Below are 57,671 nucleotides of genomic sequence, written 5' to 3' on the forward strand. Positions count from 1 at the left end.
GTGAACGACGATCCGAACGCCTTGGCGAATGTCTGGCGCGACGTCGTTGCAGAACTGACCTCCGATGCCGGGGACGGCGCAGCACTCACCAAGGCACAGAAGGCGTGGCTCGCACTCGTCAAGCCGCTCACGTACGCACAGGGTTTCGCGTTGCTGTCGGTGCCGTCGCCGCTGGCGCAGGAGGCGATCGAACGCGATCTGCGGGAGCCGATCCTGCGGGCCCTCAACCTCCATCTGGGGCAGAAGGTCGAGGGGCTGGGTGTGCGCATCGCCGCACCGTCCGAGGACGCCGACACCCTCGGCGAGCCCCTGAGCAGCAACGACATCGACTCCGCGCCCCGCGCGAACGAGCGTGTCGGGTCCACCGATTTCGCCGACGCCGGGTCGGGCGCGCACCGCCGACGCCATCTCGCGATGGGCGCCGCCGACCCCGTCCCGACGGACCTCGCCGAGCACGAGGAGGTCGACGACGACCGCGAGGCGCTGGCCAGCGTCCACGAGTCCTGGCCGTCGTACTTCACCAAGCCGCCGACGAGCACTGCGACGGCGTCGTCGGGTGGCAACAGCCTCAACGCGAAGTACACGTTCGACACGTTCGTCATCGGCGCCTCCAACCGGTTCGCGCACGCCGCGGCCGTCGCGATCGCCGAGGCACCGGCCCGCGCCTACAACCCCCTGTTCATCTGGGGCGCGTCCGGCCTGGGCAAGACGCACCTGCTGCACGCCGCCGGCCACTATGCGCAGCGTCTGTTCCCCGGCATGCGGGTCAAGTACGTCTCCACCGAGGAGTTCACGAACGACTTCATCAACAGTCTTCGTGACGACCGCAAGGTCGCCTTCAAGCGGCGGTACCGCGAGACCGACATCCTGCTCGTCGACGACATCCAGTTCATCGAGGGCAAGGAAGGTATCCAGGAAGAGTTCTTCCACACCTTCAACACCCTGCACAACGCGAACAAGCAGATCGTGGTGTCCTCGGACCGCCCGCCCAAGCAGCTCGCGACGCTCGAGGAGCGGCTGCGGACCCGCTTCGAGTGGGGTCTGATCACCGACGTCCAGCCGCCCGAACTCGAGACGCGGATCGCGATCCTGTCGAAGAAGGCGCGGATGGACCGTCTGGATGTTCCGCACGACGTCCTCGAGTTGATCGCCAGCCGGATCGAACGCAACATCCGCGAACTCGAGGGGGCGCTCATCCGTGTGACGGCGTTCGCGTCGCTCAACCGGCAGGCGCTGGACCTCAAGCTCGCCGAGGTGGTGCTCCGGGACCTGATGCCCGATTCGGCGGCACTCGAGATCAACGCGGCGACGATCATGGCGGTGACCGCCGAGTACTTCAACACGTCGATCGATGACCTGTGCGGCCCCGGCAAGGCCCGACCGCTCGCGCAGGCCCGCCAGATCGCCATGTACCTGTGCCGCGAGCTCACCGACCTGTCGCTGCCCAAGATCGGCCAGACGTTCGGCAGGGACCACACCACGGTCATGTACGCGGACAAGAAGATCCGCAAGGAGATGACCGAGCGGCGCAAGGTCTACGACCAGGTGCAGGAGCTCACCGCTCGCATCAAGCAGCGCTCCAAGAGCTGACAAGAGCTGACAAGAACCGACACAGCCGGACCGTCTCGAGAACGGCACCGCCGCACGATCCACCGACATCCGCACGGATTCTCCCGTGCGGATGTCGTGCTTCCGGGGTGACTCGAGACACGAATCCGAAAGAATTCACACCTGTGGATAGGTGTGTGTATAAGGTGTAATCGTTGTGGACAACTGTGGGACAACTTCGAACTGTCTCGAGGTATCCACAACCGCGCCCGATTCATCCTCGAGTACGTCCTCGAGAAGTCCCCATGCCTCGAGTGCCGGGGACCAGCGACTTCGAGTGTCCATCCACAGATTCCACAGTGCCTATTACTGAGATTGAAGTCTTCTCGAGAGAAGTTCTTTGAAAACAGGCCCTGTGAACATCCGGGCGAACCCGACTGTTCACAGCCCGCCTCGAGGTGTCTCGAGGCGCCGGCGCCCGCTTTTCAACACGACCTCCGAACGCATACGGTGTCCTCTGGCCGCTGTGTCAGACTGCTAGCGCAGCCTCTGCAGCCTTCGTGCGCAGCTGCTGCAGATACGTCCGTGCCTACCGAGAGGAACACCCGAGCGATGGAGCTTGGAAGTATGAAGTTTCGCGTTGCTCGGGAGGACTTCGCCGACTCCGTCGCATGGGTCGCGCGCAGTCTGCCTTCGCGGCCGCCGGTGCCCGTCCTCGGTGGCGTGCTGCTCGGTGCGGACGAGCAGGGACTGACTGTCTCCGGTTTCGACTACGAGGTCTCGGCGCAGGTGCGCGTCTCGGCCGAGGTCACCACCACCGGTCAGGTCCTCGTGTCCGGCAAGCTCCTCGCCGACATCACCCGGGCCCTGCCCAACAAGCCCGTCGACGTCACCGTCGACGGCACCCGCGTGCTGATCACGTGCGGCAGCGCCAAGTTCTCGCTGCCCACCATGCCCGTCGAGGACTACCCGCAGCTGCCGACGCTGCCGCAGCAGACCGGTTCGGTGCCGGTGGATCTGTTCTCCGAGGCCATCAGCCAGGTCGCCGTCGCGGCCGGCAAGGACGACACCCTCCCGATGCTCACCGGCATCCGCGTCGAGATCGAGGGCACCAACGTCGTGCTCGCGGCCACCGACCGTTTCCGGTTGGCCGTCCGTCAGCTCGAGTGGATGCCCACCGCGGGCGAGACCTCCGCCGCGGTCCTGGTGCCCGCCAAGACGCTGTCCGAGTCCGCGAAGACGCTGGGCGGCAACACCCTCGCGCCCGTCGAGCTCGCGCTCGGTTCCGGGGCATCGGTCGGTTCGGAGGGCATGCTCGGCATCGTCGCCGACGGCCGCCGCACCACCACCCGCCTGCTCGACGCCGAGTTCCCCAAGTTCCGCCAGCTGCTGCCGGCCGAGCACACCGCGATGGCCACGGTCGAGGTGGCACCGCTGGTCGAGGCGATCAAGCGTGTCGCCCTGGTCGCCGAGCGCGGCGCGCAGGTGCGGCTCGAGTTCAACGCCGACGGTCTGCTGCTGTCCGCCGGTGGCGACGATGCCGGCCGCGCCGAGGAGTCGCTCGAGGCCGACTTCCAGGGTGAGCCGCTGATCATCGCGTTCAACCCCGGCTACCTCATCGACGGCCTCTCGTCGCTGCACTCGGAGCGCGTGCTGTTCGGCTTCACCACGCCCAGCCGCCCCGCAGTGCTGCGCCCGGCCGGCGAGGAAGCGCCCGAGCGCGGCGAGTCCGGTGCGTTCCCGGCGCCGGAGAGCGACTACACGTACCTGTTGATGCCGGTTCGACTGCCGGGCTGATCCCCGCGTCGCAGCCGACGCCCCGCGGGCCCCGCTCGAATCACCACTAGTGGAGGGACATCTCACGATGCAGCTCGGACTGGTCGGACTCGGCAAGATGGGCTTCAACATGCGCGCGCGTCTGCGTGACCGCGGGCACGACGTGGTCGGCTACGACCCGCGGCCCGAGGTCAGCGACGTCTCCTCGCTCGCCGAGTTGGCGTCGCGCCTGTCCGGCCCCCGCGTGGTGTGGGTGATGGTGCCTGCCGGCGAGATCACCCGCCGCACCGTGGCGGACCTGGCGACGGTACTCGAGTCCGGTGATCTGGTGATCGACGGCGGGAACTCCCGCCACACCGACGATCGGATGCACGCGGACTTGCTCGAGTCCCACGGCATCGGATACCTGGATTGTGGTGTCTCCGGCGGTATCTGGGGTCTCGACGAGGGCTACGGCCTCATGGTGGGCGGCTCGGACGCCGACGTGGCCCGGGCGATGCCGATCTTCGACGCGCTGCGTCCAGACGGCGACCGGGCCGGCGGATTCGTCCATGCGGGACCGGTCGGTGCCGGTCACTACGCCAAGATGGTCCACAACGGCGTCGAGTACGGGCTGATGCAGGCGTACGCCGAGGGCTACGAACTGCTCGAGGCCGAGGACCTGATCACCGACGTGCCCGGCGTGCTGCAGGCCTGGACGCACGGCACTGTCGTCCGGTCGTGGCTGCTCGACCTGCTGGTGAAGGCGCTCGCCGAGGACCCCGGTTTCGCCGAGATCTCCGGGTACACAGAGGATTCCGGCGAGGGGCGCTGGACGGTCCAGGAGGCACTGGACCACGCGGTCCCCGCGCCGGTGATCTCCGCCGCGCTGTTCGCACGGTTCGCGTCGCGTCAGACCGATTCCCCGGCCATGAAGGCCGTGTCGGCGCTGCGGAACCAGTTCGGCGGGCATGCCGTGCGGGCTGCGGATTCGGGAACGGCGACCCAAGGCTAGTGTTCGTCCGCAAGTTCTCCCTCCGCGATTTCCGGTCGTGGGACGCCGTGACCGTCGATCTCGAGCCCGGTGCCACCGTGTTCGTCGGCCGCAACGGGCACGGCAAGACCAACCTGCTCGAGGCGCTGGGGTATCTGTCGACGCTGTCGTCGCACCGGGTGTCGGCCGATGCCCCGCTGATCCGGGCGGGCGCCGCCCAGGCGTACGCGGGGGCGATCGTGGTCAACCACGGCCGTGAGCTGGGCATCGACATCGAGATCAACGACGGTAAGGCCAACCGGGCCCGGATCAACCAGTCTCCGGTCCGCCGACCGCGGGAGATCGTCGGGATCCTGCAGACGGTGTTGTTCGCGCCCGAGGACCTGTCCCTCGTCCGTGGCGATCCGGGTGACCGCCGGCGGTTCCTCGACGAACTGTTGACCTCGCGGATCCCGCGGATGGCCGCGGTGCGTGCCGACTACGACAAGGTACTGCGCCAACGGTCGGCCCTGCTCAAGACCGCGGGTGGTGCGTTGCGCCGCGGGTCCAGATCGACCGACGGTGCGAGCGCTCTTGCCACACTTGATGTCTGGGACGGGCATCTCGCGGTGCACGGCGCCCAACTGCTCGAGGCGCGGCTGCGTCTGGTGCACGACCTCGCCCCGCACCTGGTGACGGCGTACCGCTCGCTGGCCCCCGAGTCGCGGCCGGCGTCGGTGCGCTATCGCAGCAGTCTCGGTACCTCGCTTCCTCCCGAATTGTTGGATCCGACAAGGGAACCCGAACGTGAGGACGTGGAACTGCTCGAGGCGAGCTTTCTGCACGAGCTGTCGGTGATGCGGCAGCGGGAGATCGAACGCGGGGTGTGCCTGGTAGGCCCGCACCGCGACGGCCTCGAGCTGTATCTCGGCGACCAGCCCGCGAAAGGCTTTGCCAGCCATGGTGAATCGTGGTCGTTCGCGCTGTCGATGCGACTGGGCGCGTTCTTCCTGCTGCGCGACGACGGCAGCGACCCGGTCCTGATGCTCGACGACGTGTTCGCCGAGCTGGACCGCAAGCGCCGGACCGCGCTCGCGGGCGTGGCGGCCGAGGCAGAGCAGGTGCTCATCACCGCCGCGGTGGCCGAGGACGTGCCGGACGAGCTGTCCGCGACCCGCTTCGGGGTGCAGGCGCACGACACCGAGCGGGGCCGGATCTCGCAGATCACCGCGCTCGGCCGGATCACCACGACGGGAGGCGAACTATGACCGACGAGCAGCCCGAGACCCAGTCCGGTCCGCAGCCGGAGCTCAAGGGCATCGACCTGGCCCGGCGGGCGCTCGAGGAGGCGCGCGCCGCGGCCAAGGCCAACGGCAAGGCCGTCGGACAGGGGCGGTCGTCGCCGCGCGGCGGCGGCATCCGGGCGTTGCGGTCTCGCCGTCGGAAGAGCTGGTCGGGGGCCGGACCGGACGACCGCGATCCGCAGCCGTTCGGTGCGCTCGCCGGCGCCATCGCCAAGCAGCGCGGCTGGTCGCCGCGGGTATCCGAGGGCACCGTGATGGGCCGCTGGGTCGACGTCGTGGGCGCGGACATCGCGGCGCACGCCGAGCCGACCGGTCTGCGGGAGGGCGTTCTCAGCGTGTCGGCGGAGTCGACGGCGTGGGCGACGCAGCTGCGGATGATGCAGTCGCAGATCCTCGCGAAGATCGCGGCGGCCGTCGGGCACGGTGTCGTGAAGTCGCTGCGGATCACCGGTCCCACCGCTCCTAGCTGGAGAAAGGGCGATCGGCACATTTCCGGTCGGGGCCCGCGGGACACCTACGGCTGAGCCCTAGGTTTACCTATAACGCCGTGTTACAGTTACGCCACTTCGTCGAGTGAGTGAACTGGGTCACGATGCTGCCGTGGTGCGGCGGACGGGATCCGCGTCAGTACCTGGGAGTGGTCATGTCCGTAATGCACACCGCGCATACGCCGGCCACCGCGGAGCCGGAGCACATCCTTCTGCAGGCCCGCAACGTCGAGTTCGACTGGTCCGACCTGCCGATGCACTGGATTCCCGGTGATCCGTTCAGCACCCACGTGCTCAACGTCCTGCACCTGCTGCTGCCGGCGGGCGAGGAGTGGTTCGTCGAGACGTACAAGGAGGCCCTGCCCCTCATCGAGGACGACAGGCTCCGCGAGGACGTCGTCGGATTCATCGGCCAGGAGGCGATGCACGCGGGCGCTCACACCGGCGTGCTCGAGCACCTGCGGGCGAACGGCCTCGATCCGACGCCCTACACCGAACAGATGCACTGGGCGTTCCGGAAGCTGCTCGGCCCCAGGCCGCTCACCGGTCGCCGCGCCGAGAACCACCTCATCGAACGTCTCGCGATCATCGCGGCCGTCGAACACATCACCGCGTTCCTGGGGGACTGGGTGCTCAACGCCGACGGGCTCGACCGCGCCGGCATCCACCCGACGATGCTGGATCTGCTGCGCTGGCACGGCGCCGAGGAGGTGGAGCACCGCTCGGTCGCCTACGACGTGATGCGTTACTTCGACAAGCGCGAGTCGCGCCGGATCCGCACCCAGCTGATCGCGACACCGATGATCGTGTGGCTGTGGGTGCGCGGCACCCGCTTCCTGATGCGCAACGATCCCGAACTCGCGAACTGGGCACCGAGCCGTCGCCGTCCGCGGATGTCCGACTTCGTCGCCGCCGGCCGGCGTGGAACCCTGCCCACCGCAACGGAACTCGGCAAACGGATGTCGACCTACTTCCGTCGTGACTACCACCCGGGCAAGGAGGGCTCCACGGCCCAGGCCGTGGCCTACCTGGCGTCCTCCCCGGCGGCGCGGGCGGCCTCGCGGTGAAACTGCCCCGCGTGCGCGACCTGCTCACCGCTCACGAGGCCCTCACCCGACCGGCGCCGCCGGCCGACCTGCAGGGCCGTGACCGTCCCGACCGTGCCATGACGATCGTCGAGGCCGTCGCGGACAAGTACCTGCGCGTGCTCACTGCGTACGACTACGACCCGGCCGTGGCGGGTCACAACCCGGACACCGCGATGACGCTCGTCGTCACCGAGCGCACGATCGTCGCCGAGGACGAGAACGTCGCGGCCCTGACGTTCGCGGCCGTGGACGGCGGTGACGTGCCGACGTGGCAACCGGGCTGTCACCTCGACTTCCATCTGCCGTCGGGCCGGCGACGCCAGTACTCGCTGTGCGGAGACCCGGCCGATCGCCGGCACTATCGCATCGCGGTCCGCTCGATTCCCGACGGTGGGGGCGGGTCGACCGAGATGCACGGGCTGACCCCGGGCACCACCGTCACGGTGCGCGGTCCGCGTAACGGCTTCCCGTTCGTCCCCGAGGGCGCGGCCCTTTTCGTCGCCGGCGGTATCGGCATCACGCCGATCATCGCGATGGTGCGTGCCGCACGGGAGGCCGGAATGGACTGGCAGTTCGTCTATTCCGGGCGTTCACGCGAGTCCATGCCGTTCCTCGAGGAGATCGCGTCGTGGGAGGCGGATCGGGTGTTCGTCCGCCCCGACGACGAGTTCGGCCTGCCCACCACGACCGACCTGCTGGGCCGCGCACCGGCGGGGGGAGCGGTGTACTGCTGCGGTCCCACCCCGATGCTCGACGCCGTCCGCGGCGGCTTCGCCACCTCGGGTGCCAAGGCGCTGCACTTCGAACGGTTCGGCGCGCCACCGGTTCTCGACGGCCAGCCGTTCGAGGTGCAGTTGGTGAGCACCGGGGAGGTGCTGAACGTGCCGGCCGACGAATCGGCGCTCGAGGTGATCCGGGAACGACTGCCCGGTGTCGGCTACTCGTGCCGGCAGGGCTTCTGCGGCACGTGCCGGGTGCGGGTGCTGTCGGGGACACCGGACCACCGCGAATCGCGTCTGACACCCGAGGAACAGCAGGACCAGATGCTGATCTGTGTCTCCCGCGCCGACGGCGGACGCCTCATCCTCGATCTCTGATCCGTGAGCCGAAAGGCTTGACCGAGAGGAACTTCCATGAGCACGCCGCACTCCGTCGACCCGGGCTCGGTGCCACCCCCGCTCGTCACCAACGGCGCCGTCCGGCTCGCGGTCTTCGAGCAGGGCAACCCGGACGGCGAGACCCTCGTGCTGGTGCACGGCTGGCCCGACACCCACGAGCTGTGGCAGCACGTGATCCCGCATCTGGCGGACCGGTTCCGGATCGTCAGCTACGACACCCGCGGCGCCGGGGCCAGCTCCGCGCCGACCGCGGTGTCGGCGTACGCGCTGCAGGAGCTGGCGAAGGACCTGTTCGCGGTGATCGACGCTGTCAGCCCCGACGCGCCGGTGCACGTACTCGCGCACGACTGGGGCGCGGTGGAGTCGTGGGAGGCGGTGTGCGAGCCGGGGGCGGAGCGGCGGATCGCGTCGTACACGTCCATCTCGGGACCGAACCTCGACCACCTGGGTGCGTGGATGCGGCGCTCGCTGGCGCAGGGCCGGGTGGCCGGACCGCTCGCACAGGCCGCGGCGTCGGCGTACACGGTGCTGTTCCAGATCCCGGGGGTCGGCACGCTGCCGTTCCGGCTGGGGCTGTGGCGGATCTGGCCCACGTTCCTGCGGTTCTTCGATCGGATGGACCCGTCGCTGGTCCGGCCGTCGCCGACGCTGCGCTCGGACATGGTGACCGGGCTCAAGCGGTATCGAGCCAACATCCGGCCGCGGCTGCGTCACCCGCGGGAGCGGCGCACCGACGTCCCGGTGCAGCTGATCCTGAACCGGCGGGACCTGGCCGTGCGTCCGGTGGGTTACGAGGACACCGGGCGGTGGGTCTCGGACCTGCGGCGACGTGAGTTGCCGGCCGGGCACTGGTCGCCCGTTTCCCACGGGCGCGATGTGGCCCGACTGACCGCCGAGTTCGTCGATGATCTTCGCGGGGACACCGCAACCGACAGCCTCGGGGCCGGTTCCGCCTAGGGTTTCACCCGCCGGGGGCCGAGAAAAGTCGTCTGCGGGGCAGCTGGGGGTGTGTTAGGCGCCCTGTATGTCTGCACGTACACGTAAGATGGTCGGGTAACTAGCGGCGAATCTCGACACACCGCTCGCGGTGCTTCGTTGTGCGTGGCCGACAGAGACCTCAGGGAACTTACGGCCACCGTGTCTCGAAGCGCAGTGTAGAGCCGTGTCGGCACACTACGGAGAAGGAGAGCTACCCACCCGTGGCTGCCCAGAAGTCAGACAAGAGCAACACCTACGGCGCTTCCTCCATCACCGTCCTCGAAGGACTGGAAGCCGTCCGCAAGCGTCCCGGCATGTACATCGGTTCCACCGGTGAACGCGGCCTGCACCACCTGATCTGGGAGGTCGTCGACAACTCGGTCGACGAGGCGATGGCCGGCTACGCGAGCAAGGTCGAGGTGACCCTGCTCGAGGACGGCGGCATCCAGGTCGTCGACGACGGCCGCGGTATCCCCGTCGCGATGCACGCCTCCGGTGCTCCCACCGTCGAGGTCGTCATGACCCAGCTGCACGCGGGCGGCAAGTTCGACTCCGACGCCTACGCGGTGTCCGGTGGCCTGCACGGCGTCGGCATCTCGGTCGTGAACGCGCTCTCGACCAAGGTCGAGGTCGACATCAACGTCGACGGTTACCACTGGTCGCAGACGTACGACCACGCCAAGCCCGGTCCGCTGGTGCAGGGCGAGCCGACGAACGAGACCGGCACCACCGTCCGGTTCTGGGCGGATCCCGAGATCTTCGAGACCACCACCTACAACTTCGAGACGGTCGCGCGCCGCCTGCAGGAGATGGCCTTCCTCAACAAGGGCCTCACCATCACCCTCACCGACGAGCGCGTCGCCGAGGAGGAGATCACCGACGACGTCGTCAGCGTCACCGCCGAGGCCCCCAAGACCGCCTCCGAGACCGAGGAGGCGGCGGCCGCGCCGACGCCCAAGGTCAAGTCCCGCGTCTACCACTACCCGGGCGGCCTCGAGGACTACGTGCGGTTCATCAACCGCACCAAGCAGCCGATCCACAACTCGGTCGTCGGATTCACGGCGAAGGGCACCGGACACGAGCTCGAGATCGCGATGCAGTGGAACTCCGGCTACTCGGAGTCGGTGCACACGTTCGCGAACACCATCAACACCCACGAGGGCGGCACCCACGAGGAGGGCTTCCGTGCGGCGCTCACCTCGGTCGTGAAGAAGTACGCGAAGGACAAGAAGCTCGTCAAGGACAAGGATCCGGAGCTCACCGGTGACGACATCCGCGAGGGTCTCGCCGCGATCATCTCGGTGAAGGTCGCCGAGCCGCAGTTCGAGGGCCAGACCAAGACCAAGCTCGGCAACACCGAGGTCAAGTCGTTCGTGCAGAAGGCCTGCAACGAGAACATCGCGCACTGGTTCGAGTCCAATCCCGCGGACGCCAAGACCATCGTCACCAAGGCGGTGTCGTCGGCGCAGGCCCGGACCGCGGCCCGCAAGGCGCGTGAGCTGGTCCGCCGCAAGAGCGCCACCGACATCGGCGGCCTGCCCGGCAAGCTCGCCGACTGCCGCTCCAACGATCCGAGCAAGTGCGAGATCTACATCGTGGAGGGCGACTCCGCAGGCGGCTCGGCCAAGTCCGGCCGTGACTCGATGTACCAGGCGATCCTGCCGCTGCGCGGCAAGATCATCAACGTCGAGAAGGCCCGCATCGACCGCGTCCTCAAGAACGCCGAGGTCCAGTCGATCATCACCGCGTTCGGCACCGGCATCCACGACGAGTTCGACATCGCCAAGCTGCGGTATCACAAGATCGTGCTGATGGCCGACGCCGACGTCGACGGCCAGCACATCGCGACGCTGCTGCTGACGCTGCTGTTCCGGTTCATGCGTCCGCTCGTCGAGCAGGGCCACGTGTACCTGGCGCAGCCGCCGCTGTACAAGCTCAAGTGGCAGAAGGGTTCCGCGCCGGAGTTCGCGTACTCCGACCGCGAGCGCGACGGCCTGCTCGAGGCCGGTCTGGCGTCGGGCAAGAAGATCAACAAGGACGACGGCATCCAGCGCTACAAGGGCCTGGGCGAGATGAACGCCAAGGAGCTGTGGGAGACCACGATGGATCCGAGCGTCCGGGTGCTGCGTCAGGTCACCCTCGACGACGCTGCGGCCGCCGACGAGCTGTTCAGCGTGCTGATGGGCGAGGACGTGGAGGCGCGTCGTAGCTTCATCACCCGCAACGCCAAGGATGTCCGTTTCCTCGACGTCTGAGTGACCACCCTACCGAGCCGGGCGTTTTGTGATGTCTATCACTTTAGCGCCCGGCTCGGCGCTATCCGGTGAAGGTAGTAGGGCACGCCGGTATCACTGTGCCTGTTCGGTCGGGGTCGACCGAACAGCGCGGGGGTCGGTCGTCCACATGAATCACGACACGATATCGACTCGGGAACGATAAGGCTCTGCCTGGCGTCCCGGAGCATTTAGACTCCGGAACCGCCCAGGGCTGTCCTCGACTCCCTCCGGCGAAACTTGTTCTGTGGTCCGGGGGAGGGCACGAGCGCGGCATCTTGTGCTGGACCTGGGTGGAAAGTGAGCTTGGACGATGAAGACCCAATCGCCGCCTGTCAGCAGGCTGGGGAGGCTGTGGAACCTCGAGGGCTGGGGTCTGCGCTGGAAGGTCACCGCGGTGGTGGCACTCCCGATCACCGTGGCAATGGTGCTGGGCGGTCTGCAGGTGAAGGACGAGTTCAGTCGTGCAGTGAGATACAGCAACACTGCGGACCGGGTCGCGGGTGTTCCCGACATCGTCACGCTCAGCAACGAATTCGGCCTGCTCTCCGCCGGCTACGCGGCCGGTACGTTCAAGAAATCGGACCTCGGGGACTTCAACGAATCGGTCGTCGCGGCTCACGCCGCCGCTGACAATCCCGCGATGCCCGCCGACCTGGCCGATCTGGTGCGGTCCTCACTGGTCGTGGTCGAGAGCCTCGTGGCCGACATCGAGTCCGGCACCGTGGCCCGCCCGAACCTGCCGGCCGAGACCGCGAAGGTCCGCGAAGACCTGATGCGCGTCGTCGACGAGATCGTCGGACCCATCGACGACCCCACCGTCATCGTTGCCTTCCGTCACCTGCACGACCTGGCTGGTGCGCAGCAGGCCCTCACGGACCAGGTCGCCGGCATGATGACCCACCTGATGGACACCTCCAAGCCGCCGAGCGCGATGGTCGCCGCGGGCGGTGCGGAGCTCGCGCTGATCGACGCCATGATGCGCGCGTACCCGGACTCGGTGCCGGTGCTCGAGAAGGCGCGGGATTCAGGGAGGGCTCGTCTCGACCTGATCATCAACTCTCCGGCCAGCCAGATCCAGTTCCAGATGCGTGATCTGTTGTACGCGAGCGTCGACAACTACACCGGCCTCGTCGCGAAGACATCCAACACCATCGCTGACACGGTGGCCGCACGCGCCGACGAGACTTCCGCCGCAGCGTTGCGCGCCGCGGTCGTGGTGCTTCTGACGCTCCTCGCGACGATCGTGCTGGGTGTGCTGGTCGCCCGGTCGCTGATCCGCCCGATCCGCCGACTCCGGCGCGGAACGCTCGAGGTGGCCAACGTGGACCTGCCCGAGGCGATCGAACGGATCAAGGTCGGCGACGGCTCCGCGGTCACCGACTTCGAACCGATCCCGGTGCACACCACCGAGGAGATCGGCCAGCTCGCGCGCGCCGTCGACGACATGCACGGTCAGGCACTCCGGCTCGCCGGCGAGCAGGCGCACCTCCGGCTGCAGATCGGCGACATGTTCGAGACCCTGGCCCGGCGCAGCAAGTCGCTGGTCGACCAGCAGTTGGGCCTGATCGAGAACCTCGAATTCGAGGAGAAGGACCCCAAGCGGCTCGAGAGTCTGTTCCGGCTCGACCATCTCGCGGCCCGCATGCGCCGCAACGGCGACAACCTGCTGATCCTGTCCGGTAACCGGGTCCGACGCGCCCAGTCCGCCCCCGTGCAGATCGGCGACACGGTGCGCGCCGCGATGTCCGAGGTCGAGAACTATCAGCGGGTGCAGCTCGGGTCCACTCCGAACGGCGCATTGAGCGGTGCGGTCGCGGCCGACGTCGCGCATCTGCTCGCCGAACTGCTCGACAATGCGCTGCGCGCCTCCCCGCCGGACAGCAAGGTGTGGATCACGTTCGCGCGTGCCGTCGACGGCGGGGTGCTCCTCGAGATCGAGGACAGTGGAATCGGTATTCCCGCAGAACAACTGGACGAGATCAACGAGCGTCTCGCATCGGGTGGCGCGGTCGGTCCGGAGACGGCCCGGCACATGGGCCTGTTCGTGGTCAGCCGCCTCGCGGCCCGCCACCGGCTCACGGTCCGCCTGCGGCGGACATACGAGTCCGCGTCCGATCAGGGCGTCACCGTGAGCGTGCACATTCCCGACACCCTGCTGGTCTCGCAGCTCGAGATGCCACAGACCGGTCCGGTCCCGCGCGTGGGCACCGCCGGGCTGCCGCAGGTGACCATCGTCCACTCCGGCGAGATGCCGCAACTGGTCGCCGAACCCGCCCGGCAGGAGCCGGTGCCCGCGGCGAACCCGGCGAGCGCCCTGCCGCGGCGCACTCCCGGTGCGACGGAGCTGCCGCGGCGCACTCCCGGCGCGACGGAACTGCCGCGGCGCACTCCCGGCGCCGCCGTTCCCGCGCCACTGCCGGTGGATCCCGCTCCCGTGCACCACGCGCCCGAGGAACAGTATTCGCCTCCGCCGACGCCTCCGCCCGCACAGGCGCCCGCGCCGCTGCCGCCCGTGTCCGAGCCCGCCGCACCGGCTTTCGGCAGTACCGACTCCACCGAGTCCCCGGGCGCCCAGTCGGTCGACATCACGCCGCCCGCAAGGCGTCACCGTTACCTGAGCAACGCTGCCAAGACCGCGTCGTTCTTCCAGCCGCGTCCGAATGTGGCTCCGTCCCAGGACGTTACGACCACCGGAACGCCGATCTTCTCCGGCATGGTCACGGACTGGCTCACGGATCCGACCGAGTCGGAGAATCTCGGCAAGTTCGAATGGACGTCGGCCGCCGACCAGGGTTGGACCGCCGCACACCGGGCCAGTGAGGCCCCGGTCGAGGCCAGGACCGAATCGGGTCTGCCGCAGCGTAAGCCGGGACATCGGCTGGTGCCGGGTGGGGTCGACGCCGGCGACCGGGGCGCGAACCGGTCGCGGCTGCGTGACCCGGAAGCCGTCCGTGAGAACCTGAGCCGCCACCAAAAGGGAACTCGCGAGGGCCGCGCAGTGAGCTCGGCCGACCGCGCCAGTATCGGAGGAGACAGATGAGTATCGATCAGGGAATGGTGTCGAACGGGGATCAGGGCTCCGGCGGCGCCCGCCCGCTCGACTGGTTGGTCTCGAATTTCGCCAGGGAGATCCCGGGCGTCTCGCACGCCGTGCTGGTGTCCGCGGACGGCCTGCTCATGGCGGGCAGTGAGCATCTGCCGCTCGATCGTGCGGAGCAGCTCGCGGCGGTCACCTCCGGGCTCGCCAGCCTGTCCGCGGGGGTGTCGAACCTCTTCGACGGTGGCGGAGTCCTGCAGTCGGTCGTCGAGATGCAGCGCGGCTACCTGTTGCTGATGAGCGTCGGCGACGGATCGCACCTGGCCGCGCTGACCTCCTCGTCGTGCGACATCGGGCAGGTCGGCTACGAGATGGCACTGCTGGTCGAGCGGGTCGGCAGCTCCGTGCAGGCCACGCCGCGATCGATGTTCGGATCCTGACCGGACCGTGGCCATGAACGACGAGTACGACGAGGTGAGCGAGCGCGGGCCGAGCCTGGTGCGCCCGTACTCGCTCACTTCCGGCCGGACGAAACCGGCGGTGGAACTGGCGCTGGAGGCTCTGATCCAGGCGCTTCCGCCCCGGGATTATCAGACCCCGGACCTGGGAGACATCGAGGCGACGATCATTGCGCTGTGCGCGCAGTCGCCGTCGGTGGCCGAGATCGCCGCCCGAGTGGGTGTGCCGATCGGTGTGGCACGGGTGCTCGTCGCCGATCTCGTCGAGTCCGGTCACCTGCGGATCCTGGCAACTCTCCAAGACGACGCGAGCGACACCGAACGTCGCGAACTTATCGAAAGGGTCCTCGGTGGACTACGGAACATCTAGCTCTGAGCGCAACCGGGTGACCTCGACCAAGATCGTCATTGCGGGCGGCTTCGGTGTCGGCAAGACCACTCTCGTCGGCGCGGTGTCGGAGATCGTCCCGCTGCGGACGGAGGCGCTGGTCACCAACGCCTCCGACGGTGTGGACAATCTCACGGCCACCCCACAGAAGTCGACCACCACCGTGGCGATGGACTTCGGGCGCATCAGCCTCGCACCGGACCTGATCCTGTATCTGTTCGGAACGCCGGGACAGCAGCGGTTCTGGTTCATGTGGGACGACCTGATCCGCGGTGCGATCGGTGCGATCGTGTTGATCGACACCCGCAGACTGGACGAGTCGTTCGCCGCGGTCGACTATTTCGAGGCCCGCAACCTGCCGTTCGTGGTCGCGGTCAACGAGTTCGACGACGCGCCGCGGTACCCACTCGAGGAGATTCGTCAGGCACTCGCGGTGTCGGCGCAGGTGCCGATCCTGTCCATCGACGCCCGCAACCGGGAGTCGGCGAAGGCCGCATTGGTCGCGATCACCGAGTACGCGCTCACCCGGCTCGGTCAGACGGTCGGGTAGAACCCCGCCGGCACCAGCTTCGCCGGCGCATCCGACTCGACGCGTAGGCCGGGCAATCAGCGAGTGCTGCCAGGTCTGGCTGACCTGCACCTATAGACTTGACGGGTTGCGCGTGCCTGGCATCGGAGCCATCGAGCTTCAACGCTTCGCACGCCCAGGGTCCACAGGCTCTACCAGGACCGTTTTGCTGAGAAGAAGAGGAGCCGATGACTGACACCACGTTGCCGCCGGAGGAATCGGGGCACGACCGCATCGAGCCGGTGGACATCCAGCAGGAGATGCAGTCCAGCTACATCGACTACGCGATGAGCGTGATCGTGGGCCGCGCGCTGCCCGACGTGCGCGACGGCCTCAAGCCCGTGCACCGCCGCGTCCTGTACGCGATGTACGACAACGGCTACCGCCCGGACCGCGGCTACGTGAAGTCCGCGCGCCCGGTCGCCGACACGATGGGTAACTACCATCCGCACGGCGACAGCTCCATCTACGACACCCTCGTGCGCATGGCGCAGCCGTGGTCGCTGCGCTACCCGCTGGTCGACGGCCAGGGCAACTTCGGTTCCCGCGGCAACGACGGCGCGGCCGCGATGCGTTACACCGAGTGCCGTCTCACGCCGCTCGCCATGGAGATGGTGCGCGAGATCGACCACGACACAGTCGATTTCGTCCCGAACTACGACGGCAAGACGCAGGAGCCGACGGTTCTGCCGAGCCGTATCCCGAACCTGCTGATCAACGGTTCCGGCGGTATCGCCGTCGGTATGGCCACCAACATCCCGCCGCACAACCTGCGCGAGGTCGCCGAGGCCATCTACTGGGCGCTCGACAACCACGAGGCCGACGAGGAAGCCACCCTCGAGGCCGTCATGGAGCGGGTCAAGGGCCCCGACTTCCCGACCTCGGGCCTGATCGTCGGCGGCCAGGGCATCCAGGACGCCTACCGCACCGGCCGCGGCTCGATCCGCATGCGCGGTGTCGTCGAGATCGAGGAATCGGATCGCGGTGCCACCCAGATCGTCATCACCGAGCTGCCCTACCAGGTCAACCCGGACAACCTGATCACCTCGGTCGCCGAGCAGGTGCGCGACGGCAAGATCGCCGGCATCTCCAAGATCGAGGACCAGTCCTCGGACCGTGTCGGCATGCGCATCGTCGTCGTCATCAAGCGTGACGCCGTCGCCAAGGTGGTGCTGAACAACCTCTACAAGCACTCGCAGCTGCAGACCAGTTTCGGCTGCAACATGCTGTCCATCGTCGACGGGGTGCCGCGCACCCTGCGCCTGGACCAGATGATCCGGCTGTACACCACGCACCAGCTCGAGGTCATCGTCCGGCGCACGCGCTACCTGCTGCGCAAGGCCGAGGAGCGGGCCCACATCCTGCGCGGTCTGGTCAAGGCACTGGACGCGCTCGACGAGGTCATCGCGCTCATCCGCGCGTCGCAGACCGTCGACATCGCCCGCGCCGGCCTGATCAACCTGCTCGACGTCGACGACATCCAGGCCGACGCGATCCTCGCGATGCAGCTGCGTCGCCTGGCCGCTCTCGAGCGTCAGAAGATCATCGACGAGTTGGCCGAGATCGAGCTCGAAATCGCCGACTACAAGGACATTCTCGCGAAGCCGGAGCGGCAGCGCGCGATCGTGCGGGACGAGCTTGCGGAGATCGTGGACAAGTACGGCGACGACCGTCGCACCCGCATCATCGCGGCCGACGGCGACGTCACCGACGAGGACCTCATCGCGCGCGAGGACGTCGTCGTCACGATCACCGAGACCGGCTACGCCAAGCGCACCCGGACCGACCTGTACCGCTCGCAGAAGCGCGGCGGCAAGGGCGTGCAGGGTGCCGGGCTCAAGCAGGACGACCTGGTCAAGCACTTCTTCGTCAGCTCGACGCACGACTGGATCCTGTTCTTCACCACCAAGGGGCGCGTGTACCGCGCCAAGGCGTACGAGCTGCCCGAAGCCAGCCGCACCGCCCGCGGCCAGCACGTCGCGAACCTGCTGGCGTTCCAGCCGGACGAGCGGATCGCGCAGATCATCCAGATCAAGACCTACGAGGACGCGCCGTACCTGGTGCTCGCGACCCGCAACGGCCTGGTCAAGAAGTCCAAGCTCACCGACTTCGACTCCAACCGCAGCGGCGGCATCGTCGCCGTCAACCTGCGCGGCGAGGACGAACTGGTGGGCGCGGTGCTGTGCTCGTCCGACGAGGACCTGCTGCTGGTCTCGGCCAAGGGACAGTCGATCCGGTTCGCCGCGACCGACGAGGCGCTGCGCCCGATGGGCCGCGCGACGTCCGGTGTGCAGGGCATGCGGTTCAACCAGGACGACGAACTGCTCTCGCTCAACGTGGTCCGTGAGGGCACGTACCTGCTGGTCGCCACCTCCGGTGGCTACGCCAAGCGCACGCCCATCGAGGACTACGTCGCTCAGGGTCGTGGCGGAAAGGGCGTTCTCACCATCCAGTACGACCCGAAACGTGGCACCCTTGTCGGTGCGGTCATCGTCGACGACGACGACGAGCTGTACGCGATCACCTCAGGCGGCGGTGTCATCCGCACCGCAGCCAAGCAGGTGCGTAAGGCCGGCCGTCAGACGAAGGGCGTGCGGTTGATGAACCTCGGGGAGGGTGACACCCTGCTCGCGATCGCGCGTAACGCCGACGAGCCCGAGGAAGCTGCTGCGGGTTCGTCCGATGGAGCGAAGGAGTCGTAGTTGAGCACTCCCCAACAGCCCGGCGACGGCAAGAAGGACGGTAAGCCGGACGAAACGCCCGGTAAGCCGGCCTCCGGCTCGGCCGACGCGAATCCTGCTGCGGGGTCGGCCGAGTCGGCCGACCCCGCGCAGGGCAGCGCTCCCGCGCAGGGTCCGGGTCCGCAGAAGCCTCCGGTCCAGAGGCCGGCGGAGCAGAAGGCACCTGAGCAGAAGCCCGCGGAGCAGAAGGCACCTGTGCAGAAGCCGGCGGAGCAGAAGGCGCCCGAGCAGAAGCGGCCGGGACAGACGCCGCCGTGGCAGCGGGGACAGCAGCAACAGCAGCGTGTGCCGCAGACCAACCTGAGCCGCCCGGGTGGACCCGTCACGGGTCAGGGTGCGCCGGGTCAGGGTGCGCCGGGTCAGGCCGGGGGGCCCAAGCCTCCCGTCGGCCCGGCCAAGCCGAGCACCAACGGCAAGGCGGCCCCGTCTGCCCCGGCCAAGTCCACCCGGCCTGTCGTGACGGGCACGGCCGCTCCCAAGCCGCCGGCTCAGCCCCAGGCTCAGCCGCCGGCCGGGCCCAGCAGGCCCGCCCGGCCCGTCGTGACCGGTACGGCGGCCCCGAAGCCACCCACGTCCTCTCCTGCGGCCCCTGGCGGGCCGCAAGGGGGTGCGGGCGGCCCGGAGGCGGGACAGACCGCGAAGGCGGCGGCGAAGGCCGCGGCCAAGTCGAAGGCGGCGGTCATCGACGGGCCCACCCGCAGCATCGCCCGCACCGATCTGGCAAAGGACATGCCGGACCTGTCGGCGGTGAAGCATCCGGTGCCCGCCGGTGCCCCGGCTGCAGCCGGCTCGGCCCGCAAGGCGGCCGCTGCCGCGCTCACCGTGTCGACCCCGGCCGAGGGTGAGGGACTACGGGCGACGGTCCAGGTGCGCCGCGTCGACCCGTGGTCGATGCTCAAGGTGTCGCTGGTGATCTCGGTGGCGCTGTTCTTCGTGTGGATGGTCGCCGTGGGCCTGCTGTACGTCGTTCTCGACGGCATGGGCGTGTGGGACAGGCTCAACAGTGCCTTCACCGAGATCGTGACCGACACCGGCAGCGGTGGACTGGTGACGTCCGGTCAGGTGTTCGGTTACTCGGCCCTGATCGGGCTGATCAATGTGGTGCTTATCACAGCGATCGCGACGATCGGTTCGTTCATCTACAACCTGTGTTCCGACCTGGTCGGCGGCGTGCAGGTCACTTTGGCAGACCCCGACTGACCAGGCAAAAGAGTGCCCCGCCGGAGCCGTTTTGGTATCCGACGCTTCGGTGGGGTAATCTTCTGCCCGGTTCAAGGGCCTATAGCTCAGGCGGTTAGAGCGCTTCGCTGATAACGAAGAGGTCGGAGGTTCAAGTCCTCCTAGGCCCACTCCACGTGCCAACGAAGGGGTTACCAACGTGAAGGTCATCCTGATTACGGGAGCCGGATTGCTGGTGGCTCTCGGGCTCGCCAAGTTGCTGTCCAAGCGACGCGGTGAAGATGTCTGGCACGAGGTCACAAGTCGCTGAATTCGGTTTCCGGAACCAGTGCAGACGGGGCCTTAGCTCAGTTGGTAGAGCGCTGCCTTTGCAAGGCAGATGTCAGGAGTTCGAATCTCCTAGGCTCCACAGGTTAGTACGCAGATCAGAGCCACTTTCTCGGGAATGAGAAGGTGGCTCTTTCTCGTTGCTGGGCACATTTTGGGCACACTCGGCGCTCGAGTCTGATGATTCCGAGCCAGGTCTAGCGAGGTTGTGCAGCCGCTTCGCGATCATCCCGAGGTCGTCAAACAGGTGCCCGTAGCGGTCCAACGTCAGCGCAGCCGACGAGTGCCCGAGCATCCGCTGCAACGTCTTGATGTTCGCGCCGGCCGTGATCACCAGCGACGCCGCCGTATGCCGCAGCTCGTGCGGTGTCAGGCCCTCCGGGACCGCCGTCGCCTTCACCGCCTTGTCCCACCACCTCCGGCGCACGTTCCCGGCCCGCAGATAGCCGCCACGGCTGTCGGGGAACACCAGGGCATCGGGGGAGCAGCTTTCTACGCGCTCGCGCAGCAGATCGACGACGAACCCCGGCACTGGCACATCCCGCGCCTGGTTCGACTTCGTGCTGATCGGCTGCCTTCGCCGACAGATCGACCTGGTGAACCCAAGCCTGTGTGGGGCCCTTCATTGTTCCAACTGTTCGATCTTCCACAGGTGGACCAGCCGCCGGACTCCAGGGTGACGGCATTGCCTGAAGATGTCGAGGGGCGGTAGCCCGTGACTGTCCGCCGGAGTCGCGCCCTCTCTCCGCTGGGCCTTCCCCGCAGAAGAGGTCCGACCTGATCGGCTTTCAAACACGGGCAGGTCCGGCCCAGTTCTGCGCCGATCGCCGCAAAGGGTACGCACTGGTGCGTACCCCTGAAACTTCTTGCGAGTGACACGATGTCCCTTGCGAGCTCACTCGACGGGAGCGTTGCCCGCCCGCTGGCCCGCTGCATCCGGATCTGTGCCTACATCTGGGCGACGGCGTCGCGGACGTTGGGCAGGCCGAGCAGTGCACGCATCACCTCGTACGGGACCGGGCCATCCATGTGCTCGACGAGCGCCCTCAGCACGAGCCGGCCGGGGACGACCACCCCGAGATCGGAGACTTCGGCTGGCGCGTCCTTGGCGTAGTCGTCCCATTCCTCGCCGTGCCAGGTGCCGACGCGAATCGGGTTGTGGATTGTGTCGACGGCGTAGACCGTGAACGGCCCCGGCAGTAGCGGAAGCAGATGCTCGGTGACGAGCTGTCGCAGTATCGGGTGAGTGTCGATGTCCCAGCGTTGTCTCGGCTCGATGAGTCCGGCGTCTTCGGCGTCCTGGATCCACTCCCCGACGACGTCGCCATCAGTGAATCCCCATTTGCTGAACAGGCCATTGGCGGGCAGGTACAGGTCATTCACCGGTGCTTCTTCCTCGTCTGTCGTTTGCGGCGGAGGTTGGCGCGGCGTCGTCGGAGGGACCGCGCGCTGCGGGGCAGGGCGTCCCCGAACAGCAGTCGCAGCGCGCCCCGGATCACATCGGGGAAGGTGACCGCGACCGAGTACTCGCGGGCCGACGGTGGTGGTTCGTACAGGCAGGCTCTCCGACACGCCGGACCATCACGGGCCCGTTCTTCGCTGACCATTCCTCGTTCTCGCGCTGCATCCGCTTCGCCCGATGCTCGGCAGGCTTCTCCCACCACGTCGCCGCACACGAGTTCGTCATGGCTCGAGTATCCCAAGATGCGTACTTGGGCGCTGGCGTCGTTGCTGTCACCCGATAGCTGGTCGTCGCGCGACTATGCCATCACCCGGCTCGTCGTCGGAGGTGAGGAGCAGACTCCAATTCGTCTGCCGGGCCAGTGCATCGAAGACCCTCTTGGCGCGTTCCCGGCGCGGGGCCAGTTCTCCGAGGTAGCGGATCGCGACCAGTGTCTCGTCCGAATCTGAATCACCGTAGATATCGACCCGCGTGCGATCGTCTGGGTTCATCACGGATGCCGGCCATCCTTGACGACAGCTCCCAGGACCTCGGCTACAAGGGCCGCTACAACCACAGATGCAGGTCCAGTCACTTCGACGTAGTCGAGATTTGCCACCCTCGGAACCTCACGCATCTATGGATCATCCATCCCCGCCCGGCCGAGAGACGATTGTGAATCTCGGCCAGACGGAGAAGCGACGCGCGGGACTTGCACCCGGACCTTCCCGCTGTACGGGGGTGAGCTACTTCCTCCAGGGGCCGCAACTGGAGTGGCGCTTTCCTTCGGGAGAGCGCCTTTTGTGTTTCCGGGGTCCCGTGCCACGGCGGACGTCGCACACGCCCTGCTGCGCGCGACATGGTGCGCTGCGCGGTAGACGGCGCGCGGGCGGCGATTCTGCGCGCAGCAGGGCGGCTGGGGGCCTTCTGGGGCCCGGGCGGGTCGATCAGCCCGTGATCATGTCTTCCTGGCCCCAGACGGCGCGCATGCTGACGATCTTGCCGGCGTCGTCGAACTCCATGATGTCGATGGGTGCGATCTCGGCGGTCTGATCGCCGATCTTCGTGATCAGACGGAAGTGGAAGGCCGCGGTGTTGGCCGCGATGCGCAGCGTCACCAGCTCGGCCTCCTGGTCCAGCGGCTCGATGATCGCGTAGAACTCACGGATCGACTCGCGCGTGGTGCGGGGCTCGGTGCCCACGGGATCCTCGACGCTGGCGCCCTCGGCGTACAGCGCCAGGATGTCGTCGGCGGTGCCGCTCGCGACAGCCTTGATGTAGCTCTCGACGGTGCTCCGGATGCTCTCGGGTGACGCGGCCATGCTGCTCCTCCATAGTTGGAACCTGTTTCAGTTTGCGAGGGTATCGCAGCGCTGCGGTCGGATGGCTCCAGCCGCGAATGACGAAACGGGTGAAGGCGATCGGAGCGGTCCTCCCGCGCGTAGCACGCATACCGTTCGTTCAGTGCGGGAATGGTTCGAACTGGGACTGGCATCACAGAAGGCTGGATATGCTGTGGCGAGGCCCAGTTCGACTCGCCCACCTCGGGAGCTGCCATGAAGCTCGGGAAGATGGTCGCCACAGCCGCTTTCGTTGCGATGACCGTTGCCGTCGGTGCCGGCACCGCCTCGGCCGATCCGGCCGCGATCGTGAATACCGCGTCGGCCCAGGGGAACGACCAGGGCGTCGGGTTCACCACCGCGGTCGACCCGTCCGGTGCGACGGTCACGACGGTGCTCGATGCGGGCACGTTCCGCATCGAGGCGGACGGTGCGCAGGTGAGCGTCGTGCGCGACGACGGCACCGTCGTCGGCGCCGTTCCGCTGGCGTACCGCCTCGGCGGGCAAATGTTCCCGATCGCGGGCAGTGTGGGGACGGACGGGCGCACGCTGACGCTGACGCCGGATCGAAATCCTTTGCAGACCAATCCGGTCCGCATCGACGACCCGGTTGCGCAGCAGAAGCTGATCGAAGAGGCCCAGAAGAACCAGGCGGGCGCAATCATCGGCAACATCGTCGGTTCCGCGGTAGGACTGCTGGTCGGATGCATCGTCGGCGTGATCGGCGGGTGCATCCCCGGTCTGATCGTCGGAGGATTCGTCGGAGCGGCGATCGGAATGGACATCCAGGGCGGGCCTCCGATGCGGCAGGCCTTCATCGACTTCATAACCCCCTGACGTTCAACGTCATCCGACCCCGACGCCGCGTCGCGTCGGGGTCGGATAGTTGTACCGTGGTCTATTCCGGGTGAAACCACTACACGAACGTCCATTTGGCGCTCAAATGGACGCGTGCGTGTGAACGAGGTGGTGAGCGGACCCGTCCGTTCGTTGTGGGCGAGGGCCGGTGCCGCGGTGTACGACCCGATGTTGGTGAAGGCGGAGCGACGCGGAATGGCGGAGCGCCGGCGCCGACTGCTGGCGTCGGCCGAGGGCGCGGTTCTCGAGATCGGTGCCGGTACCGGGCTCAACGTGCCGTACTACCCGACGACCGTGTCGTCGCTGGTGTTGACGGAGCCCATCGCCCCGATGGCGGCGCGACTGCGCAATCGGGTGCGGACGTTGCGGCCCGACGCCGAGGTGGTCGAGGCGCCGGGGCACCGGTTGCCCGCCGCGACTGGCATCGTCGACACCGTCGTGAGCACGCTCGTGCTGTGCACCGTGCCGGACCCCGATGCGGTCCTAGGCGAGATCGCTCGGGTACTGCGTCCGAACGGTCGTTTCCTGTTCTGCGAGCACGTACGCTCGGAGGATCCGGCTCTGGCGCGGCGGCAGGATCGCCTCGCCGGGCCGTGGTCGGTGTTCGGGCAGGGGTGCCGGTGTGATCGCCGTACTCTGTCATCGATCTCGGGGGCGTTCGGGGACGTCGAGGTCGATCATGGAGCGTGGCAGGGGATGCCGGCGTTGGTTCGTCCACTGGTGATCGGACGGGCGATGCACGGCACGGTGTCCGGTCGCGGCACGTCGCCGCGACCGGTGATCTGACAAAGGTCGGTAGGCCATGGAAGCAGGGGGATGAAGTGAGTCGTACCGGAAAGGTACCGGTCTCGGCCGAGGGCGGGAAGGAACGGCCGGACAAGCGTGACGAGATCCTGACGGCGTCGTCGGAACTGTTCGCGGCCAAGGGATATACGGGTACGTCGATGCGGGACATCGCGGGCGCCACCGGGATGCTGGCCGGCAGCCTGTATTACCACTTCGATTCGAAGGAAGCGTTGGCCGCGACGATGGTCCGGGGCCTGCGCGACGACATCGTCGTCGCGGTGCAGCGTCCCGCGGTGGCGTCGGACTCCCCGATCGAGGCGATCCGGCGATTCGCGCTGGACATCGCCGACGCGTCCGCCCGCCATCCCGGCGCACTGCAGGTGTGCCTGGGTGTACCCGGGACGCGGGACGAGGAGCTTCAGGGCCTCCTCGCGGCCGAGCCGCGGTGGTCGGAGAAGAAGTGGCAGACGCTGATTCGCAATGCCGAGCAGGCGGGCGTACTGCGCTCCGAGGTCGATTCCCGGATCCTGCGCGAGGTACTACGGGTCGCGCTCACGCACAGCGCGACGCTCGCGCCCACCGGATTCTCGGCGCGCAAGGTCGCGGGTTGCACGATCGACATGTTGTTCGGCGGACTCGCAACCAAGCCTGCCGACGACGATCTGTCCGACTCGGCGTCCGCCCGGGTGGCGCGCAAGGTGATCGCGTCGTGGGACCGCGAGGACTCGATGATCTTGTCCGACAAGCAGGATCGCATCCTTGATGCTGCCCGGTTCGTGTTCGCCGAACGCGGGTTCGATGCGACGACGACCCGGGACATCGCCACCGCGGTGGGGCTGACCCAGGGCAGCCTGTACCACCACTTCGAGTCGCGGGAAGCAATCCTCGTCGCGATCCTGCAGCACTTCTCGTCCCGCATGCGCGCCGCGCACGAGGAGATCGGGGCGGTGGGTGGGACACCGCTCGAGACCATTGACGCGCTGATCCGGATGCGCAGTGCTGCCGGTAAGCGGTTCGACGCCGAGATCGCGATTCTCAAGTCGTGGGTGATGCTCACCGGCAAGGAGCACTTCGACTTCCTGAAGAAGGACGGCCGCAAGTTGCTGCGAGTGTGGGATCGCGCCTTCGCGGCGGGCGTGCGTGACGGCAGCGTCACGATGCCGGGATCGACTCGGTTGGTGTTCCAGTGCATGGGCGAGATCCTGTGGTCCACACACGGACTGCCGCGTGTCTCCACCGAGCGCATGACCCGGTACAACCTCGAGACGGTCCTGTGGGGGGCCTCACCCAAGTAGCACGACGTCGGCGCGACGACGGGAGGAAGTCGTGATCGGGAGGTGGTGTGCCGCAGCGGCGGCGGTGATCGGTGTAATGGTGGCCGGTGCACCGGCCGCGGCGGCGCCACCGGACTTCTACCTCCCGCCGCCGGGGTTACCCGCGGGCCCGGCCGGGGACGTGATCCGGGCCGAGCCGATGCCGCTGGTGTGGCAGGTGGGGGTACCCAACATGGTCACCGGCGCCTACTTCGATCCGGCACTGCCGTGGACCGGACCCGGTCCGCGTCCGCTGGTGAGTATGGCGGCCGGCACCCAGGGCCAGGGCGATCAGTGTGCGCCGTCCCGGACGCTCGGCGACGTGATCCGGTACGTCTCGCCGAGCGAGACGGTGACGTCGTACGAGATGGTGTTCGTCAACGCCTTGCTGTCGCAGGGGATCGCGGTGGTGATCACCGACTACGAGGGGCTCGGAACCCCGGGGACACACTCGTACGTCAACCGGGCGTCGGAGGCACACGCCGTGCTCGACGCGGCCCGCGCCGCGATGCGCCTGCCCGGCACCGCGCTCAGGCCGCACGCTCCCGTCGGGTTCTGGGGCTACTCGCATCAGACCTATCCGGAGGCCCGGGAGCTGATCGATTCCGAACTCAACGACCGCGGCCGGCAGATGCTCGCCGACGTGCAGAACCAGTGCGTCAACGAGACGAAGGCGACGTACGGGTTCCAGCGCACGGAGGCGTTCACCCGCACCGGTGAGCCGCTGAATCCGTTACCGCCGATCAACCCGGGCACGGGACTCAACCACGCGCTCCCGTACGTGTTCGGGGTGCCGGAGTCGGTCACCTGGATGACCGACCGCTTCGCGGGTCGGCCGGCGCCGACCACCTGCCGGGTTTCGTGAGCGGCTAGCGCGGGTCGGTCACCGACGGCGGCTCGGCCGCCACCGGCGGCATCTCGGGCCGTCGGGTGAGCGCGACGACGGCCGCCCCCACCGCGGCCACGACCGCACCGAGTCCGATCAGCACTCGTCGGCGGCCGGCCGAGGACGTCGGGGTGGAATCACTCTTGGTCGCACGCGTCATGCCTCCACCCTTACACAGCTCGCACACGTCGCCCGGAGCGCAATGGCACGATAGGGGGGTGACTTCACAGACTGCTACCGCAACGCTGCACACCAACCGCGGCGACATCAAGATCGCCCTGTTCGGTAACCACGCGCCGAAGACCGTCGAGAACTTCGTCGGCCTGGCCGACGGTTCCAAGGAGTACTCCACGCAGAACGCCAAGGGCGAGGCCTCCGGCCCGTTCTACGACGGCGCCGTCTTCCACCGCGTCATCGACGGCTTCATGATCCAGGGCGGCGACCCGACCGGCACCGGTCGCGGCGGCCCGGGCTACAAGTTCGGCGACGAGTTCCACCCGGAGCTGCAGTTCGACCGCGGCTACCTGCTGGCCATGGCCAACGCCGGCCCGGGCACCAACGGCTCGCAGTTCTTCATCACCGTCGGCCCCACCCCGCACCTGAACCGCCGCCACACCATCTTCGGTGAGGTGCTGGACGAGGAGTCGAAGAAGGTCGTCGACGCCATCGCCACCACCGCGACGGACCGCGGCGACCGCCCGGTCGACGACGTCGTGATCAACAACATCACCATCGCGTAAGGATCCACGAATGACGAACCCCGGCTGGGGTGGCACGGCGAGCGAGGGCACCCCGCCACCTCAGCCGAGGTGCGTGCACCACCCCGATCGTCCCACCGCCCTCTCCTGCACCCGCTGCGGTCGTCCGGCGTGCCCGGACTGCCTGCGTGCCGCCTCCGTCGGCCACCAGTGCGTCGACTGTGTCGCCGCTGGTCAGCGTGATGTGCCGCAGGCACGTACCGTCGCCGGTGCACCGGTACGCACGCAACTGCCGACGCCGCTGCTGACGTACGTCCTGATCGCGGTCAACGTGCTGATCTTCGCGGTCACCGCCGTGCAGTCCCGCAGCGTGATGGACAACCACATCGCGTCGCCGCTGTTCCTCGACTGGGTGCTGTGGGGTCCGGCCGTCGCCGCCGGCGAGTTCAGCCGCATCGTCACCAGCGGATTCCTGCACATCGGCCTGATGCATCTGGCCGTCAACATGTTCGCGCTGTACGTGATCGGCCGGGACACCGAGATGGTGCTCGGGCGGGCGCGCTACCTCGCGGTCTATGTGATCGCGCTGCTCGGCGGATCGGCGTCCGTACTGATGCTCGACCCGCTGATCCCCACCGCGGGCGCGTCGGGCGCGATCTTCGGTCTGCTCGGTGCGCAGGCGGTGATCCTGCTCCGGCTCAAGCGCAGTCCGATGCCGGTGCTGGCGGTCATCGCGATCAACGTGATCATCAGCGTCACGATCCCCGGGATCTCCCTGTGGGGGCACATGGGCGGCCTGGTCGCCGGTGCCGCCGCGACCGCTGCCCTCCTGTACGTCCCGGGTGCTGTCGGCGCCAGGGACCGCAAGACCGCCGGCACCGCCGGTTGGTTCGCCCTCGGTGGCGTCGGACTGCTGACGCTGGTCGTCACCGCTGCCGCCGTCGCCGCCATCTGACCGTAGCGCCGGTCAGTCGCTGCCCGCGGCCCGATCCTCCGGCGGCACCAGTCGGTGCACGGACAGGGCGTCGAACACCACCACCGGGTCGACGCCCAGGTCCCAGCGTCCGAAGATCAGCAGACGTTCGGCGCCGTCGGGATCGACGGCGTCGATCTCGAGCATCGGCACCCGCCGGCCGAGCCGCGGGTAGCGGACGATGCGGATCCGGGCGATGTCGTCGGGCCGGTACGTGCGCCGGCCCGTCAACCGCGTCACCGCGACGGCGGAGCCGCCCGCGCCACCGGCGGCGCGCACGATCGCGAGTTTGGGGCGCTGTCTTGCGCCGAGACCGGCGAGCACGAACATCCCGACCGCGGCCAGCACGGCCAGGAACTGTCCCGGCGCGTCGAGTCCCAGCAGCAGCGCCGCGAGGAGCATGGCGATGCCGCCGGCGGCGAGAGCCACCACCGCGCCGAGTGGGGTAGACCACTCGAGCGGCGGTTCATGATCGACTTCATCCTCAGGCATGTGGACAAGTACCCCCGTTATCCACAGGGGTTATCCACACTGGGGATGAATAACACGCGTGTAATTGACTGCCTGGGGATAACTCGGCCGCTGAAACAGACCGGCAGGTCAACGCCATCTCATCGTCATGATCAGGCCCACGACCATGAAGCCGAAGCCGATGAGGAAGTTGTAGGCCCCCAAGTTGTTCATCCATGTGAGGTTTTCGCCCGCGAGGTAGTACACAATCAGCCAGGCCAGTCCGACCAGCATGAATCCGAGCATCACCGACACGTACAGCGCGCTCGACGGCCCGGCCTTCACCTTCACCGGGGTGCGGTTCGCGGGATTGATCGTGTAGTCGGTCTTCTTCCGGACCTTCGACTTCGGCATGACTTCCTTATTCGTGTGGATGGGCCCAGCGGGCTCGGGGCGGATCGGTCGCGCGGCGAGCGCGGTGCCCGGATCGGTCCGGGCCGACAAGGTACATTCGGCAGTACCTGTTGTGTAATACACGCTAACTCAAACAAGCACAGCCAGGACCGGTCGCGCACCGAATCGTCCGTGGTGGGAGTGGTGGTCGAGGGTGCCGGACGTCGAGGAGGAGCCGCAGGGCAACCGCCCGCGGTTCGGCTTCTGGCCGATTGCCGTCCTCGTGGTCTGCCTGGTCGCGGGGCTACTGCTGGCGACCACGCGGCAAGTCTCGCACGGCAACGAAATCCGCGCCGCCGATTCGACCCGTTTGTCCGACCTCGTGCGCCGTGCCCAGACCGAGGCGGACGCCGCCGCCCGCACCCGTGACGAGCTGGCCGCGCAGGTACAGGACCTGCAGGAGAATGCGGCCGGCACCGACACCCGAGTCGCCGAGGCGCTGGACCAGAGCCGCGCGCTTGCCTCCGCGGCCGGGCTGACCGCCCTCACCGGGCCCGGTGTCGTCGTCACCCTCACCGACGCCCCCCGCGACGCCGACGGCAAGTACCCGGCCGGGGCGTCGCCCGACGACCTCGTGGTCCACCAACAGGATGTGCAGAGCGTGCTCAACGCGCTGTGGACAGGTGGCGCCGAGGCGATCGCGATGCAGGACCAGCGGATCGTGAACACATCGGCGCCGCGGTGCATCGGGAACACGCTGCTGCTGCACGGGCGCACGTACAGCCCGCCGTACGTGGTGACCGCGATCGGCGACCCGGCCCGGCTCGCCGCGACCCTCGCGAACGAGCCCGGCATCAAGACGTTCAAGCAGTACGCCGTCCGCTACGGCCTGGGATACACCCAGCAGGAATCCGGCCACCTGACGGTTCCCGCATACACCGGGCAGCTGCACACCGAGTACGCGCAGCCGGTCGCGTAGCAACCGCCCGATCCCGCGCATTACTCTTCTTCCCATGCGCATTCTGGTCGTCGACAACTACGACAGCTTCGTGTTCAACCTGGTCCAGTACCTGGGTCAGCTCGGGACGCAGGCCGAAGTGTGGCGCAACGACGACCCCCGGCTGACCGGGGACGACGCGATCGCGGCCGCCGCCGCCGACTTCGACGGCATCCTGCTCAGCCCCGGCCCCGGCACCCCGCAGCGGGCCGGCGCGACGATGCCGCTGGTAGGAGCCTGCGCCTCCGCGCAGACACCGCTGCTGGGCGTGTGCCTCGGGCACCAGGCGATCGGCGCGGCATTCGGCGCCACGGTCGACCGCGCGCCCGAACTGCTGCACGGCAAGACCAGCATCGTCCACCACAACGGCGGCGGTGTCCTCGCCGGCCTGCCCGACCCGTTCACCGCCACCCGCTACCACTCGCTGACCGTCGCCCCGGACACCATCCCCGCCGAACTGGAGGTCACCGCGCACACCGACAGCGGCATCGTGATGGCGATGCGGCACCGCGAGCTGCCCATCCACGGCGTCCAGTTCCATCCGGAGTCGGTGCTGACACAGGGCGGGCACCGGATGCTCGCGAACTGGCTCGGCGTGTGCGGCCAGGCACCGGCCGAGACGCTGGTCGCGACGCTCGAGGACGAGGTCGCCCGGTCGCTGGGGGACGCGCTCACGCGCTGACCGCCCAGCGACCGTTCCGGTCGACTAGCGGGGAATCCCGAACTCGCCGACGCCCACCGACAGCGGCGCGTCCTTGGCGACGTCGCTGCCCGGGGGCTGCGACTGGGTGAGGATCTTGCCCACCAGATCGGTGTCGAGCGTCTGCTGCTTGGTCTGCGACAGCTGATTCGACGACCCGGTCCAGCCGGCCTTGCGCAGCGCTTCCAGCGCCTGCGAGATCGTCATCTCGGTCAGGCTCGGCATCGTGAACAGCTTGCCGTTGGAGACGCGGACGGTGATCGTGTCGCCCTTCGCGGCGCTCGATCCGCCGGACGGGGACGAGGAGATCACCTGGCCCTCGGGCTTGCCCGAGTCCACCTTCTCGACCTCGACCTTGAAGCCCGCGCCCTCGATGTTGGGCTGCGCCACGTCGATCGTCTGCCCCACGACGTTCGGCACCCGCACCTGCTCGGGGCCCGAGCCGAGGACGACCACGACGGTGGAGTCCAGGTTGGTCTTCGCTCCGGCCGACGGCTCCTGGCCGACGACCATGTCCAGCTGACTCGGGTCGGACGGCGTGCGCTCGACCGTGTCGTCGAGGCGCAGACCGGCCGCGTTGAGCGCCTGAATCGCCTCGTCCTGCGTCAGACCGGCCAGTTTGGGCACCTGTACCTGCTCGGGGCCCGACGACACCACCAGCGTGACGGTGCTGTTCTCGTCCACCGAACTGCCCGACGTGGGATTGGTTCCGATGACATTGCCGTTCGCGACCACCGCGTCGGGCCGGGACTGGATGGTGGTGTCGAGGTTGACGGTGCGCAGCTTGGCCTCGGCCTCCTGCGCGCTCAGCCCCGCGACGGTCGGCACCGTGACCTTCGTCGGCGTCGACAACAGCGAGAAGGTGAACACGCCGATGATGCCGACGACGACGAGTGCCGCGAGCGCGACCAGCACGTTGCGGGTGGTGTTGCGCTTCTTCACTGGGGGCGCCGACGCCGGGATCGCGGCCGGAGCGGCGGTGGCCGTGGCCGTCCGCGCCGGCTCGGCCTGGTATCCCGCTCCGGTGCCCGCGCCGCCGTCCACGGCGCCGAACATCGTGGTCCGGTCCTCGTCGGTCAGCACCATCGGGGCGCTCGGACGCTGACCGCCCAGCACCCGCACCAGGTCGCTGCGCAACTCCGCGGCGCTCTGGTACCGGTTGGCGGGATTCTTGGCCATCGCCTTGAGGATCACCGAGTCCATCGCGCGCGGCACCGCGGGATTGACCAGCGACGGCAGCTTGGGATCCTCCCTTACATGCTGGTACGCGACGGCGACCGGCGAATCACCCTTGAACGGGGGCTCACCGGTGAGGACCTCGAACAGCACACAGCCCAGCGAGTAGACGTCCGAGCGGGCGTCCACCTGATCGCCGCGGGCCTGCTCGGGCGACAGGTACTGCGCGGTACCGATCACGGCCGCGGTCTGCGTCATCGGGCTCGAGCTGTCCGCGATGGCGCGCGCGATGCCGAAGTCCATCACCTTCACCGCGCCCGCGCGGTTGATCATGATGTTGGCGGGCTTGATGTCGCGGTGCACGATGCCGTTGCGGTGACTGAAGTCCAGGGCCGCGCACACGTCGGCGATGATCTCCATCGCCCGGCGCGGCTGCAGCGGACCCTCGGTGCGGATGAGGTCGCGCAGGGTGTCGCCGTCGACGTACTCCATGACGATGTACGGCAGCGGCCCGGCGTCCGTCTCGGCCTCGCCGGTGTCGTACACCGCGACGATCGCCGGATGGTTCAGCGCGGCCGCGTTCTGCGCTTCGCGGCGGAACCGCAGGTAGAACGTGGGGTCGCGGGCGAGGTCGGCGCGCAGCACCTTGATCGCGACATCCCGGCTCAGACGCAGGTCCCGTCCGAGATGCACCTCGGACATCCCGCCGAACCCGAGAATCTCGCCCAGCTCGTACCGGGAGGAGAGATTGCGCGGTGTCGTCATGGCTGTCCTTGTGTGGCCGTGGTGGTGGTGGCCGTCGTGGTGGTGGTTGTGGTCGGTGCCGTCGTGGTGGTCGTCGTCTGCGGCGGTGTGGTGGTCGTCGTAGTCGGCGGCGGTGTCGTCGTCGTGGTTGTGGTCGGCGGCGGCGTTGTCGTGGTGGTCGTCGTGACCGGCGGCGGTGTGGTGGTCGTCGTCCTCGTGGTGGTCGGCGGCGTGGTCCGCGTCGTCGTCGCCGGCGCCTTCGACGTCGATGTCGATGTCACCACCGGCGGGGTCGACGGTTCCTTCGACCCGCCGTCGAAGAACAGCATGCCGAGCGCCGCGAGGGAGGCCAGCGTGAGCAGCGCGCCACCGGCCCACGCGATCGCCTTCTGACCGCTGGTCCAACCGCCGTCCCCGTCCTCCGGGTCCGGGATCTGGCCGGTGTCACCGGTGTAGTTGCGCTGCTGCGTCGGCATCATCGCGGTGGGAGCGGCGACCGGGACCGGGGCCACCACGCTGGTCGCGCCGGTCGGTACCCGACCGGGCGGCGGCGGGCGGCGACCGGCGCGGACGGCGGCCACGGCGTCGGCGAACTCGCCGCCGTTCGAGTACCGGCCCGCCGGATCCTTTGTCAGCGTGATGTCGATCAGCTCGCGGATCGGGGCCGGCAGTTCGGCCGGCATCGGCTCCGGCGGTTCCTGCACATGCTTCATCGCCACCGTCAGGGTGCCGCCGCCACCGAAGGGGCGTCGGCCCGACAGCGCCTCGTAGCCGACCACACCGAGCGAGTACACGTCGCTGGCGGCGGTCGCCTCCTGGCCCAGGGCCTGCTCGGGCGCGATGTACTGCGCGGTGCCCATCACCATGCCGGTGCGGGTGACCGGCGAGGCGTCGACGGCCTTCGCGATGCCGAAGTCGGTGATCTTCACCTGGCCGGTGGGGGTGATCAGGATGTTGCCGGGCTTGACGTCGCGGTGCACGACGCCCGCCGAATGCGCGACCTGCAGCGCGCGTCCGGTCTGCTCGAGCATGTCCAGGGCATGCGGAATCGACAGCCGACCGACGCGCGCGAGCACCGCGTTGAGCGGCTCACCCGCGACCAGTTCCATCACCAGGTACGCCAGGTTGGCGCCGGCCTCGTCACGGGTCTCGCCGTAGTCGTACACGCCGGCGATGCCCGGATGGTTGAGCTGCGCGGTGGTGCGGGCCTCGATGCGGAACCGCTCGAGGAACTCGGGGTCGGACGAGAACTCGGCCTTGAGTACCTTCACCGCGACCCGACGGTCGAGGCGGCTGTCGGTGGCCTCCCACACCTGACCCATGCCGCCGGTCGCTATCAGCCGTTGCAGGCGGTAGCGCCCGCCGATCACCGATCCGTTCGTCAACGACATGGCTCAACCCCTCTGCAATCCGGCCGCGATGACGGCCCGCCCGATCGGCGCCGCGACCGATCCGCCGGTCGCGGCGAGCGCGCGGTCGCCGCCGTCCTCGACGATGACCGCGATCGCGACGGTCGGGTTCTGTGCCGGCGCGAACCCGATGTACCAGGCGTGCGGCGGGGTGTTGCGCGGATCGTTGCCGTGCTCGGCGGTGCCCGTCTTGGAGGCGATCTGGACGCCCGGGATCTTCCCGCCGCCGGCCGTGTTGTTCTCGGAGCCGATCATCAGCTGCGTCAGCGTCGCCGCCACCTCGGGCGACACGGCCCGGCCCAGCGACTTCGGCGACGTGGTCGCCAGGTTCGACAGGTCCGGTCCTTGCAGCTGCGACACCAGGTGCGACTCCATCCGCATGCCCCCGTTGGCGATGGTGGCCGCGATCTCCGCGTTCTGCAACGGAGTGAGCGCGACGTCACGCTGCCCGATGCTGGACTGGCCGAGCGCGGCGTCGTCGGGGATGGGGCCGATGGTGCTGTCCGCCACCGGGATCGGGATGCCCGGAGTGCCCGGTCCGATACCGAACGCCGACGCCTGCTCGGCGAGCGCGTCGGATCCGGTCTTGATGCCGAGCTCGACGAACGCGGTGTTGCACGAGCGGGCGAACGCCTCCCGCAGCGACGCCGTCGGCCCGCCGCCGCACGTGGTGCCGTTGTAGTTCTCGAGCGTGGTCGACGTGCCGGGCAGCGTGATGTTCGGTGCGGCCGTCAGCTGCTCGTCCGGGTTGGCGCCGTTCTCGAGCGCGGCCGCCGTGACCACGACCTTGAACGTCGACCCCGGCGGGTACGTCGCCGACACCGCGCGGTTGAGCATCGGCTTGTCCGGATCGGAGCTGAGCTCGTCCCACGCCGCGGACGTCTCGGCGCCGTCGTGGCCGGAGAGCCGGTTGGGGTCGTAGCTGGGGGTGCTGGCCATCGCGAGGATGTTGCCGGTGCTCGGTTCGATCGCGACGACCGAACCGGTGTAGCCCTTCGCGGTCAGCTCGTCGTACGCGACCTGCTGCATCACCGGGTCGATCGTGCTCACGACGTTGCCGCCGCGCGGATCGCGGCCCGAGACGAGGTCGAAGAACCGCTTGCTGAACAGGCGGTTGTCGGAGCCGTTGAGGACCGGGTCCTCGGCCTTCTCGAGGCCCGCGCTGCCGTACTGCATCGAGTAGAAGCCGGTGACCGGGGCGTTCGCGAGCGGGCTCGACGGCGCCGCCGGGTTCGGCGGATAGGTGCGCAGGTACTTGTAGCGGTCGTCGGTGGGCACCGACGACGCCAGCACCTGCCCGCCGGCGGAGATCTGACCACGCTGGCGCGAGTACTCGTCGAGCAGCACGCGCGAGTTCCGCGGGTCGTTGCGCAGATCGTCGGCCTTGATGACCTGCACGTAGGTGGCGTTGGCGAGCAGCGCGACGACCATCACCATGACGGCCAGCGCGACGCGGCGCAGGGGAGTGTTCATTGGCGACCCAGCATTTCCGTCGGGGCGTCCGCAATGGGTGCGGGCCCCTTCTTCTTGGGGGCTGCGGGGGTGCGGGCCGCGTCGGAGATCTTCATCAGCAGTGCCAGCAGCAGGTAGTTCGCGAGCAGGGACGACCCACCGTACGACATGAACGGTGTGGTGAGACCGGTGAGGGGGATCAGCTTGGTGACGCCGCCGACCACCACGAACAGCTGGATCGCGATCGTGAACGACAGGCCGGCCGCGAGCAGCTTGCCGAAGCTGTCGCGCACCGCGAGCGCGGTCCGCAGCCCGCGGATCACGAGGATCAGGAACAGCATGAGGATCGCGGCCAGGCCGATCAGGCCCAACTCCTCACCGATAGCGGCGATGATGAAGTCGGTCTTGGCGAACGGCACCTGTGACGGGCGTCCGCTGCCCAGACCGGTGCCGGCGACGCCGCCGGTCGCGAGCCCGAACAGCGACTGCGAGATCTGGTAGCCGGTGTTCTGGTAGTCGCCGAGCGGGTCGATCCACGTGTCCACGCGCACCCGGACGTGCCCGAACATCTGGTACGCGAAGAAGAACCCGATGATCAGCAGGACCCCGCCGATCAGCAGCCAGCCGACGCGTTCGGTCGCGATGTAGAGCATCACCAGCACGGTGCCGAAGATCAGCAGCGACGTACCGAGGTCCTTCTCGAACACCATGATGCCGACCGAGACGACCCATGCCACCAGGATCGGGCCGAGGTCGCGGGCGCGGGGCAGGTCCATGCCGAAGAAGTGACGGCCCGCGGTGGTGAACAGATCGCGCTTGGCGACCAGCACCGCCGCGAAGAAGATGATCAGCAGGATCTTCGCGAACTCGCCCGGCTGGATGCTGAAGCCCGGCAGCCGGATCCAGATCTTGGCGCCGTTGACCTCGGAGAAACGCGCCGGCAGCAGCGCCGGGATCGCGAGCAGTACCAGGCCCGCGAGTCCCACCGTGTAGCTGTAGCGGGCGAGGAGTCGGTAGTCCCGCAGCAGGATCAGCACGGCGATGAAACCGCCGAGCGCGAGTGCCGTCCACATCACCTGCTGGTTGGCGTCGGGCGACGGGATCGGCAGCCCTTGGTACACCGCGTTCTCGGCGTCCGCGAGGTCGAGTCGATGGATCAGCACCAGGCCGAGCCCGTTGAGCAGGGCGACGATCGGCAGCAGCAGCGGATCGGCGTACGGCGCGTACCGGCGCACCGCGAGGTGCGCGACGAGGAACATCGCCGCGTAGGCCAGCCCGTACTTGGCCAGGTCCCACGTCAGGGTCTGCTCCTGGCTGGCCTCCACCAACACCAACGACACCGTCGTGACGACGATGGCGCAGCAGATCAGCAGTAGTTCGGTGTTCCGCCGGGTCGACTGGACCGGCGGGGGAGCGAACCCGCCGGGCGGGCTGGGGAACGGAGCGTCGGACGTGGACATCAGCTACCGGTCCTGCAGTTCTGGCCGGGGACCTGTTCGATCGGCGCCGGTGCCGGCTCGGCCGGGGGAGCGGCCGGCGGCGGCGCGCCCTCCGGGGTCGGCGCCGGGGGTGCCGGTTCGCCGGTGGGGGCCGGGGGCGGGCGCAGGGGCGGGAGCCGGAGTGGGCGCGGGTGCGGGCTCGGGCGTGCATACCGGCAGCAGATCGCTGGCGGCGAGCCGGCGCATCTGCTCGGTGGCGTCGTCCTTGGTGCCCGACGGCAGACCGGCCCGGACCTGTTCACGCGCGGACGGCTGCAGGTCCTCGACCTTCATCACCCGGCATTCGGTGGGGAGCTGGTCGGGGTCGACGAGCGTGAGGGTGCCGTCGTCCGCGACACAGCCGACGAGCGCGCTCTTCTGCAGTTGGTAGCCGAGTACCGAACCGGGGATCCCGCGCAGGACCGTGACCCGGTCGTCGGAGGCGCCCACGTAGTAGTAGCTGCGGATCATCGTCCGGCCCACGATCAGACCGACCACGACGACCACGATCAACCCGAGGCCGACCAGGGTCCAGCGCAGCTTGTGCGACTTCTTCGGCGGGGCCTCCGGCGCCGGTGCGACGCGCTTGGGGGTGGCGCGCGGCGGGCGCATCGCGGCGGCCCGGCCGGCGGCGGTGTTCGGCGGCGGGGTGTCCTCGTCGTCGTCGTCGGAGGCCGCGCCGCCCACGATGGGGTGACTCTGGCCGTAGTCCAGGTCGATGACGTCGGCGACGATGACCGTCACATTGTCGGGACCGCCGCTGCGCAACGCCAGCTCGATGAGGCGATCGGCGCATTCGTCGTTGGTGCCCTCGCGCATCGTGTTCGCGATGGTCTCGTCGCTGACGACGTCGGACAGGCCGTCCGAGCACAGCAGGTACCGGTCGCCGGCGCGGGCCTCGCGCATCGTCAGCGTCGGCTCGATCTCGTTGCCGGTGAGCGCACGCATGATCAGCGACCGCTGCGGGTGGGTGTGCGCCTGCTCGGCGGTGATGCGGCCCTCGTCGACGAGGGACTGGACGAACGTGTCGTCGCGGGTGATCTGGGTGAGCTGGTCGTCGCGCAGCAGGTAGGCGCGCGAATCGCCGATGTGCACCAGGCCCAGCCTGCTGCCCGCGAACAGGATCGCGGTGAGCGTGGTGCCCATGCCCTCGAGCTCGGGATCTTCCTCGACCTGGTCGGCGATCGTCGCGTTGCCCTCGTGGGTGGCCGCGTCGAGCTTGCCGAGTAGATCCTCGCCGGGCTCGTCGTCGTCGAGGTGGGCCAGCGCGGCGATCATCAGCTGCGACGCGACCTCACCGGCCGCGTGCCCGCCCATGCCGTCGGCGAGCGCGAGCAGCCGGGCACCGGCGTACACGGAGTCTTCGTTGTTGGCGCGGACGAGACCGCGGTCGCTGCGGGCCGCGTAGCGGAGAACCAGGGTCACGGGCGGAGCTCGATCACGGTCTTGCCGACACGCACCGGCGTACCCAGCGGGACGCGCACCGCGGTGGTGACCTTCGCCCGATCCAGGTAGGTGCCGTTGGTGGAGCCCAGATCCTCGACGTACCAGTCGGCGCCGCGCGGCGACAGGCGCGCGTGGCGGGTGGACGCGTAGTCGTCGGTGAGGACCAGCGTCGAGTCGTCGGCACGGCCGATGAGGACCGGCTGCGTGCCGAGCGTGATGCGGGTGCCCGCGAGGGCGCCCTGGGTCACCACGAGATTCTTCGCCACCTTCTGTCGGCCGAGCGACGGCAGCACCGACGCGGTGCGGGTGTACCGGGGCGCTACCCGGCCACCGCCGGCGCCGGCGTAGATGTCGCTGCGCAGCGTCTTGATGACGGCCCAGACGAAGAGCCAGAGCAGCAGCAGGAAGCCAGCTCGCGTCAGTTGGAGAATCAGTCCCTGCACTGCTCGACACCTCCTTCGGGGGCACGGCCGCGCGGATGCGCAGCCGGGGCGTTTTCAGCTGGCTGCATCATATGTGGAAGCCGCCGGTGGTGATCATGATCTTGTGCCGGGCCCGGTGTCCCGAGCCGCGGCGCGCGTTGTTGGTACGAGGTGTCCTAGGTGGTCAGAGGATACGCACCAGGATTTCGGAGTGTCCGGCGCGAATCACGTCACCGTCGGCGAGCTGCCAGTCCTGGATGGGCGCGCCGTTGACGGTGGTGCCGTTGGTGGAGCCCAGATCCGCCAGCATCGCGACCTGGCCGTCCCAGCGGACGTCGAGATGGCGCCGGGACACGCCGGTGTCGGGAAGGCGGAACTGCGCGTCCTGCCCGCGTCCGACGATGTTGCTGCCCTCGCGGAGCTGGTAGAAGCGCCCGCTGCCGTCCTCGAGCTGCAGGGTCGCGGTGAGCGTGCGCCCGGCCTCGGGGGCGTAGCCGGCCTGGTAGCCCTGGTCGTACCCCTGCTGGCCGTAGGCCTGGTTGTAGCCGGCCTGCTCGTAGCCGCCCTGGTAGCCCTGGTCGTACCCCTGCTGGCTGTAACCCTGCTGGTCGTAGCCGCCCTGATAGTCCTGCTCGTATCCCTGGTTCTGGTAGCCCTGGTCGTAGCCGGGCTGGTTGTAGTCCTGGTGGTAGCCGGGGTACTGGCCCGGGTACGGCTGCTGCGCGTCGTACTGCTGCTGGTAGTCCTGCTGGTAGCCGCCCTGGTCGTAGCCGCCCTGCTGCGGATAGCCCGCGTCCTGCGGATAGCCGGCGTCCTGCGGGTAGCCGCCCTGCGGTGCGGCCCCGTACGCCTGCTGGCCGTAGCCCTGCTGGTAGTCCTGCTGGTACTCGGCGGCCGGTGCCGTCTGCTGATCCTGTCCGGGGTGCGCGCTGCCGTTGTGCGGGTACTCGCGGTCCTGGCCGCGGTCGTCCCTGGGCTCGCGGCCGGGCTCGTAACCGGAGTTCTGCGTCATGGGGCCTGCTCCTGGGGTCGGTGATACGGGTACGGGGGCGCGTCCTGCCCGAGGGTCGGGCCCGGATCCGGCGGCCTTGCCGCGGCGTGCATCCGGATCGACCGATCCCATCGTGCGGAACTGCCCGGTGTGCAGTGTCGGTGACGCCTCGAAACGGACGTCGATGTCACCGTAGGTCTGCCACCCCTGTTCGCGGATGTATCCCTCGAGGTGTCGCGCAAAAGATTTCACAGTCAGCTCGTGATCCGACGCCAGCTTCTCGTGATCGGACTCGTTGATGGTGATCACGTAACTGTTCGGGGCCAGGTAGTGGCCGCCGTCGAGCTGCTGGACGCGGTCGGTGGCCTCGCGCTGCAGCGCGGCTTCCACTTCCTGAGGTACGACGCCACCGCCGAAGACGCGCGCGAAGGCGTCTCCGACGGCCCCCTGAAGCTTGCGCTCGAAACGTTGAACGATCCCCACGGCATAACCTTGCTGTTGTTGGTCGCGGTCTGTCTGCGTGTCGCGGCGGCAATACTGCCTGCCACCGCCCCTGCATGATATCCGGACGCCCTGTCGGAGGCGGTCCGGTAGCCGACCCGAAACCTCGCTTTTCGCCCCCTACCTGCACGAATCGTCATTTTTGAGGAGTGCATGCTAGTGTTTTCCACGTCGCTCGGGCGAGTGGCGGAATGGCAGACGCGCTGGCTTCAGGTGCCAGTGTCCTTCGGGACGTGGGGGTTCAAGTCCCCCTTCGCCCACAATGAACGAGGTCACGAACTCGAAAGGGTCCGTGGCCTCGTTTTCGTTTCGGGCCACCGGTCGTCGACGTGTTCGCAGAGTTCCCCGATGGGGCTGATCCTGACGTCGCCGTGCGGATCCACCCAGACCGGTTCCGTTCCGCGCAGCCGAGGTACGAGCAGATGGCGGCCCCGACTGCGGCTTCACCGAACTCGGCATCCATCGTCAGACCGTGGCCGGCGTTGAAGCCGCTGACACCTCGAACGCCCTGCCAGCCGATCGAGACGTGGTACTCGCTGTCGAGCGAGAAGTCCCAGACGAGACGATCGACGTTCACTTCCCGCCCGTACCGCAGGCATCGGAGATCGCGTGCGACAGCGCCGAGTGCCCGCACCCATGCCCCGGGTGGGTCGAAAGCCGGGTTTCCGTCCGGTTCGGCGGCGCTGTCGTGCATCGGGATGCGCCACACCAGGCTGTCGTGGTTCCACGGATCAGGAAACGGCATGACGTCATCTTTGCGTGTTCAGGGCGTCCGATGAGCCTCTGCGCCCATTCCGTCTCTATCGGCGCGGCATTCCGTCGCTTGCGGCGAGGAGTGGGCGCTCAGGCCGACTGCGCAGCGCCCGCGACCACCCGCCCCCGGTCGCGCACGGGCACGGCGAGGCCGAGCGTCCGACGCGGATCTCGTCGATGCCGCGGATAATCGTTTGTTCGTCCCCCGGGCCGGTCGTATCGTGGCGGTGATTAGCTGTCCGAACGATCGAAGGGATAGGTCCTGCTATGGATCCGATCACCGAACGCGACCTCCGCGCATCGTTCGTCAACTGTTCGAAAGGCGACGCGAAGCGCCTGCCCGCGCCGCGTGATCTGGACGGCCGGCCCTGGGACGACCTGGACTTCCTGGGCTGGACCGATCCCGCCTTCCCCGGCCGCGGCTACGTGGTTCTGCCCCGCGCCGACGGCCCGGTCGGCGTCGCGATGCGGTTCGAACCGAACGGCTCCGGCAAGTCGCAGATGTGCGCGATCTGCCTCACCACGCACACCCGTGGCGGTGTCGCGCTCATGACCGCGAACAAGGTGGGCGAGTCGGGGCGGGCGGGGAACTCGGTGGGCATCTACATGTGCATCGACCTGGCCTGCTCGCTCTACGCACGCGGCAGGAAGAAGCCCACGCTCGGCAGTCGGTACCGCGAGGACCTCAGCCCGGAGGAGAAGACGGAACGGGTCCGCGAGAACATCAACGCGTTCGTCGACCGGTTGTATGCCTGACCGACCGCCGACCGGATCAGTGGGCCAGTCCCCGAGCACCTTCAGGCGCTCACCGATGTCGATCGCGTCGGCCCGGAGCTCGGCGTGACGGGGACACAGCCCGCCCGGCTGCGGCGGGGGAGGACATGCCCGGCCGATCTTGCCGCGAAGAGCAGGCCGACCAGTGCCAGCCCGGTCGCATCGCGGATCCGGTACCGGCGGTTGTCGCTGCACACCCGCTCGAGTTCGCTCCGGGGAATCGGCCGTGATGTCACCACCGGTTCGCCGGACGCCACCACCGTCACGCGCAGTTCGTCCGCAGGCACCGGATTCACCACGGATCCGCAGACGGTCTCCGTCTGACCGACACTGTCTGCCGGAACCGAGTAGGACGCGAATATCGCTGTCGCGCTGCCGGAAAGCGCCAGAGCGGCGACGACGGCACACGTGAACCCGAACAGATGCCAGTACCTGCTGCGCCGGCGTTCACGCCACCAGGCAACGGTGAGCGCGGCGCCGACGGCGGTGGACAGCACCCAATGCCACCACGGGGAAGCGCCGATCAGGAGGTACCCCGACCACGCGACGGCCGCCCAGAAGGCTGCGGTGATCCAACCGGTGGATACGCGTTCCGAGCGGTGTTCCTGGAGCGTCACCACCGCAGTCTCGCAGCTGGGTTGCGGGTTCGGCGCCACTTCGGGCCGCGTCTGCTCAGGTGGTCGCGCCCGCCACCACCCGCCCCGCGTAGGCGCGCAGCAACTCCACGAGCTCGTCGTCGTCGACCGCGAGCCGCCCCGTGGGGCCGATGGCGGCGAGGCACCCGACGACGGCGCGCCCCCGGTCGTGCACGGGCACGGCGAGGGCGGAGCGTCCGACGCGGATCTCGTCGACCTCGCGGGCCGGCTCGCCGCGCCGGATCACCGACAGTTCCAGTTCCAACGTGTCCGGGTCGGTGATGGTGCGGGCGGTGACCTTCCGGAGCGGGCCGGACACCAGGTCGGGTCGCGACGCGAGCAGCAGTTTGCCGATCGCGGACGCGTGCGGTGCGTTCACCAGTGTCCGCTCGCCGCTGAGTTCGTGGTCGGGGTCGCGGTCCACCAGGCGCACCCGGCCGGCCGTGTACGACGCGAGGTACACCCCGTACCGCACCTGCGCGCGCAACTCCTCGAGCACGACGCGGTTGTCGACGGGGGTGGCTTGTTCTGCGGCCCCGGCCAGTTCGCGGGTGCGACGGCCCAGGGCGAACCCGGACAGGTCGGCGATCCGCACGAGGTAGCCGTCGGCGACGAGGAGGTTCAGCAGTCGATAGGCGGTCGCCGGCGGGATGCCGGCCAGGGCCGCGATGTCTTTCGCGGACGCGCCGGAGCCCAGTCGGGCGGCGGCCTCGAGCAGTGCGAGGGCGCGCTGCACCGCACGCGGTTCGTTCCCGCCGAGGTCGCGGACCGCCATCAGCGTCCGCCCCGGCCGACCAGGATCGTCTCCCCGGTCGCGTCGGCGGCGAACAGCCCCGCTCCAGGCAGGACGTCGGCGGTCTCGGCGCTGTCGAATGCACCCATCCGCAGCAGGGCGTCGGGCCGGCGACGACGTAGATGAGCGCGCCACGACAGCCCCGAAGCGAGGATCACGATCACCGCGATCGGCACTACGTACGACGCGTCGATCATGTTGACGTACAACAGGTATCCGAGTACCGCCACCCCGGCGCCGCTGCCGAGCGCGCCGGCGGCGAGCACTCCCGGTGTCTGCTCGCCGATCCGGCTCAGGAACCGGACCGACGCCACCGCCACCACGACGTACGCGACGATGACCGCGCCGCGCACCACCAGTCGCAGGTCCCCGAACACGACACCGGTGCCGAATATCGCGAACGTCCCGCCGCCGAGCAGGACGACGCCGACCACGAGCGTCAGCGCGACGTCCGGCGTGCGGAAGGAGTGGTGCACGCGGGCACACCACGACGGCAGCACCCGCTCGACGCCGAGCGAATACACCAGGCGCGACGCGGCATTCGACGACGCCATCGCCGACGCGAGCCACGAGCAGCACAGTCCGACGTTCAGCACGATCACCACCAGCGGGCTCACTCCGGTCGCGGTGCCGTGCAGGTACGCGTTGACGAGGGTGTCGCTGCGCCCGGTCCACGCCGACCATCCGGCGAGCACGAACAGCGAACCGCAGATCACCGGCGTCAGCAGCACGGTGCGGGTGACGGTCACCAGCGGTCGGCGGGCCTCGGGACCGAAGAAGGCGGCGCTCTCGAATCCGGCGAGCGCGAACAGCGCCGCGAGCATCAGCGCGAGCATCCCGTGCCCCGACGTCGGTGGGACGATCGCGACCTGGGAGGCGCTGTCGCCGAACAGCATCAGGCCCACGATGAATGCGAGTGAACAGGTCTCGATCGCCAGGATGGCGATCGCGGCGAAGCGCACGCTGCGCACCAGGCACAGCAGGATGCACACCGCCAGAACGGGATACACGATCGGTGCCGGTGCCCCGATGCCCGCGAACGCGAACAGCGCGATCACCGCCTGCCCGCCGTGGTAGAGCGTCATCACGGCGCTGCCGACGTACTTGACCAGCATCGCGACCGCCGCGGTGAGGGCGGCCCGTGACCCGGATCCGCGGAAGGCGAAGCTGTGGAGCCCGCCGGCCGCGGCCATGCGTCGGGTGAACTGCGAGAGGCAGAATGCTATGAGGGTGACCGCGACCGTCGCGGCCAGGATCGTGAGCATGCCGCCGAGCAGGTGGCCGTGGGTGAGCATCGTGACCGGCAGTACCACCATCGACACGGCCGGCGCGGTGGTCGCGACCGACTGCGCCAGCACCTCGACGCCCGACAGTTGCCGGCGGCCGAGCGCCCGCATCGGCGACAGCGCAGGCCGCCCGGGTTCACGGACGGTGAACGAGCGCGCGATCGCGTCGGTGAGTGCGGACATAGCGCGTGACGCTAGTCCGGCTGTGTAACAGGGATATTGCCGGCGTGCTTCCACCGATCGCACCCGCCTGAGACGCTTTGAGCACGCAGGGGCCCGTGTTCTCAGTCGGCCGCGCTGAACCGTTTCACCGGTGACAACTTCCCGACCCGAGCCGTATCCAGGATGAGTCCCAACGGATCACCCGGATCGCCGGGCGGACATTTGGGAGCGTGAAATGGCATTCACACGTAGATCTTTCATGCAGGCGCTCGGCGTCACGGGTGGCGCGGGCTTGGCGTACGGGGCGATGTCCTCGATCGGTCTGGCGCCGGCCACCGCGGCGACGCCGAGGCGCTTCCAGTCGCTGGCACCGGGTGACCTGGTCGGTTCGGTCGCGGGGGATCACTCGGTGGTGATCCTCGGCGGCGGACCGGCGGGGCTGTGCGCTGCGTACGAGATGCGCAAGGCCGGGTACAAGGTGACCGTGCTCGAGGCGCGGACCCGGCCCGGTGGCCGCGTGTGGTCGGTGCGGGCCGGTACCGAGGAGACGGATCTGGGCGGCGAGACCCAGAAGTGCACGTTCTCCGAGGGCCACTTCTTCAACCTCGGCGCGACCCGCATCCCGCAGGGGCACATCACCCTCGACTACTGCCGCGAGTTGGGCGTCGAGTTGCAGATCTTCGGCAACCAGAACGCCAACACGATGATCAACTACACGGGCAGCCGGCCGCTGGCCGGCCAGTCCATCACCTACCGGGCGGCGAAGGCCGACACCTTCGGGTACATGTCCGAACTGCTGCAGAAGGCCACCAACCAGGGCGCGCTCGACGACGTCCTCACCAAGGGGGACAAGGACGCACTCTCGGAGTTCCTCACCAGCTTCGGTGATCTGTCCGACGACGGTCGCTATCTCGGTTCGCCGCGCCGCGGCTACGACACCGAGCCCGGCGCCGGTCTCAACTTCGGCACGCAGAAGCAGCCGTTCGGGATGCAGGACGTCATCCAGAGCGGCATCGGCCGCAACTTCGCGTTCGACTTCGAGTACGACCAGGCGATGACGATGCTGACTCCGGTGGGCGGCATGGACCGCATCTACTACCGCTTCGCGGAGGAAATCGGCGACAGCCTCGTCTACGGTGCGGAGGTCACGTCGATGAAGAACGCCCCGGACGGCGTGACGGTGGAGTACAGCGTCGGCGGGCAGCGCAGGTCCGTCACCGCGGAGTACGCGATCTGCACCATCCCGCCGCACCTGATCGAGCGGCTCGACAACAACCTGCCGTCCGAGATCATCACCGCGCTGCGGGCCGCGAAGCCGTCGTCGTCGGGCAAGCTCGGCATCGAGTACTCCCGCCGCTGGTGGGAGACCGAGGACCGCATCTACGGCGGTGCGTCGAACACCGACCGCGACATCTCGCAGATCATGTTCCCGTACGACCACTACAACTCCGACCGCGGCGTCGTGGTCGCGTACTACAGCTCGGGGCGACGCCAGCTCGGATTCGAGTCGCTCACGCACCGGCAGCGTCTGGCGAAGGCGCTCGCCGAGGGCTCGGAGATCCACGGCGACAAGTACACCCGTGACATCTCGTCGTCGTTCTCCGGTTCGTGGCGGCGCACCAAGTACTCGGAGTCGGCGTGGGCGTCGTGGGCCGGGGCCGGGGACTCGCACGGTGGCATGGCCACGCCCGAGTACACCAAGCTGCTCGATCCGGTGGACCGGATCTACTTCGCGGGCGACCACCTGTCCAACGCCATCGCGTGGCAGCACGGCGCGTTCACGTCGGCCCGGGACGTCGTCACGAACATTCATCAGCGTGTGGCCCAGGCCGCCTGAATTCCAGTCACATTCGCAGAGGAGCCACCATGAAATCCGTTGCCCGCAAGACCTTCGCCGCCACCCTCGCCGCGTCGGCGCTGCTCGTCACGGCGACCGCGTGCTCGTCCGACACCGCCGAGGCCGAGACCACACCCGGGAGCACCTTCGTTTCCAAGTCGGTTCTCGAAGTGGGAGAGGCGAATCCGATGATCGCGCAGGGTGTCGCGATAGGCGCGAACACTGCGGTCTACAAGACCAGCGGCATCGGACCCTCCGCGTCCGACAAGTCGGCGCCCGAGGGCACCCCCGAGTCGTACATCGACAGCCAGTTCGGCGGGGGAGTGCTCCCCGCCGGTGTGACGGTCACCGAGGCGCAGGGCATAGGCGTGCTCGAGAAGATTCGCGACAATCTCGAAGCCCAGGGACTGACGCTCGAAGACGTCGTCACGATGCGGGTGTTCCTCGACAACGCCCCCGGCACCGACCGGGCCGACTACGCCGGCTGGAACCGCGCGTACCGCCAGTTCTTCGCCAACACCAACCTCGAGACCGGCGACACCGTGCTGGTCCCGATGGGCACCGCGGCGCCCGCCGCGCCGATCGAACGGAACAGCGCCCGCCCCACCCGGTTCGCGCTCGAGGTCGGGACGCTGCCGGTGGCGGGCTGGCTCGTCGAGGTCGAGGTGGACGCCGTCTACCCCGACGGCAAGGAGCCGTCCTGATGGGCGCGCTGAGCCCGGGGCACTGGGCGATCGTGGCGGTGGTCCTGCTGGTGCTGTTCGGGTCGAAGAAGCTGCCCGACGCCGCCCGCGGCCTGGGCCGGTCGCTGCGCATCCTCAAGAGCGAGGTCGGTGAGTTGCAGGCCGACGACCAGTCGACCGAGGTCGGGGCACCGGAATCCGCGAAGCGCCTGTCGGCGTAGTTCCACCGAGAAGAGAAGCCGCGCAACGGAAATCTGTTGCGCGGCTTCTTCACGTCCGGAGGCCGCCGGTCACGGCCGGGGCCAGGGCCGTCCGCCCATTCTCTCGATGTCGGTATTGAACCGTTTGAGGTAGGCGGCGAAGGCGGCGACGTCCTCGGCCTCCCAGTCCTCCATCATCTTGTCGAGCGCCGTGATGCTCCCCGCCCGTTCCGCATCGAGGCGGGCCTTGCCCTCCGCGGTGATGCGGAACTTGCGGGCCATCCCGCCCTCGGGGTCGGGGATACGTTCGAGGAGTCCGCTACCGAGCATCGAGGTGGTCTGCCGGTGCAGGGTGGAGGTGTCGAGGCCGAGGGCGTCGCTGAGCTGTCCGATCGACATGGGGCCCTCGATGTCGATGCGGCTGAGCAGCACGTAGGCGCTGCTGTCGAGGTGGCCGCCGCTGCGCCGGGGGCGCGGGCTGTTGTGGTGCACGTGTCGACCGAGCAGCATGGTCTCGAAGTCGATCAGATGCGTGGGTTTCTGCATTTCGGTCCTCTCACAACCCGCATCGGTCCTCGGCGCTCGATGCCCTCCCATTGTGCCCCGTGAAACCGGACATATCACCCTAGCTGGGAATTTGCGCGATACAACTTGATTGCACGATACAAGTTGGTTGTATGCTGCAACTAGTTTGAGTAACGAAATCCGTTGATCTTAGAAGTTGGGAGTCCCGTGGACAGCTCCGCGTCCACCGCCCGTTCGGGCGGCATCGTCACAGTGCTGGCGGTAGCCGGCATCGTGGCGGCACTTATGCAGACCCTGGTGGTGCCGCTGATCGGCGACCTGCCTCGCATCCTCGACACGACGGCGTCCAACGCGTCGTGGGTCATCACGATCACGCTGCTCGTCGGCGCCGTCGCGACGCCCGTCACCGGACGGCTCGGTGACCTGCTCGGCAAGCGGCGCATGCTGCTGTTCTGCTCGTTCCCCCTCGCGGCCGGTTCGGTGATGTGTGCACTCGCCGACTCCCTGGCTCCGATGGTCATCGGCCGCGGCCTGCAGGGCCTCGGCATGGGAATGGTGCCCCTCGGTATCAGCGCCCTGCGTGAGCTGGTGCCGCCGCAGAAGCTGGGATCGTCGATCGCCCTGATCAGCGCGACCCTCGGCATCGGTGGCGCGCTCGGTCTGCCGATCTCGGCGGCCGTCACGCAGAACACCAGCTGGCGCGTGCTGTTCTGGGGCTGCGCGGTGCTCAGCGTCGTCATCGGCGTCCTGATCTGGCGTCTCATCCCTGCCACCCCGGCCATGGCCGCGGGCGGCCGGTTCGACTACGTCGGTGCGATCGGCCTCGGCGCCGGCCTGGTGAGCCTGCTGCTGGCCGTCTCCAAGGGTGCCGTCTGGGGCTGGGGCAGCGCGTCGATCCTCGGATTGTTCGCGGCCGCGGTCATCGTGCTCCTGGCCTGGGGATGGTGGGAGCTGCGCACCAGCGATCCGCTGGTGAACCTGCGCCTGGCCGCCGGCAAGCAGGTGCTGCTGACCAACTCCGCGTCCGTCGTCGTCGGGTTCTCGATGTACGCGCAGTCGCTGATCATTCCGCAGTTGCTCCAGCTGCCCGAGTCCACCGGATACGGCCTCGGTCAGTCGATGCTCGCGATGGGTCTGTGGATGCTGCCCGGCGGCTTCGTGATGATGGCCGTCTCGCCGCTCGGCGCGAAATTGTCCGCCGCCCGCGGCCCCAAGGTCACGCTGGTGCTCGGCGCGCTGGTCATCGCCTTCGGTTACGGATCGTCGATGCTGCTGCTCGGGTCGACGTGGGGTCTGCTCGTGGTCGTCTGTATCTCCAACGCGGGCGTGGGCCTGGCCTACGGCGCGATGCCGGCGCTGATCATGGGCGCGGTGCCGCCGTCGGCGACGGGCTCGGCCAACAGCTTCAACACCCTGATGCGCTCGGTCGGTACGTCCGTGGCCGCCGCGGTCGTGGGCGTCGTGCTGGCGCAGATGAGCGTCGACGTCGGTGGTCACACGATGCCCACCGAGGCCGGGTTCCGTACGGGTCTGCTGATCGGCTGTGGTGTCGCACTCGTGGCGTCGGCGATCGCGTCGGCGATTCCCGGCCGCAAGCCCGCCGCGTCGACGCATCCCGTCACGGCGGATGTCGACGAGAAGGTCGCCGCCAAGGCCTGATCAGGGCGTTCGATCCGGGCGATCGGACACTCCGCGAAGAAGTTCCGATCCCTGTGAGACAAACGTTCAACAGGTGCTACTGTTCGTCCTGCACTGGCCGCAGCTGTTCACTCGCTGCGGCCAGTAGCTATTTTGGCCCCCGCCCGCGCCGCGGGTGGATGTTTCACGCGAAACGGGAACCCAGCCTGACGGCGGCGTCGCGCACACCGATCCAGTGCCGCGCGGTCGCGACCCGGCCGACCAGGTGCGACGCCCGGACGAGTCGACGGGTGGGACGCCGCCGCGCCCGGTCGTAGCGGCGCAGCGCGTCGGCGACGGGGTGCTCGGTCAGCAGGCGGCCCAGCGTCACCGCATCGACCATCGCCTCGCACGCGCCGCGCCCCAGATTCGGGGCCATCGAGTGCGCGGCGTCGCCGATCAGCGCGACGTTGCCGCGCACGTACGACGGCAGCGGCGGCGACTCGTAGAGGTCGTGGTGCAGCACGACGTCGGGGTCGACCTGTTCGAGGATCTTGCGGATGTCCTGGTGCCAGTCGCCGAACCGGGCCCGCAGGAAGTCGAGCCCACCGGTCGACTCGGCGGGGGAGCGGACCGCCGCGAACCAATTCACCAGCCCGCCCTCGCGCGGCGTGATTCCGAACAGCGCACCCGGCCCCCACGTCTCGCTCACCGAGGCCGCCTCGCCCGGAATCCATCCGCGCCAGGCGGTCATTCCCGTGTACCCGGGTCGGTACTGCGCCCCGAACAGCACGTCGCGGGTGGCGCTGCGGGTGCCGTCGGCGGCGACGACGACGTCGAACCCGGCGAGCGTCGCCAGGTCGGGGGACGGTGTCGCGAAGCGGACGACCCCGCCCGGCAGGCCGTCGAGCAGTACGCCGTGCAGGGCGGGCCGGGAGATCAGGTAGGCGGTGCGGCGTTCGCTGTCGACCCGTCCGATCACCGACCCGTCCGGCCGCAGGAACGCGGCGCGGCGCTGCATCGCGCCCAGCTTCCGAACCCCGTCACCGACGCCGGCATCGTCCAGTGCCGCCACCGCCTGCGGCCACACCCCCAGCGCGGTTCCAGTCGTGGGCGGGGCCGCGGAACGCTCGAAGACGGTGACGTCCCAGCCGCGCCGGGTCAGATGATTGGCGGCCGTGAGTCCACCGATGCCGCCCCCGAGGATCGCTGCGCAACCAGCCATGCGAGGGACCGTACCGGAGGTGTCGCAATCCTTCCGGGCAGCGTTTCGCGCCGTCCCCGGATCGTCTGGGGTGTTTACAGGCTCGTGGGCACGGCGTCCAATGGAGATGAGAACTGATGCGCCGCCGTGACGGTGAGCGAGGTGGATGTCTGGTTTCGGGCCTGAGAGCGTGCCGGGTGCCGTCGGGAGTCGGCCGGACACAACCATGGTCGTCCCTGGTGGCGATGGCGGCGTCGGGCGCCCGACTCCGGCGATTCGTCCGCTTGGAGAAGGGAATACGCATGATCTCGTTGTCCACATCTGCAGCCGCGGTCGCCGTGTCGGTGGCGGGGCTGATGTTGCCCGGTCCAATTGTCCACGCGGACAACGTCACCACGACGATCTCGGTCGGCGGCGGACCGACCCAGGTGGCGATCGCGCCGGACGGTTCCCGCGCCTACGTCACCAACTACTTCGACGACACCGTCGCGGTGATCGACACCGCCACCGACTCCGTCGCCGCGACTGTGCCGGTCGGCAAGTTCCCCACCGGCGTGGCGGTGAGCCCCGACGGGGCACGGGCCTACGTCACCAACTCCGAGAGCGGCACGGCGTCGGTGATCGACACCGCCACCAACGCGGTCGCCGCCACCGTGCCCGTCGGTGCGAGCCCGGAGGGTGTGGCGATCACGCCCGACGGTTCCCGCGCCTACGTCACCAACTACGACGGCGGCACGGTGTCGGTGATCGACACCGCGGCCAACGCGGTGACCGCGATCGTCCCCGTCGGCCGCCTTCCGTCCGAGGTCGCGATCACTGCGGACGGCACCCGGGCCTACGTCGCCAACCAGGGCAGCGACGAAGTGTCGGTGATCGGGATTCCCCTCGACGTCGTCGTCGGGACCGTTCCGGTCGGTGACGGGCCGTTCGGGGTGGCGCTCACGCCGGACGGCACCCGGGCGTACGTCACCGCCTGGGACAGCGACGCGGTGTCGGTGATCGGCCTCCCGGTGAACGCCGTCGTCGCGACCGTTCCGGTCGGCGACAGCCCGTTCGGGACGGCGGTGACCCCGGACAGCGGCCGCGCGTACGTGACCAACTACGCGAGCGACACCGTGTCGGTGATCGACACCGCCGCGAACGCCGTCGTCGGGACCGTCACGGTCGGTGACAGCCCGTCCGCGGTCGCGATCACCCCGGACGGCACGCGCGCCTTCGTGACCAACTACGACAGCAACACGGTGTCGGTCGTCGCGATCGAACCCGGGGCCTGATCGGCACCGCTGCAACACCCCCGACACCGCAGCGAGATGCGGCCGCAGCGCGGCCGTAGGACGATCGTGGCAAAGCTGCAATTCGCCGCCCTCCCGGGGACGAAACATTCGTCCTAGGCTGTGACGTGCGCTGCATTCGCCCAGAAGGCGAACGCAAACTCGCAGGTCACAGCGTAGAGAGGGGAGCCTTGGTTGCGTTTGTCCCAGGGGTGTGAATTAACCTTTTCTCAACACGGTGGACTCATGACCGTTCGAAACGCCCTCGAGCAACGTCGCCGGGGCGGACGTCAGTCCCGTGCCGAGGCTCAATGACGAGCCATTCTCGGTCGGTGCCGAACACAGTGTCGTGTCGGTACATGCTCTGCAGTTGTATGGCCATCAGCGCTGCTGGTCGTCGGTGCATTTACGCATACGAAGGCAGTAGGTATGAAGCATCTTCCCGGGCCCCAGGGGCTCTACCACCCGGCAAACGAGCACGATGCGTGCGGCGTCGCATTCGTCGTCGACATGCACGGTCGTCGCAGCCGCGACATCGTCGAGAAGGCGATCACCGCGCTGGTCAACCTCGAGCACCGTGGTGCCGCGGGTTCCGAGCCCAACACGGGTGACGGTGCCGGCATCCTGCTCCAGGTTCCGGACCGGTTCCTGCGCGCCGTCGTCAACTTCGAGCTGCCCGCCGAGGGCACCTACGCCACCGGTATCGCGTTCCTGCCCCAGGGCGCCGACGCCGCCGACGAGGCCGCGTCCGGTGTCGAGAAGATCGTCGCCGAGGAGGGCCTGACGGTCCTCGGCTGGCGTGCGGTCCCCACCGACGACTCGTCGCTCGGCTCCCTCGCCCGCGACGCGATGCCGACGTTCCGTCAGGTGTTCATCGGAAGCGCCGGTTCCGCCGAAGACACCGTCACGGGCATGGACCTCGAGCGCCGTGCGTACGTCATCCGCAAGCGCGTCGAGCACGAGCTCGGTGACGCCGGTGCCGGCGAGGACGGCCCGGGCCGCGAGTCGGTGTACTTCCCCAGCCTGTCCGGCCAGACGTTCGTCTACAAGGGTATGCTCACCACCCCGCAGCTCAAGGGCTTCTATCTGGACCTGCAGGATGATCGGCTCGAGAGCGCGCTGGGCCTGGTGCACTCGCGCTTCTCCACCAACACCTTCCCGTCGTGGCCGCTGGCGCACCCGTTCCGCCGCGTCGCCCACAACGGTGAGATCAACACCGTCAGCGGCAACGAGAACTGGATGCGGGCCCGCGAGGCGCTCATCCGCTCGGATGTCTTCGGTGAGGGCGCGCTCGACAAGATCTTCCCGATCTGCACGCCGGGCGCCTCGGACACCGCCCGCTTCGACGAGGTGCTCGAGCTGCTGCACCTCGGCGGCCGCAGCCTGCCGCACGCCGTGCTGATGATGATCCCGGAGGCCTGGGAGCGTCACGAGAGCATGGATCCGGCGCGCAAGGCGTTCTACCAGTACCACTCTGCGCTCATGGAGCCGTGGGACGGACCGGCGTCGGTGTGCTTCACCGACGGCACCGTCGTCGGCGCCGTGCTCGACCGCAACGGCCTGCGCCCGTCCCGCGTGTGGGTCACCGACGACGGCCTCGTGGTCATGGCGTCGGAGGTCGGTGTCCTCGACATCGCCCCCGAGAAGATCGTGCGCAAGATGCGCATGCAGCCGGGTCGCATGTTCCTGGTCGACACCGCGCAGGGCCGCATCATCTCCGACGACGAGATCAAGTCGGAGCTCGCGGCCGAGCACCCGTACCAGCAGTGGATCGACGAGGGTCTCGTCCAGATCGACAACCTGCCGGAGAGCAAGTACACGTACATGACCCACGACCGGGTCGTGCTGCGCCAGCAGATCTTCGGCTACACCAACGAAGAGGTCAACCTCCTCGTCAAGCCGATGGCGATCACCGGTGGTGAGGCGCTCGGCTCGATGGGCACCGACACCCCGATCGCGGTGCTCTCGGCGCGCCCGCGGATGCTGTTCGACTACTTCCAGCAGCTGTTCGCTCAGGTCACCAACCCGCCGCTCGACGCGATCCGCGAGGAGATCGTCACCAGCCTGGGCGGCACCATCGGCCCCGAGGCCGACCTGCTGAACCCGTCGGCGGCGTCGTGCCGCCAGATCGTGCTGCCGCAGCCGATCCTGCACAACGACGACCTGTCGAAGCTGATCCACCTCAACGACAACGCCGAGTTCCCGCACTTCCGCAGCGTCGTCGTCCGTGGTGTGTACCCGGTCGCGAAGGGCGGCGAGGGGCTGCGCAAGGCCCTGGACACGGTGCGCGACAAGGTTTCCGAGGCGATCGCCGGTGGCGCCCGCATCATCGTGCTCTCGGACCGCGAGTCCAACGAGAAGTACGCGCCGATCCCGTCGCTGCTGCTGACGTCCGCGGTGCACCACCACCTGGTGCGCGAGAAGACCCGCACCAAGGTCGGTCTCATCGTCGAGTCCGGCGATGCCCGCGAGGTCCACCACATGGCGGCGCTGCTCGGCTGCGGTGCCGCGGCCGTCAACCCGTACATGGCCTTCGAGACCATCGACGAGCTGCTGCAGAGCGACCAGCTGCAGGGTCTGACGCTCGACAAGGCCGTTTCGAACTACATCAAGGCCGCCGGCAAGGGCGTGCTGAAGGTGATGTCGAAGATGGGCATCTCGACGCTCGCGTCGTACACCGGTGCCCAGCTGTTCCAGGTGATCGGCCTGTCGCAGGAGGTCGTGGACGAGTACTTCAGCGGCCTGCACTCCAACCTCGGCGGCATCGGCCTGGACGAGATCGCCGCGGATGTCGCTGTGCGGCACGCCAATGCGTACCTCGACCGTCCGGAGCTGCGCGCGCACCGCGAGCTCGAGGTGGGCGGCGAGTACCAGTGGCGTCGCGAGGGCGAGTACCACCTGTTCAACCCGGACACGGTGTTCAAGCTCCAGCACGCCACCCGGACCGGCCAGTACGAGGTGTTCAAGGAGTACACCAAGCTGGTCGACGACCAGTCCGAGCGCCTGGCGTCGCTGCGCGGTCTGTTCAAGTTCAAGACCGGTCTGCGCGAGCCGATTTCGATCGACGAGGTTGAGTCGGCCAGCGAGATCGTCAAGCGGTTCTCGACGGGCGCGATGAGCTACGGCTCGATCTCCGCCGAGGCCCACGAGACGCTCGCGATCGCGATGAACCGTCTCGGTGGACGCTCCAATTCCGGTGAGGGCGGCGAGCATCCGTCGCGCTTCACGCCGGACGAGAACGGCGACTGGCGCCGGTCGGCGATCAAGCAGGTCGCGTCGGGCCGCTTCGGTGTCACGTCGAACTACCTGACCAACTGCACCGACATCCAGATCAAGATGGCGCAGGGAGCCAAGCCCGGCGAGGGTGGCCAGTTGCCGCCGCACAAGGTGTACCCGTGGGTCGCCGAGGTGCGCGGCTCCACCCCGGGCGTCGGCCTCATCTCGCCGCCGCCGCACCACGACATCTACTCGATCGAGGATCTGGCACAGCTGATCCACGACCTGAAGAACGCGAACCCGCAGGCACGGATTCACGTGAAGCTGGTCTCGGAGATCGGTGTCGGCACCGTCGCCGCGGGTGTCTCCAAGGCACACGCCGACGTGGTCCTCATCTCGGGTCACGACGGTGGTACGGGCGCGTCGCCGCTGACGTCGCTCAAGCACGCCGGCGCCCCGTGGGAGCTCGGCCTCGCCGAGACCCAGCAGACGCTGCTGCTCAACGGTCTTCGCGATCGCATCGTGGTCCAGGTCGACGGTCAGATGAAGACCGGCCGCGACGTCATGATCGCGACGCTGCTCGGCGGCGAGGAGTTCGGTTTCGCCACCGCGCCGCTCGTGGTCTCGGGTTGCATCATGATGCGCGTGTGCCACCTCGACACCTGCCCGGTGGGTGTGGCGACGCAGAACCCGGTGCTGCGCAAGCGTTTCGCGGGCCAGCCGGAGTTCGTGGAGAACTTCTTCCTGTACATCGCCGAGGAGGTGCGCGAGCTGCTCGCCGAGCTGGGCTTCCGCACCCTCCAGGAAGCGGTCGGCCAGGTCGACGTCCTCGACACCACCAAGGCGCTCGAGCACTGGAAGGCGTCCAAGCTGGACCTGTCGCCGATCCTGCACAAGGTCGAGTCCGCGTTCATGGATCAGGACCTGTACTGCTCCGGCACGCAGGAGCACGGTCTGGAGAAGGCGCTCGACCAGCAGCTGATCGAGCAGGCACGCGATGCGCTCGACAAGGGCGAGGCCGTCGCGTTCGAGTCGGCGATCACCAACGTCAACCGCACGGTCGGCACCATGCTCGGCCACGAGCTGACGAAGGTCTACGGCGCGCAGGGCCTGCCGGACAACACGATCGACATCACCTTCACGGGTTCGGCCGGCAACAGTTTCGGCGCGTTCGTGCCCAAGGGCATGACGCTCCGCCTGCACGGCGATGCCAACGACTTTGTCGGCAAGGGCCTGTCCGGTGGACGCATCGTCGTCCGCCCGCCGCTGCAGACGGCCGCGGGATTCGTGCCCGAGGACAACATCATCGGCGGCAACGTGATCCTGTTCGGTGCCACCACGGGTGAGGTTCTCATCCGCGGCATCGTGGGTGAGCGTTTCGCAGTCCGCAACTCCGGCGCCACCGCTGTCGTCGAGGGCGTGGGCGATCACGGTTGCCAGTACATGACCGGCGGCAAGGTGGTCATCCTCGGCAAGACGGGACGCAACTTCGGCGCCGGCATGTCCGGTGGTGTCGCGTTCATCTTCAATCCGGACCGTGATTTCGGGACCAACCTCAACACCGAGTTGGTCGATCTCGAGGACCTCAGCGTCGAGGACTTCGAGTGGCTGCACGGCGCCATCGAGCGCCACCGCGACGAGACCGGATCCGAGGTTGCGGCCCGGATCCTCGCCGACTGGTCGCACCAGAAGGCACATTTCGCGAAGGTCATGCCGCGCGACTACAAGAAGGTCCTCGTCGCTATCGAGACCGCGAAGAAGAACGGAATCAACGTGGACGACGCAATCATGGAGGCAGCTCGTGGGTGATCCGAACGGCTTTCTGAAGCACACGTCGCGCGAACTGCCCATCCGCCGTCCGGTGCCGCTGCGCCTGATGGACTGGAAGGAGGTGTACGAGGATTTCTCCTCGGACACCCTCGAGACCCAGGCCGGCCGGTGCATGGACTGCGGTATCCCGTTCTGCCACAACGGTTGCCCGCTCGGAAACCTCATTCCCGAGTGGAACGACCTGGTCCACAAGGATCGGTGGCGC

General features: G+C 68.5%; 49 protein-coding genes, 3 tRNA genes and 1 pseudogene (1 of these 53 running past the window's edge). 34 read left to right on the forward strand and 19 right to left on the reverse strand.

Annotated features, from left to right (window positions below; all coding sequences use genetic code 11):
- The 17 genes from dnaA (at position 1) to HUN07_RS00085 (ending at position 20,308) form a co-directional block, all read left to right on the forward strand.
- Positions 1-1,590 (forward strand): chromosomal replication initiator protein DnaA, encoded by a 1,590-nt coding sequence (dnaA, locus tag HUN07_RS00005; RefSeq protein WP_114720275.1) that lies wholly within the window; start codon positions 1-3, stop codon positions 1,588-1,590.
- A gap of 570 nt (positions 1,591-2,160) precedes the next feature.
- On the forward strand, positions 2,161-3,345 hold the full coding sequence (gene dnaN, locus HUN07_RS00010) for a DNA polymerase III subunit beta (RefSeq protein WP_114720277.1): 1,185 nt from the start codon (positions 2,161-2,163) through the stop codon (positions 3,343-3,345).
- 67 nt (positions 3,346-3,412) lie between these two features.
- A complete protein-coding gene (gnd, locus tag HUN07_RS00015; RefSeq protein WP_174907163.1) occupies positions 3,413-4,318 on the forward strand; it encodes a phosphogluconate dehydrogenase (NAD(+)-dependent, decarboxylating) in 906 nt (301 codons plus the stop codon).
- A complete protein-coding gene (recF, locus tag HUN07_RS00020) occupies positions 4,318-5,544 on the forward strand; it encodes a DNA replication/repair protein RecF (protein WP_174907165.1) in 1,227 nt (408 codons plus the stop codon). Before gnd ends, recF begins: the two co-directional genes overlap by 1 nt.
- Positions 5,541-6,104, forward strand: coding sequence for a DUF721 family protein (locus tag HUN07_RS00025; protein WP_114720281.1), 564 nt, complete (start codon positions 5,541-5,543; stop codon positions 6,102-6,104). The genes recF and HUN07_RS00025 overlap by 4 nt, the downstream gene beginning before the upstream one ends.
- A 119-nt stretch (positions 6,105-6,223) precedes the next feature.
- The gene (locus HUN07_RS00030) at positions 6,224-7,135 is read left to right on the forward strand and encodes a metal-dependent hydrolase (RefSeq protein WP_441346791.1); all 912 of its coding nucleotides are present in this window, start codon (positions 6,224-6,226) and stop codon (positions 7,133-7,135) included.
- Entirely contained in the window at positions 7,132-8,253 is a 1,122-nt protein-coding gene (locus HUN07_RS00035) for a PDR/VanB family oxidoreductase (protein WP_174907166.1), read from the forward strand. The genes HUN07_RS00030 and HUN07_RS00035 overlap by 4 nt, the downstream gene beginning before the upstream one ends.
- Before the next feature lie 36 nt (positions 8,254-8,289).
- Complete coding sequence (locus tag HUN07_RS00040) at positions 8,290-9,231, forward strand: alpha/beta fold hydrolase (protein ID WP_174907168.1); 942 nt, start codon at positions 8,290-8,292, stop codon at positions 9,229-9,231.
- Positions 9,232-9,473: 242 nt separating this feature from the next.
- Positions 9,474-11,507 (forward strand): DNA topoisomerase (ATP-hydrolyzing) subunit B, encoded by a 2,034-nt coding sequence (gene gyrB, locus HUN07_RS00045; RefSeq protein ID WP_114720287.1) that lies wholly within the window; start codon positions 9,474-9,476, stop codon positions 11,505-11,507.
- A 331-nt stretch (positions 11,508-11,838) separates the two neighbouring features.
- A complete protein-coding gene (locus HUN07_RS00050) occupies positions 11,839-14,568 on the forward strand; it encodes a sensor histidine kinase (RefSeq protein WP_174907169.1) in 2,730 nt (909 codons plus the stop codon).
- 14 nt (positions 14,569-14,582) lie between these two features.
- Complete coding sequence (locus HUN07_RS00055) at positions 14,583-15,005, forward strand: roadblock/LC7 domain-containing protein (protein ID WP_174914266.1); 423 nt, start codon at positions 14,583-14,585, stop codon at positions 15,003-15,005.
- 13 nt (positions 15,006-15,018) lie between these two features.
- Complete coding sequence (locus HUN07_RS00060) at positions 15,019-15,393, forward strand: DUF742 domain-containing protein (protein ID WP_114720293.1); 375 nt, start codon at positions 15,019-15,021, stop codon at positions 15,391-15,393.
- Between the two features lie 16 nt (positions 15,394-15,409).
- The gene (locus HUN07_RS00065; protein WP_174907171.1) at positions 15,410-15,961 is read left to right on the forward strand and encodes a GTP-binding protein; all 552 of its coding nucleotides are present in this window, start codon (positions 15,410-15,412) and stop codon (positions 15,959-15,961) included.
- A 206-nt stretch (positions 15,962-16,167) separates the two neighbouring features.
- Complete coding sequence (gyrA, locus tag HUN07_RS00070) at positions 16,168-18,681, forward strand: DNA gyrase subunit A (protein WP_174907173.1); 2,514 nt, start codon at positions 16,168-16,170, stop codon at positions 18,679-18,681.
- The gene (locus HUN07_RS00075; protein ID WP_174907175.1) at positions 18,682-19,920 is read left to right on the forward strand and encodes a DUF3566 domain-containing protein; all 1,239 of its coding nucleotides are present in this window, start codon (positions 18,682-18,684) and stop codon (positions 19,918-19,920) included. It begins immediately after the preceding gene.
- Between the two features lie 75 nt (positions 19,921-19,995).
- A tRNA-Ile gene (locus HUN07_RS00080) sits at positions 19,996-20,069 on the forward strand.
- Positions 20,070-20,235: 166 nt separating this feature from the next.
- A tRNA-Ala gene (locus tag HUN07_RS00085) sits at positions 20,236-20,308 on the forward strand.
- Here the strand turns inward: HUN07_RS00085 and HUN07_RS00090 are convergent.
- From HUN07_RS00090 to HUN07_RS00105, 4 genes are all read right to left on the reverse strand, one after another.
- Positions 20,282-20,815 carry a tyrosine-type recombinase/integrase gene (locus HUN07_RS00090; RefSeq protein WP_174914268.1) on the reverse strand — a complete coding sequence of 178 codons (534 nt, stop codon included), beginning with the start codon at positions 20,813-20,815 and terminating at the stop codon, positions 20,282-20,284. The two genes, HUN07_RS00085 and HUN07_RS00090, sit on opposite strands and share 27 nt — an antisense overlap.
- 359 nt (positions 20,816-21,174) lie before the next feature.
- Positions 21,175-21,609: a hypothetical protein gene (locus HUN07_RS00095; RefSeq protein ID WP_174907177.1), complete on the reverse strand. Its 435-nt coding sequence runs from the start codon at positions 21,607-21,609 to the stop codon at positions 21,175-21,177.
- Between the two features lie 351 nt (positions 21,610-21,960).
- On the reverse strand, positions 21,961-22,179 hold the full coding sequence (locus HUN07_RS00100) for a hypothetical protein (protein ID WP_174907178.1): 219 nt from the start codon (positions 22,177-22,179) through the stop codon (positions 21,961-21,963).
- Between the two features lie 435 nt (positions 22,180-22,614).
- Positions 22,615-22,989, reverse strand: coding sequence for a nuclear transport factor 2 family protein (locus tag HUN07_RS00105; RefSeq protein WP_174907180.1), 375 nt, complete (start codon positions 22,987-22,989; stop codon positions 22,615-22,617).
- Positions 22,990-23,223: 234 nt separating this feature from the next.
- Here HUN07_RS00105 and HUN07_RS00110 point away from each other — a divergent pair, with 234 nt between their 5' ends.
- The 4 genes from HUN07_RS00110 (at position 23,224) to HUN07_RS00125 (ending at position 26,829) form a co-directional block, all read left to right on the forward strand.
- Positions 23,224-23,844 carry a hypothetical protein gene (locus HUN07_RS00110; RefSeq protein ID WP_174907182.1) on the forward strand — a complete coding sequence of 207 codons (621 nt, stop codon included), beginning with the start codon at positions 23,224-23,226 and terminating at the stop codon, positions 23,842-23,844.
- A 114-nt stretch (positions 23,845-23,958) separates the two neighbouring features.
- Entirely contained in the window at positions 23,959-24,651 is a 693-nt protein-coding gene (locus tag HUN07_RS00115) for a class I SAM-dependent methyltransferase (RefSeq protein ID WP_217487168.1), read from the forward strand.
- Between the two features lie 35 nt (positions 24,652-24,686).
- Positions 24,687-25,946: a TetR/AcrR family transcriptional regulator gene (locus HUN07_RS00120; protein ID WP_174907184.1), complete on the forward strand. Its 1,260-nt coding sequence runs from the start codon at positions 24,687-24,689 to the stop codon at positions 25,944-25,946.
- A 31-nt stretch (positions 25,947-25,977) separates the two neighbouring features.
- Positions 25,978-26,829 carry a lipase family protein gene (locus HUN07_RS00125; protein ID WP_174907185.1) on the forward strand — a complete coding sequence of 284 codons (852 nt, stop codon included), beginning with the start codon at positions 25,978-25,980 and terminating at the stop codon, positions 26,827-26,829.
- A 4-nt stretch (positions 26,830-26,833) separates the two neighbouring features.
- On the opposite strand, the gene HUN07_RS00130 is transcribed toward HUN07_RS00125, so the two are convergent.
- Positions 26,834-27,010, reverse strand: a complete 177-nt coding sequence (locus HUN07_RS00130) for a hypothetical protein (RefSeq protein ID WP_174907187.1) — start codon at positions 27,008-27,010, stop codon at positions 26,834-26,836.
- A 58-nt stretch (positions 27,011-27,068) separates the two neighbouring features.
- Here HUN07_RS00130 and HUN07_RS00135 point away from each other — a divergent pair, with 58 nt between their 5' ends.
- Positions 27,069-27,590: a peptidylprolyl isomerase gene (locus HUN07_RS00135; RefSeq protein WP_114720309.1), complete on the forward strand. Its 522-nt coding sequence runs from the start codon at positions 27,069-27,071 to the stop codon at positions 27,588-27,590.
- 10 nt (positions 27,591-27,600) lie between these two features.
- Complete coding sequence (locus tag HUN07_RS00140) at positions 27,601-28,503, forward strand: rhomboid family intramembrane serine protease (RefSeq protein WP_114720311.1); 903 nt, start codon at positions 27,601-27,603, stop codon at positions 28,501-28,503.
- Positions 28,504-28,515: 12 nt separating this feature from the next.
- Here the strand turns inward: HUN07_RS00140 and HUN07_RS00145 are convergent, their stop codons facing one another.
- Entirely contained in the window at positions 28,516-29,013 is a 498-nt protein-coding gene (locus HUN07_RS00145; protein WP_174907189.1) for a PH domain-containing protein, read from the reverse strand.
- Positions 29,014-29,121: 108 nt separating this feature from the next.
- Positions 29,122-29,385 (reverse strand): cell division protein CrgA, encoded by a 264-nt coding sequence (crgA, locus tag HUN07_RS00150; RefSeq protein ID WP_114720478.1) that lies wholly within the window; start codon positions 29,383-29,385, stop codon positions 29,122-29,124.
- 193 nt (positions 29,386-29,578) lie between these two features.
- Here crgA and HUN07_RS00155 point away from each other — a divergent pair, with 193 nt between their 5' ends.
- Together HUN07_RS00155 and HUN07_RS00160 are read left to right on the forward strand one after the other, a co-directional pair.
- Positions 29,579-30,343 carry a DUF881 domain-containing protein gene (locus HUN07_RS00155; protein ID WP_114720315.1) on the forward strand — a complete coding sequence of 255 codons (765 nt, stop codon included), beginning with the start codon at positions 29,579-29,581 and terminating at the stop codon, positions 30,341-30,343.
- Between the two features lie 34 nt (positions 30,344-30,377).
- On the forward strand, positions 30,378-31,043 hold the full coding sequence (locus HUN07_RS00160; RefSeq protein ID WP_174907191.1) for an aminodeoxychorismate/anthranilate synthase component II: 666 nt from the start codon (positions 30,378-30,380) through the stop codon (positions 31,041-31,043).
- A 24-nt stretch (positions 31,044-31,067) separates the two neighbouring features.
- Here the strand turns inward: HUN07_RS00160 and pknB are convergent, their stop codons facing one another.
- From pknB to HUN07_RS00195, 7 genes and pseudogenes are all read right to left on the reverse strand, one after another.
- Positions 31,068-33,002 carry a Stk1 family PASTA domain-containing Ser/Thr kinase gene (pknB, locus tag HUN07_RS00165; RefSeq protein ID WP_174907193.1) on the reverse strand — a complete coding sequence of 645 codons (1,935 nt, stop codon included), beginning with the start codon at positions 33,000-33,002 and terminating at the stop codon, positions 31,068-31,070.
- On the reverse strand, positions 32,999-34,372 hold the full coding sequence (locus HUN07_RS00170) for a serine/threonine-protein kinase (RefSeq protein ID WP_174907195.1): 1,374 nt from the start codon (positions 34,370-34,372) through the stop codon (positions 32,999-33,001). Before HUN07_RS00170 ends, pknB begins: the two co-directional genes overlap by 4 nt.
- A gap of 3 nt (positions 34,373-34,375) precedes the next feature.
- Positions 34,376-35,863: a peptidoglycan D,D-transpeptidase FtsI family protein gene (locus HUN07_RS00175; protein ID WP_174907197.1), complete on the reverse strand. Its 1,488-nt coding sequence runs from the start codon at positions 35,861-35,863 to the stop codon at positions 34,376-34,378.
- On the reverse strand, positions 35,860-37,302 hold the full coding sequence (locus HUN07_RS00180) for an FtsW/RodA/SpoVE family cell cycle protein (protein ID WP_174907199.1): 1,443 nt from the start codon (positions 37,300-37,302) through the stop codon (positions 35,860-35,862). The genes HUN07_RS00175 and HUN07_RS00180 overlap by 4 nt, the downstream gene beginning before the upstream one ends.
- Positions 37,302-38,745 (reverse strand): annotated as a pseudogene (locus HUN07_RS00185) (protein phosphatase 2C domain-containing protein). The gene HUN07_RS00180 and the pseudogene HUN07_RS00185 overlap by 1 nt, the downstream one beginning before the upstream one ends.
- Entirely contained in the window at positions 38,742-39,209 is a 468-nt protein-coding gene (locus tag HUN07_RS00190; RefSeq protein ID WP_114720329.1) for an FHA domain-containing protein FhaB/FipA, read from the reverse strand. The pseudogene HUN07_RS00185 and the gene HUN07_RS00190 overlap by 4 nt, the downstream one beginning before the upstream one ends.
- 163 nt (positions 39,210-39,372) lie before the next feature.
- The gene (locus tag HUN07_RS00195) at positions 39,373-40,662 is read right to left on the reverse strand and encodes an FhaA domain-containing protein (protein WP_174907201.1); all 1,290 of its coding nucleotides are present in this window, start codon (positions 40,660-40,662) and stop codon (positions 39,373-39,375) included.
- A 195-nt stretch (positions 40,663-40,857) separates the two neighbouring features.
- Between HUN07_RS00195 and HUN07_RS00200 the strand changes: the two genes are divergently transcribed.
- Positions 40,858-40,940 (forward strand) — tRNA-Leu (locus tag HUN07_RS00200).
- A gap of 760 nt (positions 40,941-41,700) precedes the next feature.
- Positions 41,701-42,189, forward strand: a complete 489-nt coding sequence (locus HUN07_RS00205; RefSeq protein WP_174907203.1) for an FBP domain-containing protein — start codon at positions 41,701-41,703, stop codon at positions 42,187-42,189.
- A gap of 41 nt (positions 42,190-42,230) precedes the next feature.
- Here HUN07_RS00205 and HUN07_RS00210 read toward each other — a convergent pair whose 3' ends face one another.
- The 3 genes from HUN07_RS00210 to HUN07_RS00220 are packed head-to-tail and all read right to left on the reverse strand — an operon-like array spanning position 42,231 to position 45,104.
- Positions 42,231-42,824, reverse strand: a complete 594-nt coding sequence (locus HUN07_RS00210) for a hypothetical protein (RefSeq protein ID WP_174907205.1) — start codon at positions 42,822-42,824, stop codon at positions 42,231-42,233.
- A gap of 55 nt (positions 42,825-42,879) precedes the next feature.
- Positions 42,880-43,617: an IclR family transcriptional regulator gene (locus tag HUN07_RS00215; RefSeq protein WP_174907207.1), complete on the reverse strand. Its 738-nt coding sequence runs from the start codon at positions 43,615-43,617 to the stop codon at positions 42,880-42,882.
- Complete coding sequence (locus HUN07_RS00220) at positions 43,617-45,104, reverse strand: APC family permease (RefSeq protein WP_174907209.1); 1,488 nt, start codon at positions 45,102-45,104, stop codon at positions 43,617-43,619. The genes HUN07_RS00215 and HUN07_RS00220 overlap by 1 nt, the downstream gene beginning before the upstream one ends.
- A gap of 238 nt (positions 45,105-45,342) precedes the next feature.
- On the opposite strand from HUN07_RS00220, the gene HUN07_RS00225 reads away from it, so the two are divergent.
- From HUN07_RS00225 to tatA, 3 genes are read left to right on the forward strand one after another with little or no spacing between them, the layout of a single operon-like run.
- A complete protein-coding gene (locus tag HUN07_RS00225; protein ID WP_174914272.1) occupies positions 45,343-46,920 on the forward strand; it encodes a flavin monoamine oxidase family protein in 1,578 nt (525 codons plus the stop codon).
- 29 nt (positions 46,921-46,949) lie between these two features.
- Positions 46,950-47,624, forward strand: a complete 675-nt coding sequence (locus HUN07_RS00230) for a Rid family hydrolase (protein ID WP_174907211.1) — start codon at positions 46,950-46,952, stop codon at positions 47,622-47,624.
- On the forward strand, positions 47,624-47,824 hold the full coding sequence (gene tatA / locus HUN07_RS00235) for a Sec-independent protein translocase subunit TatA (protein WP_174907213.1): 201 nt from the start codon (positions 47,624-47,626) through the stop codon (positions 47,822-47,824). Before HUN07_RS00230 ends, tatA begins: the two co-directional genes overlap by 1 nt.
- 69 nt (positions 47,825-47,893) lie before the next feature.
- Here the strand turns inward: tatA and HUN07_RS00240 are convergent, their stop codons facing one another.
- Positions 47,894-48,349 (reverse strand): MarR family winged helix-turn-helix transcriptional regulator, encoded by a 456-nt coding sequence (locus HUN07_RS00240; protein ID WP_174907215.1) that lies wholly within the window; start codon positions 48,347-48,349, stop codon positions 47,894-47,896.
- A 186-nt stretch (positions 48,350-48,535) separates the two neighbouring features.
- Between HUN07_RS00240 and HUN07_RS00245 the strand changes: the two genes are divergently transcribed.
- Positions 48,536-49,987, forward strand: a complete 1,452-nt coding sequence (locus tag HUN07_RS00245) for an MFS transporter (protein ID WP_174907217.1) — start codon at positions 48,536-48,538, stop codon at positions 49,985-49,987.
- A gap of 163 nt (positions 49,988-50,150) precedes the next feature.
- Here HUN07_RS00245 and HUN07_RS00250 read toward each other — a convergent pair whose 3' ends face one another.
- A complete protein-coding gene (locus HUN07_RS00250; RefSeq protein WP_174907219.1) occupies positions 50,151-51,170 on the reverse strand; it encodes an FAD-dependent oxidoreductase in 1,020 nt (339 codons plus the stop codon).
- A gap of 281 nt (positions 51,171-51,451) precedes the next feature.
- Between HUN07_RS00250 and HUN07_RS00255 the strand changes: the two genes are divergently transcribed.
- From HUN07_RS00255 to HUN07_RS00265, 3 genes are all read left to right on the forward strand, one after another.
- A complete protein-coding gene (locus HUN07_RS00255) occupies positions 51,452-52,423 on the forward strand; it encodes a YncE family protein (RefSeq protein ID WP_174907221.1) in 972 nt (323 codons plus the stop codon).
- Positions 52,424-52,849: 426 nt separating this feature from the next.
- The gene (gltB, locus tag HUN07_RS00260; protein WP_174907223.1) at positions 52,850-57,445 is read left to right on the forward strand and encodes a glutamate synthase large subunit; all 4,596 of its coding nucleotides are present in this window, start codon (positions 52,850-52,852) and stop codon (positions 57,443-57,445) included.
- Positions 57,438-57,671 carry the start of a glutamate synthase subunit beta gene (locus HUN07_RS00265; protein ID WP_174907225.1) on the forward strand. Its footprint extends 1,230 nt past the window's final position, so the window shows 234 of its 1,464 coding nt (coding positions 1-234); the start codon lies at positions 57,438-57,440; its stop codon lies off the right edge, out of view. Before gltB ends, HUN07_RS00265 begins: the two co-directional genes overlap by 8 nt.

This window comes from Rhodococcus sp. W8901 (genome assembly GCF_013348805.1).
GTDB lineage: Bacteria > Actinomycetota > Actinomycetes > Mycobacteriales > Mycobacteriaceae > Prescottella.

Bases quoted from the DNA above. Each gene is read 5' to 3' on its own strand.
- HUN07_RS00145 (WP_174907189.1), bottom strand. From the start codon at position 29,013: ATGCCTGAGGATGAAGTCGATCATGAACCGCCGCTCGAGTGGTCTACC.
- HUN07_RS00160 (WP_174907191.1), top strand. From the start codon at position 30,378: ATGCGCATTCTGGTCGTCGACAACTACGACAGCTTCGTGTTCAACCTG.
- HUN07_RS00130 (WP_174907187.1), bottom strand. From the start codon at position 27,010: ATGACGCGTGCGACCAAGAGTGATTCCACCCCGACGTCCTCGGCCGGC.
- HUN07_RS00225 (WP_174914272.1), top strand. From the start codon at position 45,343: ATGCAGGCGCTCGGCGTCACGGGTGGCGCGGGCTTGGCGTACGGGGCG.
- gyrA (WP_174907173.1), top strand. From the start codon at position 16,168: ATGACTGACACCACGTTGCCGCCGGAGGAATCGGGGCACGACCGCATC.
- HUN07_RS00110 (WP_174907182.1), top strand. From the start codon at position 23,224: ATGAAGCTCGGGAAGATGGTCGCCACAGCCGCTTTCGTTGCGATGACC.
- HUN07_RS00180 (WP_174907199.1), bottom strand. From the start codon at position 37,302: ATGTCCACGTCCGACGCTCCGTTCCCCAGCCCGCCCGGCGGGTTCGCT.
- HUN07_RS00050 (WP_174907169.1), top strand. From the start codon at position 11,839: ATGAAGACCCAATCGCCGCCTGTCAGCAGGCTGGGGAGGCTGTGGAAC.
- HUN07_RS00030 (WP_441346791.1), top strand. From the start codon at position 6,224: ATGTCCGTAATGCACACCGCGCATACGCCGGCCACCGCGGAGCCGGAG.
- gltB (WP_174907223.1), top strand. From the start codon at position 52,850: ATGAAGCATCTTCCCGGGCCCCAGGGGCTCTACCACCCGGCAAACGAG.
- HUN07_RS00255 (WP_174907221.1), top strand. From the start codon at position 51,452: ATGATCTCGTTGTCCACATCTGCAGCCGCGGTCGCCGTGTCGGTGGCG.
- HUN07_RS00250 (WP_174907219.1), bottom strand. From the start codon at position 51,170: ATGGCTGGTTGCGCAGCGATCCTCGGGGGCGGCATCGGTGGACTCACG.
- HUN07_RS00230 (WP_174907211.1), top strand. From the start codon at position 46,950: ATGAAATCCGTTGCCCGCAAGACCTTCGCCGCCACCCTCGCCGCGTCG.
- crgA (WP_114720478.1), bottom strand. From the start codon at position 29,385: ATGCCGAAGTCGAAGGTCCGGAAGAAGACCGACTACACGATCAATCCC.
- dnaN (WP_114720277.1), top strand. From the start codon at position 2,161: ATGGAGCTTGGAAGTATGAAGTTTCGCGTTGCTCGGGAGGACTTCGCC.
- HUN07_RS00215 (WP_174907207.1), bottom strand. From the start codon at position 43,617: ATGGCGGTCCGCGACCTCGGCGGGAACGAACCGCGTGCGGTGCAGCGC.
- HUN07_RS00100 (WP_174907178.1), bottom strand. From the start codon at position 22,179: ATGAACCCAGACGATCGCACGCGGGTCGATATCTACGGTGATTCAGAT.
- HUN07_RS00240 (WP_174907215.1), bottom strand. From the start codon at position 48,349: ATGCAGAAACCCACGCATCTGATCGACTTCGAGACCATGCTGCTCGGT.
- HUN07_RS00175 (WP_174907197.1), bottom strand. From the start codon at position 35,863: ATGAACACTCCCCTGCGCCGCGTCGCGCTGGCCGTCATGGTGATGGTC.
- HUN07_RS00205 (WP_174907203.1), top strand. From the start codon at position 41,701: ATGGATCCGATCACCGAACGCGACCTCCGCGCATCGTTCGTCAACTGT.
- gnd (WP_174907163.1), top strand. From the start codon at position 3,413: ATGCAGCTCGGACTGGTCGGACTCGGCAAGATGGGCTTCAACATGCGC.
- HUN07_RS00025 (WP_114720281.1), top strand. From the start codon at position 5,541: ATGACCGACGAGCAGCCCGAGACCCAGTCCGGTCCGCAGCCGGAGCTC.
- HUN07_RS00105 (WP_174907180.1), bottom strand. From the start codon at position 22,989: ATGGCCGCGTCACCCGAGAGCATCCGGAGCACCGTCGAGAGCTACATC.
- HUN07_RS00140 (WP_114720311.1), top strand. From the start codon at position 27,601: ATGACGAACCCCGGCTGGGGTGGCACGGCGAGCGAGGGCACCCCGCCA.
- HUN07_RS00060 (WP_114720293.1), top strand. From the start codon at position 15,019: ATGAACGACGAGTACGACGAGGTGAGCGAGCGCGGGCCGAGCCTGGTG.
- tatA (WP_174907213.1), top strand. From the start codon at position 47,624: ATGGGCGCGCTGAGCCCGGGGCACTGGGCGATCGTGGCGGTGGTCCTG.
- HUN07_RS00220 (WP_174907209.1), bottom strand. From the start codon at position 45,104: ATGTCCGCACTCACCGACGCGATCGCGCGCTCGTTCACCGTCCGTGAA.
- HUN07_RS00170 (WP_174907195.1), bottom strand. From the start codon at position 34,372: ATGTCGTTGACGAACGGATCGGTGATCGGCGGGCGCTACCGCCTGCAA.
- HUN07_RS00055 (WP_174914266.1), top strand. From the start codon at position 14,583: ATGGTGTCGAACGGGGATCAGGGCTCCGGCGGCGCCCGCCCGCTCGAC.
- HUN07_RS00040 (WP_174907168.1), top strand. From the start codon at position 8,290: ATGAGCACGCCGCACTCCGTCGACCCGGGCTCGGTGCCACCCCCGCTC.
- pknB (WP_174907193.1), bottom strand. From the start codon at position 33,002: ATGACGACACCGCGCAATCTCTCCTCCCGGTACGAGCTGGGCGAGATT.